Below are 55,934 nucleotides of genomic sequence, written 5' to 3'. Positions count from 1 at the left end.
ACAACGATGAACGATATGACCTGCTATTTCATGCTCGGGTGCTGTGGATGCACGCGGAGTCAATGCGTTGTGTTGATCTCAACCGGTCCCTCCACCTTCTCAGCTCGGCAGCCTACTACCTAGCTGCGATGCCAGGTATTTCAAAAGTAATGTTCGATCGTTACGCCTTCGAAGGTGGTAGTGAGGTTGGTGAAGTTGAGCTGGGTTTGGCGTGGCTCCTGGCGAAGCCTTGGGTCGCGGGATTTCCAAGAGGCGTAGGAATATCCAGTATCTGTGAATCGATCCATCTTTCGATATCTGGAAAGAAGAGTGATGATGTTGTTATAGAAGAAATGTCTTTCTTTCGTAAGAACCTATACAGCAACTCCAATTCCGAAGATCTGCTTCTAGGTGACCTATTCTGCGCGGTTGCGCGAGAGAGGTTAGCAAATTCGGCCAGAAAGCTACTTCCTGCTCTTTCCAGGATTCAGTCCTCTGAATGGCATTCCTACTTCGTCAAAGAAAGGAGTTTGCCCGAGTTGTGGCCGTCGCAGAAATTGCTGGGAGGTGCAGGTGTGTATGCGGGCGCGTCGGCGATCGTCCAGATGCCGACAAGTGCTGGAAAGACAAAGGCTATTGAACTGGTTGTGCGCAGCGCTTTCCTTTCTAGAAGAGCGAAGCTCGCAGTTGTCGTAGCACCATTCCGAGCTCTTTGTTCCGAGATTGCAGCTGCATTGCGTGAAGAATTTAGCGACGACGCCTACCAAGTAAACCAGGTCAGTGACGTAATTCAAGTTGACTATTTGGAAGGGATATTTGAATTCCTTGACTTCTCGGAAGCAATGCCGGAACAAACGCCGGCGGTATTGGTTCTTACCCCGGAGAAGCTGTTGTACATTCTGAGGCACAAGCCGGAGCTTGCTCAGCAGATAGGGCTAATTGTCTATGATGAAGGACATCAGTTCGATACAGGGACGCGTGGAGTTACCTATGAGCTCCTAGTTACATCGATTAAGGGTTTGGTGCAAAAGTCAACGCAAGTGGTGCTGATATCTGCAGTCATTCAGAATCCTGAGGCGCTGTCGGAATGGCTTCTGAATTCAAAAGACTCAGTTGTGAGAGATACCAACATTCAGACGCAACGAACAATTGCGTATGCTAGCTGGCGCGGTGAGAGCGGAGGCATCAGCTATGCAGACCCGGATGCTGATAGCGAGAGCTTCATGGTTCCCAAGGTATTGGAGGGCCTGCCGCTTATTCTCAAGGGAAAAGAGAGGCGGCAAAGACTCTTTCCAGAGCGCGGAGACTCTACTTCCATAGCCATTTTTCTGGCAGCTACACTTGTTCCCAACGGAGCGGTTGCGCTTTTCTGCGGTCTAAAGGCTTCAGTGTCGAGAGCGCTGCGTGACGCGTTGGACGTTTTCAGTCGTCAGCCAAATGTTGAGCCCCCGTCCGTGCATTGTCGACAGGAAGAACTTTCCAAGCTGGTTAGCTTATATCGCAGGAATTTCGGCGAAGAAAGCTATTTGACTCAAGCAGCGGCACTGGGGATGTTTGGCCATCATTCGGACACGCCGCACGGGCTCCGAGTCGCCATTGAGTTCGCGATGCGAAATGGAGATATTCGGTTCATTGCCTGTACTTCCACGCTAGCGCAGGGCGTCAATCTGCCTATCCGCTACCTTCTAATCACGGGTACCCGACAAGGAACTGGTCGGATAAAAACTCGAGATTTTCACAATCTCATGGGTCGTGCGGGACGAGCAGGAATTCATGGCGAAGGAACCGTAATTTTCACCGATGAGAAAGTTTTTGATGGAAGAAGAGACGGTGCTGAAGTATGGAGGTGGAATGAAGTTCAGTCCCTCTTGCACCCTGACAATACAGAACCAACGGAAAGCACTTTGCTGAGCGTCCTTTCCCCAATATACAACTCTGATAGGACTAGGACACTGGGCCCATCTCCTTTGGGCTTCCTGAATCAAATTGTGCAAGAAAGGACAGGTGTTTTGGAGTACGTGCGAAGCCAATCCCAAGTATTGGCTAAGGCGGGATTCGACCCGCAGTCGGTAGTTTCCGAGGTCGAGTTTAGGATGGAGCTAGTCGCTGCTTTAGAGAGCTTCCTAATGTCCAGTTCTACCCAAGATGAAGATATAGGGACAATTGCAAATCGTCTGGCAGCTGAGACGCTCGCATACAGTCTCGCCAATGATTCCGAGAAAGCCGCGCTATTGAGTCTTTTCGATACTATGGCCGCACACATTGAGACGCATGTTCCAGATGTCGATGTGCGGCGGCGCTATGGTCGAACTCTCTTGGGTGTCGATGCTTCAATTTCCATAAACATTTGGGCAGATTCCCACGCTGAAACTATTCTTAGCGTTGATTCGCCAAGAGCGATGTTAAGGGCTGTTTGGCCTCTCCTTGAGTCGTCGGTGAGCTCATCCCGGCTGAGTTCAAGTCTTCCGGCGGGAGCGATTTTGGAGATTGCCGAGCGTTGGATTGAGGGTGATACTTTTGAAGAGATATTTCGGCTTTCTCAGGCCTTAGGCGTCAAATATCCATATGGCAGAAAATTCCGCGAGTACAAGATCGACGAAATTGTTGGGCTTTGCGAACAGTCATTTGGTTTTGAAGTTCAACTGGTAGTTGCCGCTCTTTTGGAGTCAATTCAAACAAGAAGTGAAGGCTCAGGCGACGGCGCTGTTCATCTGGAGCGACTCCAGAAGATGTTGAAGTATGGATTGAATTCGCAGAACGCCATCGCCTTCTTTGAGGCCGGGTTCTCGGAACGAGTTGTTGCGACCCATTTGGCGTCGCGAGTCAAAGGCGAAATCCCCACTCTTGATTCTATGAAAGAGCTATTGCGGGATAACTTCGCATTTTTTGAGCGAGAGCTTGAAGTATTTCCGGCATTTTTTCTTTATGTACTGAAATCTTTGAGTACAGGCTAGCTTGGTAGAATTCATGTCTATTGGAGCGGAATTTCGCTCAGACAGGTCGCCGAGGTGATCTATGACTTTTGGGCTCGCCGCCAGGTATCCGAGGGTCTTTGATTGTGGTTGACTTTGCATAATTAGCCATTTAGCATATGTGCGAAGCAAGCATTCGATTTCAACCTCAGGAGTACCGCCATGGACGTAGAAATGAGCTATCTCACCTACCTGGTCGTTTCTGTCGCGATGACCATCTGGGTCGCGCACACCCTGTCGAAGAACGGCGAGGTGTTTCTCGTCAAATGCTTTGGGCAGGACGAGGTGCTGGCGAAGTCGACCAATCACCTGCTCGTGGTCGGGTTCTATCTAATCAATCTGGGTTTCATCGGCGTGCGCCTGGACGGCTGGAACCTCGACCAGGTCGGCCTGATCCCGTATGTGGGCAGCAAGATCGGCGTGTCGGTGCTGGTGCTGGGCGGCATGCATTTCTTCAACATGATCATGATCGCCCGCTTCGGTCGCACGGTCAGTGGCTGGGTGCGCACCAACGAGTATCAGAACGGTCCGAGGGTCACGCCGCCGCCGCTGCCGCGCTGAGGCCTTGTGATGAATGCCCCGCGCCGGCACGCGCCGTCGCGGGGTTCGCGTTTTCCCGCATCCGGACTTGCTACGCTATGACCCAACCACACGCCGCAGCAACGCGACTCCGACCAGGCCCCGCCCCAAGCGCATGAGCGACAAGATTTTCGAAGCCCTCGCGTCCTCGCCCCGACGCCAGATCCTGGCCTACCTGTCGGAACAGGAGCTGCCGGCCGGCGACATCGCCGCACGTTTCGCGATGAGCGCGCCTTCGATCTCCCGCCACCTGTCCGTGCTCGAAAACGCCGGCCTGATCACCGGCGAACGCCGCGGCCAGTACGTCGTCTACCGCCTCAATCCCGACAACCTCGTCAACACCCTCTCGCAATTCGCGATGACGGTCTGCCCCGTCGCGGGGCCGTTGAAGCGGGAGAGTAAGGCGGCGAAGAAGGCGAAGGGCGTCTAGGTAGTTTTCCCGGCGTCAGCGCCCGGGGTCCATGCCCACTTCGGCGAAGTAGATCTCCGCCACCTTTTCCACACCCAACTGCTTCCACTCCCACGCCTGCGCAGGCGTGAGCTTGCGCACCCCGCTCATGTGCAGATCCGCGTTGCGCGGATAGCTGCCGTCGATGAGAGAAATGCCCCAGGCCATGCCGTCCTCGATTCCGATGCACAGGCAGGGATGGAAAGCGCTGTCTTCGTAGATGTCGCCGGAGCGAATGTCCACGGTCGAATCCGGGTGGAGCTGGGTCATCGTCGCTGGCCTGGGATGTTGGGGAGAGAACAACCGGGGTCAGTGTACGTTTTCCGAAAAGGTACTCTGACCCCAATAAAAAAGGGCCGGCACAAGCCGGCCCTTTCTCGTTTGCGATGACGCTTACTTCTTCTGCGACTGATCAAACGCCGCGCGGATCGCGACGCAGCGCACGTCGTTCTCGTGGCGCAGCAGCAGCGAGCGGCGGGTGCCGGCGCTGAGGTCCGGGTTGGCGGCGATCGCCTGGGCGAGGCGGTCGACGCTGGCCGGGGTGCAGTTCGAGGGGATCATCGTGCCGGCGTAGGTACGCATGAAAACGCGGTCGGCTTTCTTGTCGATGTCGGCGAGCGTGGCCAGGCGCTGGGCGGCGCTGGCTTCCGCGAGCGCGTTCTGGCCGCCCGGATACAGGTTGCCCATCGCCACGCGCAGGCGCGAGAAGGGTTCGCTGTTGTCGAGCGACTGGATCTTCGCCAGCCACGTCGCCTTGGTCGCCGCGTCCGGACGCAGCACGGTCGCGCCCAGGGCCGCGAGTTGGCCACTCTCGCTCTTGTCGCGCGCTGTTTCCTGCGCGATCAGCGCCTCGCTGCCCGGCACATTGATGTGGTTGAGCTGCTCGATGATCGACCAGCGGATGTCCTGATCGATCTCGACGCCGCCGGCATCGACCTTGCCGTTGAGGATGTCGCCCAGACGCGCGATCGCGGCATCGCTGCTGGCGATGTCGATGTAGGTGTCGAGCCACGAACGCGCGCGGTCGCGGTTGCCGCGGTCGGCGAGCAGGCCGGCCCAGACGACGCTTTCCATGTTCGCGCTGAGGCGGCGATCGATCGCCGTGCCCGCCGCGAACGTGCGCAGATAGCCCTTGCCCGTGCCGATGTTGCCGAGCGCCTGACGCAGCAGGGTGTAGTCGGTTTCCTTCGGCGCGTTCGCGAGCGTGGTGAGGATGAACTCCTCCAGGCTCAGGCGGCGATCGATGAGGCCGTCGCTCAGGCTCTGCCACATCATCGAGCGCAGCAGCGGGTCTTCGATCGAGGACAGGTGCGTGCGCGCGGTCGCGAAGGATTTCGCGTCGAGCACGACCTTCACGAAGCCCCAGTCATCGAGGTTCGGATACACCAGATCCGGGCAGGCTTGGCCGACGAGCTGCGGCACGTCGGTGCTGGCGCCGGTGTAAGTCACGGCCTGCTTGCTCGACAGCGTGAGCTTGTCGTCGACGAGATTGAACAGACCGACCTGCACGAGCTGCGAGCGCAGGGTCGGGTTCGCGGCATTCGCGGCCGACTGCTGCAGCGTGAAGCGGCTAATCTTGCCCTGGCTGCAGGCGAACTCGGCGCTGAGCTTGTCCACGCCCGGCTGGTACAGCCATTCCTTCGCCCAGGGCTGCAGATCCTGGCCGCTGGCCTTCGACAGCGCGCCGATGAAATCGTCGAGCGTGGCGTTGCGGTACGAGAACTCGGTCAGATAGTTGTGCACGCCGCGACGGAAGGTCTCCGCACCGATCATCTGGCGCAATTGGTGCAGGGTCGAGGCGCCCTTGTTGTAGGTGATCGCATCGATGTTGTCGAACGCGTTCGCCGTCGACGGCACCGGCACTTCGATCGGATGCGTGGTGATGCTCTCATCGGTGCGGTACGCGCCCTGCTTGCTGCGGTACTGCGCCAGCCACGGGTTCGCAAACTCACCCGAGGTCGCGCTGCCCAGCGTTGCCATGTAGGACGCGAAGCTCTCGTTGAGCCAGAGGCCATTCCACCAGCGCATCGTGACGAGGTCGCCGAACCACTGGTGCGCCATCTCGTGCAGGATCGTCGACGCGAGGTTCTGGCGGTCGGACGCGGTCATCGCGCTCGGGCTGGTGAAGCGGTTTTCGGTGAAGGTCACCGCGCCGGCATTTTCCATCGCGCCGTAGATGAACTGCGGCACTAGGATCTGATCGTATTTCTTGAACGGGTAGGGGATGCCGAAGTATTCGTCGAAATAGGTCAGGCCCTGCTTGGTGTAGCGGAACCAGTCAGCCGGCGACACCTGCGAGGCCAGCGACTGGCGCGCGAACAGGCGCATCGGGTACTTGCCGCTGTTGTCTTCCCACTTCTTGTACGGACCGGCGTGCAGCGAGAAGTTGTACGGGCTGAGCTTGGGCGTGGCCGGGAAGGTCCAGCGGCGCGTGGCGCCCTGGTCCTGGATGCCGGTCTCGCGCGTGGAGGAAATGACTTCCCAGTCCTTCGGCGCGGTCGCGGTCAGGGTGTAGGTCGCTTTCAGGTCGGGCTGGTCGAAGCTCGCGAACATCTGGTGCGCGGCGGCCGGCTCGAAATGCGAATACAGATAAACGCGGCCGTCGGTCTTGTCGACGTAGCGGTGCAGGCCTTCGCCGTTGGTGCTGTGTTCGCGCGTGAAGCCGACGCTGACCGTGTTGCGGCCGACTTTCAGATCGGACGCGGCGATGGTGATGAAGCTCTGGTTGTAGACCGGCGTGACCTTCTTGCCGTTCACGGTCAGCGCGGTGATCGTCGCCTTGTCCAGATCGACGGTCAGCGGCGCGGATTTGTCCTTGAGGTCGAAGTCGATGCGGCTGGTCGACGAGAACGTCGGCTCGCCGGTCAGTTGGAAGTCGAGCGTGTACGCGACATTCGATACACGAGCCGAACGCGCCGCGGCATCTTCCTGACTCAGATAGGGCGAATCGGCGCGCGCGCCGGCCGTCGTCGCGACTTGGGCACAAACAGGCGTCGCGAGCGCGGCGAGAAACATCGCACCGAGCAACACGGACGAACGGGCAGAGACAGACTGAGACATGGCGTCACTCGCACTGGCGTGGGCAAGCGGCGATGTTATCCCAGCCCATCCTTCGAAAGACGGCCCGACGGCCCTGCCATAAGTCATGGTGGACGTGACCGACCGAACGAAATGCAGCGACCTCGCCGCTGGTCGCCTCCATACCCCGGCGTTTGCCTCGCGACCCGCGCCGTAGCATTCTCCAAGGCACGACCCCAGGAGATGCGCCCATGCTGCAGCCCGGCCTCATGATGGATCGCCCGCTGCTGGTTTCGGCCATCATCGAGCACGCGGCCGCGCAGTACGGGAACGTCGAGGTGGTCTCGCGGGAAACGCACGGGCCGCTGTTCCGCTACACCTGGCGCGATTGCGCACGGCGCTCGCGCCAGCTCGCGAATGCCCTGAAAGGCCTGGGGCTTGAGGCCGGGCACGTGGTCGGCTCGATCGCCTGGAACAACCACCGCCATCTGGAAGCGTATTACGGCGTGTCCGGTAGCGGCATGATCATGCACACGGTCAATCCGCGCCTGCAGGTGCAGCAGCTGATCTACGTGATCAATCACGCGCAGGATGCGGCGGTGATGTTCGATGCGACCTTCGCGCCGCTGATCCAGGGTATCGCCGCGCACTGCCCGCAGGTCAAAGCCTGGATCTGCCTGAGCGATGCCGCGAACACGCCGCCGATCGAAGGCGTCGCGAATGTGCACAACTACGAAGACTTGATCGCACCTTGCAGCGACCAGTTCGACTGGCCGGAGTTCGACGAAAAAGCCGGCGCGGCGCTGTGCTACACCTCGGGCACGACCGGCAATCCGAAAGGCGTGCTGTATTCGCATCGCGCGCTGGTGCTGAACGCGCTGTCCGGTTCCATGCCGGGCGTGCTGTCCTTGTCACCGAAAGACACGGTGTTGCCGGTCGTGCCGATGTTTCACATCAACGCCTGGTGCATTCCGTATGGCGCGCCGATGATGGGCGCGCGCCTCGTGCTGCCCGGCCCGCGCCTGGATGGCGCCAGCCTGCATGGCCTCATGGAATCCGAGCGCGTGACCGTGAGTGCAGGTGTGCCGACGATCTGGCTGGGCCTGGTGCAGTTCATGGAGCAGAACGGCCTGAAGTTCACCACGATGCATCGCACGATCGTTGGCGGCACGGCGATGCCGAAGGCGCTCATCGCGAAATTCGCCGACGACTACGGCGTCGAAGTGCACCACGGCTGGGGCATGACCGAAACCACGGCGGTCGCGACGATGGGCTGTCTGTCGCCCGAGGACGAATCCCTCTCGCCCGACGAGCAGCACGCGATCATCGCGCGTCAGGGCAAGTCGCTGTTCTGCGTCGACATCAAGATCGTCGATCCCGCCGGCCAGACCCTGCCGCGCGACGGCGTGTCGCAGGGCGAGCTGATGGTGCGCGGGCAGTGGATCGCCAAGGCGTATTTCCGCTCCGACGAATCGCCGCTGGTGGATGGCTGGTTTCCGACCGGCGACATCGCCACCATCGACGAACATGGCCGCATGCAGATCCGCGACCGCACCAAGGATGTCATCAAGTCCGGCGGCGAGTGGATCAGTTCGATCGATCTGGAGAATGCTGCCCTCGGCCATCCGGCCGTCGCGCTGGCTGCGGTGATCGGCGTGAAGCATCCCAAGTGGGACGAGCGTCCGCTGATGCTCGTCGTGCGCAAACCGGGGCAGTCGGTGGAGAAGGACGACCTGCTCGCGTTCCTGCGCGATCGCGTGGCGTCCTGGTGGCTGCCCGAAGAAATCCTGTTCGTCGACGCACTACCCGTCGGCGGCACCGGCAAGGTGCAGAAGGGACCGCTGCGCGAGAAATACGGGTCGATCTTTGCCTGATCAGCGGGCCTTCCACGGCTGCATGACCAGCAGCACGCCGGCGACCACGAGCGCTGCGCCCAGCAACCGGCTCGCATTGATCGGCTGCGCGGTCTGCAACACGCCGAAGCGATCGTAGGCCAGTGCCGCGAACATCTGACCGCCGACCGCGAGCGCGACCAGGGCCGAGGCGCCGATGCGCGGCACCGCCAGCGTCGCAACGCTCACGAAAAACGCACCGAGCAAGCCGCCGAGCCACATCCAGGCCGGCAGTTTGGCCAGCGTCGCCAGGCCCGGCCAGGGTTGCCGCGTGACGATCAGCACGCCGAACAGCGCGATCGTGCCGACCAGAAAGGAGCAGGCCGACGCATACAGCGCTCCGGCGGTGTTCTTGCCCAGCTGCGCATTGATCAGGGCCTGCAACGGGATGATCGTGCCGGCGAGGAAGGCGAGGATGGCGTAGATCCAGTTCATGGGAGCCTTGGTCTGAGGTCGCGTGGGAAGTCAGGAGACTAGCGCGAACCGTCGTGGCCGTCCTGGCTGGCCCCAAGCGTTGATCAATGAATCCCCGCCCGTGCCGGAGTCGTCATGCGAATTGCCCTGTCCTGTCTGTCGTTGTCTCTGGCGGCCTTGCTGCTCGCCGCACCGGTCGCCCGTGCCGATCAGATCACCGACGCGAATGCGCGCATCAACGATCTGATCATCGCCGAAAAGCTGCCGCCGCCGCGGGCGAACCGGGCGCTCGCGATCGCCCATGTCGCCGCGTACGAAGCGGGCAATGCGATCACGCATCGCTATCCGGCGTCCGGGCGCACGCGACTGAACGCCCAGCGCGGTGCCTCGCTCGACATGGCGTTCGCGGCGGCCATTCATGCGAGCCTGCTCGAACTGCTGCCCGGCCAGAAAGCCCAGATCGATGCCGACTTCGACGCGGCCCGCGCGAAGATCGCAGACGGCGCCGCGCGCACCAACGGCATGGCAGTCGGTGAAGAAGCCGCGCGGCAGATTCTCGCGCGCTCCCGCGAGGATGGCGCGATGCAGTCCGACGCCTATGTGCCCTTCACCCAGCCCGGTCGCTATGTGCCGACGACGACCGTTGCGGTGCCGTATTGGGGACAGCGCAAGCCCTGGGTGCTGACCTCGGGCGACGAATTCCGGCCAGGCCCGCCGCCCGCCCTGGATAGTGCGATATGGGCGCGCGACTACAACGAGATACGCGCCATCGGCGCGAAGGATAGTCGTACGCGCACTGCCGAACAAACGGCGATCGCGCGCTTCTGGGAGGCGACGCAGCCGACGATCTACTACCCGCTCGCACGCGCCGTCGCGGCGCAGCCGGGTCGCGATCCGATGCGCAATGCGCGTCTGTTCGCCACGGTCGGCATGGCGATCGACGATGCGTTGATCGCGGTCTTCGATGCCAAGTACGCCTACAACTTCTGGCGCCCGGTCACCGCCATCCGCAACGGCGACGCCGACGGCAACGAGGCGACGACCGTCGAAGCCGGCTGGACGCCGTTCATCGAAACACCGATGCACCCCGAATATCCCTGCGCGCATTGCATCGTCAGCAGCGCCTTGGCCACGGTGCTCGCCGCCGACATCGGCCGTGGCCCGATGCCGGTGATCGCGACCACGAGCCCGACCGCTCCGGGCGTGACGCGAACCTGGACCAGCCTGCCCGAGTTCGTGCAGGAAGTGTCGAACGCGCGCATCTACGATGGCGTGCACTTCCGCAATTCCACCGAGGTCGGCACGGCGCTGGGTCGCAAGGTGGGGGAGAAGGTCGTGCGGGTGATGTTGAGGTAGGTTTCCCGTCAGCATCAGGCCTTCGGGTATTTCATTCGGAGGCTCGCCTGCAGGCGTTTGGGCGAGCACAGAGCTTCAGGGGGCGGTGTTGAAGCCCCCTGCTTGAGTCGTCTCCTTCGGGAGACAGGATCATGCGATCAAGATCCGTTTCAACACGGGCGTCTTCGACCAAGCGAGTGGTGTGTTGAGCGCCAAACAGACTGAGCACCTGATAGATCTCCGTGACCGTCAGCTCAGCTTCCAGATCGCGGTAGTTGTAGCCGGTGATGCCCGATTCGTTGAAGGACAGGGTGGACAGGAAATGCCTTCTGCGCCGGGCTGACAACCGACCCAGAGGCGATGCCGCGAGCTTGTGGTCACGAAGATAAGCCCTAAGTGTGGCCCTTGAATGGATAGGTGCCGTCAGCTTGGCGATTTCCCGTTGCTGCTCCTCGCGTTTCGAAAAGGACTCGATCCATTCCATGGCCGGATCCAACTCGGCCACCGATGTGCGCAAGAGGTTTGATTCGGTGGCGTTGAGCGACAGAGGCACTGCAAAGAAGAACGCGGAAAGGCCGGCAAGTAGCGTGGGTTTCATCTGCAATCCCCGAAAGGTGGCGAGTGGAACTGGGCCCAGACTAAACGCTGTCAGCGCGCAGGGCGTCGAGGATCTCGCAAGGCTGGCAGGTACTGCTGTGTAGCGTTGCTAACGGCCATGGAAGGCTTAGGTCGTTTCTCCAGCGAACGGAAGCGTGGAGCGCGAATCGGCTAGTGATTTTGGGCAGAATTGGGGCGCTGTTGCTCTTCACGATGTTGGCGCTGACGCGTGCATTTTGTCCGCTTCGCCAAGGTACTGACGTCATCTCTAGTCACCTGCATCTCGCAGGCTCCGGAGCCATTCCATGACGATTCGCCGTTCCCTTCTTCTGGCAAGCGTGCTGCTTGCTGCCGCGTGCGCCGATGCGCAGGCCGCCAATTTCAATGGCAAGTTCGACATCGTGCAGACCACGGCAGCCACGCCGGCCGGCACCTTGCGCTATTACAATGCCGTCAACGGTCTGAGCATCTTTGCCGAACCGGGCACGGCGGCGGACCTGATGCGCGAGGCGCTGTTCCGCAAGACGCTGGTGAGCATCGCTTATACGCCAATCGTCTGTCCGTTCGGCATCACCGGCTCGTGTGGCACGCTGACCGCGATCACGGTCAATGCCGGAAACATCCCGTAAATCTCCGCGCGCGGGCACCCGAGCGGTGTCCGCGCTGCAGGCGCGCTGTGTACACTGCCGTTGACGCGCCGGCGCCATCGCCCGGCACGCATCATGTCATGGGCAAGGGGAACCGATCGTGTTGAACAACCTCACCACCGCTGTGAAATTCCAGTGGCGTTACGTCTTTATTCTCATCGGCGCGATTTTCGCGCTCATGGTCCTGTTCGGCTCGTGGTACACGATCGACCAGGGCGAGCGCGGCGTGCATTTGCGCAACGGTGCCCTGGTCGGCACGGCGGAGCCGGGCCTGGGTTTCAAGGTGCCGATGATCGACACCATCAAGCGCATCTCCATCCAGAACCTCACCGTGCAGTACAACGCCGTGCAGGCCTACAGCAAGGACCAGCAGACGGCGGTGATCCGCGTATCGGTCAGCTTCCATGTGCCGCCGGCGGAAGTGACCTCGGTCTACACCGAATACGGCAACATCGAAGGCCTGACCAATCGCCTCGTCGATCGCCAGGTGCCGACCCAGGTGGAGAACGTGTTCGGCCAGTACACGGCGATCTCGGCCGTGCAAAGCCGCGTGATGTTCGTGCAGGACGTCACCAACGCGATCCGCAAGGCCGTCAAGGGCCCGATCGTCATCGACAGCGTGCAGATCGAGAACATCGATTTCTCCGACGCCTACGAAAAATCGATCGAACTGCGCATGCAGGCCGAGGTGCTGGTGCAGACCGAGAAGCAGAACCTGGAAAAAGAGCGCGTCAATGCCGACATCGCGGTGACGCGCGCCAAGGGCGAGGCCGATTCCAACCTCGCGCGCGCCCGCGCCGATGCCGAGGCCACGCGCATCAAGGGCGAGGCCGAGGGTGCGGCGATCCGCGCGAAGGCCGAAGCGCTGGCGCAGAACGTCAATCTCATCGAGCTCACCAAGGCCGAACGCTGGAACGGCGTCTTGCCGACGACGATGATCCCGAACTCGACGGTGCCCTTCCTCAACGCGAACAAATAAGTCGCGTCATCCGCTCTCCCGGCCCGCCGTTCGCTCAGTCGAGCGGCGGCGCCACCCGCGCCTGATTGGTTCCGGCGCGTTTCGCCTCGTACATCGCCGTGTCCGCGGCGTGGATGAGCTCGTCGGCGCCGCCGCCGTGATCGGCGGAAATGGCGATGCCGATGCTGGCGCCGACGCTGAGCGAGCGGTCGCGGTAGGCGATCGGCGCGTTCAACGCCGCAAGCATCTTCTGCGCGATGCGCAGGGCCGCGTCGGCTTCGTTCACGCCGCGCAGGATGGCGACGAACTCGTCGCCGCCCAGGCGCGCGACGGTGTCCTCCGAACGGACGGCGCTGCTGAACCGCGCGGCGGCGGCCTGCAACACGATGTTTCCGGCCTCGTGACCGTGCAGATCGTTGATCGCCTTGAAGCCATCGAGATCGACATACATCAGCGCGATACGCTGGCGCGTGCGCGGCACGCTGAGCAGGGCCTGTTCCAGCCGGTCCATCGCCAGGCGCCGCAGCGGCACGCCGGTGAGCTCGTCATGCGAGGCGAGCGCTTCGATGCGCTGCCGCTGCGAATCGACTTCCTTGAGCAGGCCGATGGTCATCGTCTGCAGGCTGGCCACGGCCTGGAAGATGATCAGCGGCATCACGCCGGTGACGACGAACACGGTCAACCATGAGGCCGGACTGCGCACGTACGCGTTGGCATCGAAATGAAGCGCGAGAAACCCCGACGTGAACCCGATGCCCGCAACTACGATGAGCAACAGCACGACGATCATCGTGATGATGCCCGCGCGCACCGAATACAGCGTGCTCATGAGCAGGGCGCTGACCACGAGCCACCAGATACCCGCACCCACCAGGCCGAGCAGGAACAGTCCGACGAAGCCGATCGACCAGAACAGCAACATGACCGCGAGCGCTTCGTAGCGCGGCGACAGGCGCCGGCGCAGGAGGAAGAAGATCACCACCAGCGCGCCCAGGCCCAGGTGCACGCTGTAGATCGGCTGCCAGCCGGTGGCCAGGCTGCGCAAGGCCGATGCGGGCGCCGCCAGCAGCGAGATCGCGAACAAGCTCAGCCAGATGCGTTCGATGAGCGCGTGGCGGATGACGCTCAGCCGTGCTTCCAGCGACTGCTCGCGCGCCGACAACAGCGGCAGGGCCAGGGGGCCGCCTGACGCATCGGGGTGTCGTTCGGAATTGGAGTCGCGTGGGGGACCGCTCATCGCCGGGGATCGCAGGAATCCACTGGGGGTTGCGCCGGATCATCCCACACCCGGAATGGGTGATCGGTGACGGGCATCACGCAGGATGCCGGGGGTGCGCGGGCCTATCGGGCGGGCTGGTCGAGGATTTCCCGCACCAGACGCGCGGAGATGTTCAGTTCATCGGCGACGCGGGCGACCATGTTGTCGCCCATCGTCTCGTATTGCCGCGCCAGCGCATGCACGTCGGCCGCGAGCGCATCGGCCTTGGCCTGGCGCGACTTGAGGCCTTTTTGCGGCGGAATCGGGGGGAGGGACATGCTTGGAATTTCCTGGGGAGGCGCGCTGTGATTGTCCGCGCATTCGGGCGTGAGCGGTACCCGTTCATTTTCGATCGGCAAGCTCGCCTCTCCCGAGCGACGCGCGCCGGTTCGGCGCAGGGCGATACCGGCTGGTCGCAAAAGGTGGTGGTGACGCTGGTTGCCGTGTCGCGTCCCGGCTTTAATCGCCTCGCCTGTCACCGAAACCCCGCGAGAACTCCCATGAAAAAGCTCTTCTGCTCCGTATTTCTTGCCCTGCTGCCCCTGACCGCGTTCGCGAACACGCCGACGCCCGAACGCGAGGCCGGCATCCGCCAGGTCATCGAATCTTTCCGCACCGCCATCATCGACAAGGACAAGGACCGCTTCCTCGCGCTGTTCGCGCCGGGCACGGTGAGCTGGCAGTCGGTCAACAGCGACGCGACGGTGCAGCGCTACCGCGTCAAGAATCCGACCCTGGGCAAGGTGCGTTCCAATCCCGGGCACAACCCGCTGAGCTTCATCGACAACATCGTCGCCGACAAGGAAAGTACCGAAGAGACCTTCAACAATATCCGCATCGACAGCGATGGCGATGTGGCGGCGGTGAGTTTCGACTATGTCTTCATCGGCAATGGCGTCGCCAGCAACTACGGGCAGGAGTCGTGGCAGCTGGTGCGTACTGAAGACGGGTGGCGCATCGTGTCGGTGATCTGGTCGGTGAATGTGCCGGAGAAGAAGGGCGACGGTCGCTGATTGGAGTGGCGTGCCCTCACCCCGGCCCTCTCCCCGTCGGGGAGAGGGAGTCACCTGCTGCGGCGAGATTCCCTTCTCCCCACCGGGGAGAAGGTGCCCGCAGGGCGGATGAGGGGAAGCTCTTCCCTTCTCCCCACCGGGGAGAAGGTGCCCGCAGGGCGGATGAGGGCCCGCTCAATGGCATCATCGCAACGGAATTTTCGCGCCAAAGGTCTTTCGTCTATGTCCCCAGCCCTCGACCCCGAACCGCGCACGATGCCGCCGTTCTGGCTGCCGCTGCTGGCGGGATTGCCGGTCGGCCTGTGCCTGGTGGTGATGGCGCTGCCGGAACTCGGGCATGGTCATGGCACGGCGTATCGCGTGCTGTACCTCGTCGCCTATCTGCTGTGGACCGTGCCGCTGACCGCCCTGCAACGCGCGCTTTGGCATCGGCGCGCGGCGCTTTGGGCGACTGCCGTGATCCTGTTGTCGGTCACCTATGCGATGTCGGTCGCCAACAACGTGCTGGGCGTTGCGATGGCGGTTGTCGCGGGGTGGGGCCTATCGCCGAATTTCGCGTGGTCGAGAATGTTCGGCGGTCTCGAAGGCTGCTGGCTGGCGCTGATCGCCTTCTGTGCGATTCACGCCGTCGTGGCCTACTACGCCGAGCTCAAGCAGGAACAGGCGCGACGTCTGCAAGCGACCTCGCTCGCGCTCGATGCGGAGCTGCGCGCGCTGCGCTACCAGCTGCACCCGCATTTCCTGTTCAACACGCTCAACGCGATCTCGTCCCTGGTCACCGACGGCCGCAGCCGCGAGGCCACGCATATGCTCGCGCGCCTCGGCGAATTCCTGCGCGCGACCCTGGACGGCGGCGATCGTCACGAAGTCACGCTCGCCGAGGAACTGGCCCTGACCGAAACCTACCTGGCCATCGAGAAAGTGCGCCTGGGCGACAAGCTGCGCGTGCACTGGCAGATCGGCCCCGAGATCCTGCGCGCGCAGGTGCCGTATCTGGTGCTGCAGCCCCTGGTGGAGAACGCGATCCGCCATGGCATCGCCTTGCGCCGCGATCCGGGCGCCTTGGAGATCATGGTTTCGCGCGACGGCGACCGCTTGCATCTGTGCGTGCGCAACGACGGCGTACCGACGACTACAGCGAATGATGACGTGGCGCCGGGCTCGCCGCGCGTGGGCATGCGCAACGTGACCGAGCGTCTGTCCATGCTCTACCCCGGTGCGCATGCGATCGCGGCGAAAGGCCGGGACGACGGCGGCTACGAAATCCATCTGGAACTGCCGTTCCGGGAAGCGACGACGCCATGATCCGTGTCGCCGTGATCGACGACGAACCGTTGGCGCGTACCGGCGTGATCGCGCGACTGGCCGCGCATGCCGGTGTCGAGGTGGTCGGCGAATACGGCGACGGACCCGCGGCGCTGGCCGGCATCGCGGCGCAAGCACCGGATCTGGTCTTCATCGACGTGCAAATGCCCGGCATGACCGGCCTCGAGGTGTTGGCGGCGATACCGGCCGACGTGCGGCCGCTGGCGATCCTGCTGACGGCCTACGAAAATTTCGCGGTTCGCGCCTTCGAGCTGCAGGCGATCGATTACCTGCTCAAACCCGTCGACGACGAACGCTTCGTGGAGGCGCTCGAGCGTGCGCGCCGGGCGCATGCGCATCGCCGTCACGATCGGGCTGACATCGATACGGTCTCGGCGCAGACCTCGCCGCCGACGCCCAACTACCTGGACCGCTTCAAGGTGCGTCTGGGCCGCCGGATCACGATCGTGCCGTCCGCCGAGGTCGACTGGATCGAAGCCGACGGCGACTACGCGACCCTGCATGGCAAGGGCCGCAGCTACCTGCTGCGCGAATCGCTGAGCCGCCTGTCCGGCCAGCTCGATCCCTGGCAGTTTCTGCGCGTGCATCGCTCGACCATTGTGCGCATCGATCGCGTCGCCGAGTGGCAGCCGCTGCCCAATCGCGACGCCCTGCTGCGCCTGCACGACGGCACCCTGGTGCGGGCGAGCCGGACGTATGTCGGCGTGCTGCTAGATCGCCTGGCGGGCGGACCTACTGCTTGAGCTTCCACCCCGTCCTGAAGATCCACCACACCGCCGACAGGCACAGGGCGAGGAACCCGAGAATCGCCGTGACGCTGACGACCACGTTGACGTCGGCCAGGCCGTAGAAGCTCCAGCGGAAAGCGCTGATGAGATAGACGACCGGGTTGAACAGCGTGAGCTTCTGCCAGAACGGCGGCAGCATGTTCACCGAGTAGAACGCGCCGCCGAGGAAGGTCAGTGGCGTCACGATCATCAGCGGGATCACCTGCAGTTTCTGGAAGTCATCCGCCCACAGGCCGATGATGAAACCGAACAGGCTGAAGGTCACCGCGGTCAACAGCAGGAAGCACAGCATCCAGAACGGATGCGCGATCTCGTAGGGCACGAACACGCGTGCCGTGATCAGGATCAGCACGCCGAGCATCACCGACTTGGTCGCGGCCGCGCCGACATAGCCGATGACGATCTCCACGTACGACACCGGTGCCGACAGCAGTTCGAAGATCGTACCCGCCCACTTGGGCATGTAGATGCCGAACGAGGCATTGGAGATGCTCTCGTTGAGCAGGGCCAGCATGATCAAGCCGGGAATGATGAAGGCGCCGTAGCTGACGCCGTCGACGTCGCCCATGCGCGAGCCGATCGCAGCACCGAACACGACGAAATACAGCGAGGTCGACAGCACCGGCGAGGCGATGGACTGGGTGATGGTGCGGAAGGTGCGCGCCATTTCGAAACGGTAGATCGCACGGATCGCATGCCAGTTCATGCCGCGATCTCCTTCTTGTTCGCGTGCACGAGACTGACGAAGATCTCCTCGAGCGAACTCTCGCTCGAATGCAGGTCCTTGAAGTCGATGCCCTGTTCGGCCAGGCGACGCAGCAGGGGCGCGATGCCGGTGTCGTCGGTCTGCGTGTCGAAGGTGTAGATCAGCGCGTGGCCGTCGTCGGCGAGTTCGAGCGGCAGGTCGGCGAGCGCGGCAGGAACCGCCGTCAACGCGGTCTGCAGTTGCAGCGTCAACTGCTTCTTGCCGAGCTTGCGCATCAGCACGGCCTTGTCTTCGACGAGGATCAGCTCGCCCTTGCGGATCACGCCGATGCGGTCGGCCATTTCCTCGGCTTCCTCGATGTAGTGCGTGGTCAGCAGGATGGTCACGCCCTTCGCGCGCAGGTCGCGCACCATCTGCCACATGTCGCGGCGCAGCTCGACGTCGACGCCGGCGGTGGGCTCGTCGAGGAACAGCACGGTCGGCTCGTGCGACAAGGCCTTGGCGATCAGCACGCGGCGTTTCATGCCGCCCGAGAGCGTCATGATCTTGCTGTCCTTCTTGTCCCACAGCGACAGGTCGCGCAGGACTTTTTCCAGATAGGCCGGATTCGGCGGCTTGCCGAACAGGCCGCGACTGAATTTCACCGTCGACCACACGGTTTCGAAGGCGTCGGTCGAGAGTTCCTGCGGCACCAGGCCGATCATCGCGCGCGTGATACGGAAATCCTTGCGGATATCGTATCCGTCGACGAGCACCGTGCCCTGGCTGGCATTGACGATGCCGCAGATGATGCTGATCAGCGTGGTCTTGCCGGCGCCGTTGGGTCCGAGCAACGCGAAGATCTCGCCGCGGCGAATCTCCAGGTCCACGGATTGGAGTGCCTGGAATCCCGAGGCATAGGTCTTGTTGACCTGCTGGATGGAAATGATCGACGACATGGACGGTCCCGGTGCGTGCGGCAGGCGCCCATGCTAGCCGATGCCGGCGTTCGGGATTAGTCCGGGAAACGGGATGCTGCAGTCCGCCGATGAACGAAGCTGCGTGGGATGTTGTGCGCGCGTGAATGCACGCACAGGGCATAACTTCCTGTTCACGGCGTGATCGTTATGGTCGCTGCACATGGACCGATCTGCGTTTCTTTCGGCAGCGGTTCATTTTTCCGGCGGGCCGATCGCGCAACGCGATCGTTGGTCAGTCCCGTCCGGCAATCCCGGCAACACAAGGAGTGAGCCATGAACCACAGCAACAAGAATCTCAACGACCTCGTTTCCATTGCCCGCGACGGCAAGGATTTCTACGAGCACGCGGCAGCCAAGGTCGACGATCCCGCGCTGAAGACGGTGTTTACGCGGATGGCGTCCGTCAAGAACGACATCGTGCAGAGCCTGTCGGGCGAAATCCGGGCCGAAGGCGACAAGCCGACGACGGCGGGCACCCTTGTCGGCGAGATCGGCAAGATCTACGGCGATCTGCGCGCCCTGGTCGGCAACAAGGATTACGCCTATGTCGCCCAGCTCGAAGAGTCCGAGGATCGCCTGCTGAAGGCCTTCACCGACGCGATCGCCGACAAGGAAACCTCGGCCCCCGCACGCGCCGTGCTCGACCGCCTGGCCCCAATCATCCGCGAGTGTCACAACTCCATGCGCGATCGGAAGTTGGCCTTGAAGAACGCCGCGTAAGTATCGCCCGCAAGCTGGCTCCTACGCAGGAGCCGGTTTGCCGGCGACCGGTAGGCATCATTTCGGCACCGTCAGCGCACCGGGGCCGCCTGCAGGGAAACGCGCTTCTTGCCGTCCGCGACCTGCTGCGTGCCGACTTCGAGAAAACCGTAGCGCGCATGGAAGCGCCGCGAGGCTTCGTTCGGCGGGTCGATGTCGAATTCGCAGGTGATCGGATCGATCGCTTCGGTGCGCGCGAACGCGAACAGATCGTCGTACAGCAGCGCACCCAGACCCCGACCCTGCTGCTGCGCCGACACCACCACGCGATCGATGTACAGAAAACGGTCGTAGGCCTCGCTGAACCAGCGATAGTTCGGACTGTCGTAGTTCGCGCCTTCGCGCAGCGCCAGCAGGAAGGCGACGACCTCGCCGTCGATCTCGACGACGCGGTGATACGCCGACTGCGCATCGAGACGCTCCAGGCGCGCGGCGTCCATCGGGCTGAGGTAGTGCACGGATTCGGCGTTCAGGCCGAGGATCGCGGCGAAATCGCGCGGTCTCGCAGCGCGCAGGGTGACGACGGCATCAGGCATGGACGGGCGCTCCGCGGCGGAAATCGGCGGCGGGCACGCTCTGCTCGCGTCCGCCGGATTTCGCAGCGTACAGGGCGGGATCGGCACGGCGGAAGAGGGTGGCCGCCTGCGCTTTCGAACCTCGTTGAGCCCTTTTGACGCACCCCGATCCGGTGCGGTCCGCAACCCGAGGGCCCCATGAGCACGAACCCCAACCCCCCGATCCTCCGCTATCAGACCCTGGAACTGGAACCGCTGGATGGCGAGGCGCCAAAGCCGGTGACCGGACGCGCGAATTTCCATCCGAACACGCGCGACGCGCACGACCGCCGGCAGCTCGAAGACCGCCGCCAGGAATTGCGCTTCCAGAACGATCGCCGCTCGAAAAAAGACCGCCGCCCGCGCCGCACCTGGGAAAACGGCTCCAACCTGTAGGCGCCCGCGCGCTGGCGGCCTCGCGAACCTTACGTCGCCGCGACCACCGCGATCTCGATGCCCTCGAGCTGCACCGTCTGCCCTGCACGGATCTTGCAGGTCTTGCGCAGTTCGACCGCGCCGTCGACACGAACGTCGCCGCTGGCCACGATCATCTTGCCGCGCCCGCCGCTGTCGGCCACGCCTACCAGCTTGAGCAGGTGATGCAGTTCGACATGGTCGCGGTCCAGCGGGAATTCGATGCGTTGCATGGGCAGGACCAATGAGGCGGGGCGATCAGCATAGGCCAGGCATCGCCGGATGAGAATCGCTTCGGTCGCGATGCCTGCCCCGTCCTCTCAGTGCGCCGCGCCGGCGGCCCGACGCTGCTTCTCCGCGAGAAACAACTCGACCAGCCGGTTCGCCTCCGGCGCGATCGCGTCGACGTTCTCCTGGCCCTTGTTCATCATCACCGACACGACCAGCCCGTAGTCCGGATAGATGCCGAAGTACGAGGTGCTACCCACCGCCGTGCCGTGATGACTGTAGAAACGCGTCGTGACCGTGTCGTTGAGCAGTTTCTTGCCCGCGAACACGCGCATGCCAAGCGCGTAGCCCTGCTCGTTGTCGCGGCCGTCGCGCAGTTTTTGCGGGGTCAGCAGACGCGCGCGCGTGCCCGCTGTCAGGAAGCCATCGTCGAGAAAGGCCTGGCCCAACGCGAGCATGTCGCTGGGCGTGGACAGCAGGCCGCCGGACGGATAGCGGATGCTGTTGTCGACCGGGTCGGCGGGTTTGTACTGACCTTCGGTGACTTCATAGAACATCACGCGATGCCGATTCTCGGCGCCGGCCACGTCCGCGGCGCTGTGGGTCATGCCCAGCGGCTGCAGCACCGCGTCGGCGACAAAGCGGTTGTACGGCCGTCCCGCGGTCGCTTCCACGACCGCGCCGGCGACGTTCGCGCCGTAGCTGCTGTATGAAAAGCCTTCGCCGGGTCGGAACAGCAGCGGCCGGTCCTCGAACACATGCAAGGCCGCGCGAACGCTGTCGAAGTGCCGACGGTTCTTGTGCTCCCAGATCGGAAAACACAGGCATAGCGAATAGTCGGGAATGCCGGCGGTGTGGCTGATCGCCAGGCGCGTGGTGACCGCGTCGTAGCTCGCCGGCAGATCGGGCAGATAGGCGCGCACGGAGCGGTCGATATCGAGTTTGCCCGCGTCGATCTGTCGGCCGACCGCGAGGGCATTGACTGCCTTGGACGTGCTGCCGAGACGGAAACTCGAATCCAGATCCACCGGACGTCCTTGCGCGATATCGGCCAGGCCGGTGGCCGAGGCCCAGACGCGTTTGCCATCGATCATGATCGCGGCAGACACGGCCGGCGCCTGCAGACGGACGCGCGCTTCGCGCAGTTGCGAGTCCGCTTGGGCGGCGACGGTCGCCCAAGCGGGATCGGCGAAGTGCGTGTTCGCGGTGGCGACAGCCTCTAGCGCTTGCGGCAGGGGCTGCCAGCCGCTGCTCCAGGTCAGGACCGGTTCGAACATCCGGAATCCCGCCCAGACCGCGCCGGCGATCGCCAGACAAACAAGGGCGTTGCGGGTGGTCCGGCGGTGCGGGGAAGAATTTTTGGCAAAGCGCATCGTGAGCTCCCTGAGAGATCGGGTGCAGAGGGGATTTGAAACCAACTGTTTGGACGTCGGCTGCGCGGTCAGATTTTCGGTGGCGGTGGCGAGCCGTTGCGCCAATAGAAAACTTCGTCGACGCGGCGACCGAACACATCGGCGATACGCATCGCCAGTTCCAGTGACGGTGCGTAACGCCCGCCTTCGAGCGCGACGATCGTCTGCCGCGTGATGCCGACCGCGCGTGCCAAGGCGTCCTGGGTCATCTCGCCGTGCTCGAAACGCAGGCGTCGCAACTGGTTGTCGAGCGCGGTGCCCGGCGTCGTGCTCATGCCGCGCTCCGTTCCGCGCAGGTGTCGAGCCAATACAGGCGCAGTTGCGCGATGTGCTGCGCGAGGCAGCGCAGCATCACGATGAGGATGAGGACATGCGCGAGCATCGGCTGGTTGGCGCGACCCACCATGGTGTGTGCGCCGAAACCCAGCGCGAGGATCAGAGGCAGCAGCAGGAGCAGCAGGGTGGCATGCCCGACGCGTTCGCCCTGCGCCCGGATCATCGCGTCGCGTTCGTCGTGGCGCGGCTCGGGATCGCGTGCGATCGCGTAGCTGACCACCGCGCCGAGCACCAGCGTCCAGTTGTCCAGCGCCATCGCGTGGCCCGCGAGGCTGTGCATCTCCAGCACAGGGCCCAGGGTCCACACGGTCGCCGACAGATGTCCGAACAACAGCCCGAAGCTCGCCAGGCCATGCCAGAGCGCGCGTTCGGGCGAGCCGGGTCCGTCCTCGACGCGCAGACCCTGCCAGTAGCGCCGGGCGGCCCAAGCGCTGACCAGCAGGGCCGCGCAGCCGACCAGGCCCGGCCGGATAGGCCAGCTCATCGCACCGCTCGAAAGCAGCACGCCGGACAGAATGGAGAGCAGGGCGACGGCGAGGATCTGGAGCATGGGTGTCTGGTTTACCGGATATCGTGTCTGGTTAAACATACATGCAGGATCGGGGTCTGTCACCACTGACTGATGGCAGGGGTCGCTTGAGGGAACGTGGCAAGATTCCGGACCTCGTCACCGCGCCCGAACCTCATGCCCGACGCTGCCTCCGCGTTTTCCCTGCAGCCGATCGCGGTCGTGCGCTCGCCGTATGCGCGGCGCATCGATGCGCCGCACCAGTCCACCGTCGTGGCCGGCACCGAGACCGGCGATGCGGCCGAGGCGACCATCGAATTCATCGCCGGCTTTCCGGCCGAAGCCTTTCGCGATCTCGCCGGTTTCGATCGCCTCTGGCTGGTGTTCGTGTTCCATCGCAGCGAAGGCTGGAAGGCGGAAGTGAAACCGCCGCGCGGCGGCGGCAAGCGCAGCGTGCTCGCCACGCGCTCGCCGCATCGCCCCAATCCGATCGGCTTGTCGGCGGTGGAACTGGTGGCGGTCGAGGACGGCGGGCTGCGTGTGCGTGGACTCGATCTGCTCGACGGCACACCGATCCTGGACATCAAGCCCTACGTGCCCTACGCCGATGCGTTTCCGGACGCGCGCGCGGGCTGGATCGATGCGATGGATGCGCGGACCGGCCGCCAGTCCGCGCCCGGCCCCCGTCGTCCCCGTACCTAGGCGTCGGGTCGCGGGTCCGGCGCGCGCGCTCGTGCAAACCGCCTGGTTTGGCGTAGTCTGGCCGCGGGGCGAGGGGGGCCGATGTCCTTACACATCGGGCTCCGCCGTTTGCCTCAGGTGATCCAGCCAGGTGTCGGTCGGGGACCGGCACCACCCCGTCGCGGTCTAGGTCCCGGGGTTTTCGGGTTGGAGCAATTCCGATTCTTACGAAAGGGAAAAAACCATGAAAAAGCCCTGCACTTTGTCGCTTCTTGCCCTGAGTCTGGCCATTGCCGGCCCGGCGGCCGCGGATGATGCCTGGGATGGCATCTACGTCGGCTTGAACGCCGGTCACGCCAACGGTTCCGCCGATACCCGCTTCGACCCGCTGCCCAGCCCCACCGCCTTCGTGAATCTCCGGCCGACCACGCTCACGCCCGACCCGAGCGGTTCGGTCTACGGCGCGCAGTTGGGTTACAACTGGCAGACCAAGCACTTCCTGATCGGTTTCGAGGCCGATATCGGTTGGGCGAATGCCGATGGCGCCGCCCGCAGCACGCCGATCGTGCAGAACAACGGCACGCCCTTCCCCGGCGCCGGCTACATCAGCGCGACCGCGGACATGCGCAGCTTCTCCACGATGCGTCTGCGTCTGGGTTATGCCAATGACGCGTGGGCGTTCTACGCCACCGGCGGTTTCGCCGACGCCAACATCAAGAACACCGCCGTCACCGACTTCCGTCCGACCGGCACGACGACCTATACCGGCGTGAAGGACAACTCGCAGACCGGCACGGTCTTCGGCCTGGGTGCCGAATGGAAAGCGACGGAGCGTTTCTCGTTCAAGCTCGAAGCGATGCGTTACCGCCTCGGCACCGAGACCCTGGTGGCCGACGCCGCGCCTGCGTTGCCGCCGTTCCAGATGCGCTACACCTGGGAAAACAAGGGCAACCTCATCCGTCTCGGCGTGAACTACCACTTCTAGTCGCGAGGCCGGCCAGGTTCGTTCTTCGGAACGAACCTGGCCTTCTCCGCCATCGGTGTCTCCCGTGAACCTACCGGGATATCACCACACCTTGACCCGCTTCTCCGGCGCCAGATAGCGCTGCTGCTCGGGCTTCACGTCGAAGGCGGCGTACCAGGCGTCCTGGTTGCGCACGGTTTCCGCGCGGTACTGGCCGGGGGCGTGCACGCCGGTGAGGATGCTGTTGCGCAGGGCCGGTTCGCGCGCCTTCGTGCGCCAGGCCTGGGCGAAGCCCAGGAAGAAGCGCTGATCGGGCGTGAAGCCGTCGAGCGTCTGCGCCGGTTTGCCTTCCTGACGCAGGCGGTAGGCGTCGTACGCGGTCGCCAGACCGGCGACGTCGGCGATGTTCTCGCCGAGCGTTAGCTTGCCGTTGACCGCCAGATCCGGGAACGGACGATAGCCGTCGTACTGCGCGGCCAGCGCGGCACCCGCGGCTTCGAATTTCTTCAGGTCTTCCGGCGTCCACCAGTTCGCCAGACGGCCGCTTTCGTCGAACAGGGCGCCGCTGGAATCGAAGCTGTGCGTGATCTCATGGCCGATCACCGCGCCGATCGCGCCGTAGTTGACTGCATCGTCGGCGGCACCGTCGAAGAACGGCGCTTCCAGGATCGCGGCCGGAAAGATCAGGCGGTTCTCCAGCGGAATGTTCAGCGCATTCACTTCCTGCGGCAGCAGATACCACTCGCCGCGATCAACCGGCTTGCCGAGCTTGGCGATGTTGCGCTGGTATTCGAACAGGCTGGCGCGCTGCGCATTGCCGAGCGCGTCGCCGGCGCGGATGTCGAGCGCGGAATAGTCGCGCCACGTCGACGGATAGCCCATGCCGACCTGCAGGCCGGCGAGCTTGGCCTTGGCATGGGCCTTGGTTTCCGGCGTCATCCATTCCACGCGGTCGATGCGCTTGCCGAACGCGGTGAGGATGTCCTGCACCATCGCATCGGCACGCGCCTTGGTCGCGGCGTTGAAATGGCGCTCGACATAGATCTTGCCGACCGCTTCGCCGAGCGCGCCGTCGACGGCGTTGACCGCGCGCTTCCAGCGATCCTGCTGCTGCGGCGTGCCGTTGAGCGTCTGGCCGTAGAACGAGAACGCTTCATCGGCGAACGCCTTCGGCAGCACGCCGGCCGATCGGTCCAGGGCGTGGAACGTCAGGTAGTCCTTCCAGGTGTCGAGCGGCTGCGCGGCAGTGAGCTTGGCGATGCCGCTGACCGCGCCGGGCTGCCAGACGATGAACTGCGGCTGCGCGGACAGATTCGCGCTGGCGAAGAACGCATCCCAGTCCAGGCCCGGGGCCTTCGCCGCGAAATCCGCACGCGACCAGGTGTTTGCGCCTTTCTTGACGTCGTTGGTGTCGAGCTGGGTCGCATGCACGCGCGCGATCGCCGTTTCCAGCGCGAGGATGCGATCGGCCTTCGCGGTCGGATCGGCGATGTTGGCCAGCGCCAGCACCGTCGCGATGTGGTCGCGATATTTCTTGCGCAGGCCTTCGAAGCGCCCGCCCTCGAGATAGAAATCGCGATCAGGCAAGCCCAGGCCACCCTGCACCAGGTACGGCGCATATTGCGTGGGCTGGTTCAGATCCTGCGAGACCCACAGGCCGAACAGGCGATTGGTGTAGTAGTTGGTGGAGTTCAGCAGATCGACATCGGCGCGCAGGCTGCCGCCGATCGCCTGCGCCAAGCCGGCCTTGTCCTTGATCGCGGCGATCGCCGCGAGTTCGGGCTGGATCGGCGCGATGCCCTTGGCTTCGATGCCGGCTTCGTCCATGTAGGCCGTGTAGTAGTCGCCGATCTTTTTCGTCTCGCCGGTTGCCGTGGCATTGGCGGCGGCTTCTTCGATGATCGCGCGCGTGCGCGTCAGCGCCTTTTCGGTCAGAACGGTGAAGCTGTTGTAGCTGGAGCGGTCGGCGGGGATTTCCGTGGTCTTGAACCAGTTGCCGTTGGCGTAGGTGAAGAAGTCGTCGCCGGGCGCCGCAGTGCGGTCCATGCCCGCGCTGTCGAAGCCGAAGCTGCCGAGCGTGGGTTTGGCCGCGGCAACCGGCGCGGGCGTCGCCGCCGGCGTTGCCGGCACGTCGGTTTTTCCGCAGGCCGCCAGGCCGCTCAGCAGGGCTGCTCCAGCGAGCAGCAGGGCAGGGTGTCGAAACCGGCTCGCAGACATGACGCACTCCCGACGATGGACAGGGAGCCGAGCATAGGCGCCCCCGTGCATGGGCGCAAAGCGCGAACGTCACTCCGCGCCTGTGCTCAGTCCGGCAGTTTGGCCAGCAGGGCCTGCGTGCGGCCGATCGCGCCGAAGCTCAGCGCGTTCACCGCGCCGGGCAAGAAGCCCACCGGGTCGCGTCCGGCCCGACGGATCAGCCAGGCACTCGCGAGCACCGCCACGACGAGGATCGCCCCGCGCGGCCACGCCGATACGGACAAAAGCAGATTCGTGTGCGCGACCGCCTCGACCAGCACCTGAGCCAGCAGCAGCCCGAGCACCGGCGATGCCGCCAGCATCGCGCGTCCGACCCGGGCGCGCAGCGAGGCCAGTGCGAGCAGCTGCTCGCGCAGCACCGCATCCGATGCCGCGAAGTCGAGCCTTGCCACACGCGCCAGATGCACGCAGGCCGCGACCATGTTGATCACCCAGACCAGATGCAGGCTGATGCTCGGCACCAGGACCGCCGCGTCGCCGCCGTGCAGGGCATTGAACAGACCATTGGCCAGCAGCAGCACCGAGAACACGGCGACCGCGAGCTGCAGCCGGCGCTTGAGCGCGCGCAGGGGCGACGCGAGTTCGGCGGGCAGGGCGGCGTGCGTGCGGGTCTTGTGCAGCGCGAGTTCGGCGCCGCCCGCCTCGAGCGTGTCTTCGAAACGCTGGTTGGCGTCGAAGGCGTGGCGCGCCTGACTCCAGCTGCGGCCAGCCGCGTCGTCGAGAAAGCTTTCATAGCCCGGACGCGTGGCATAGCGCCGGCTGATCCAGCGCGCGATCGCCCAGGCGATCGGAATGAAGAGCAAACCGACCGCGAGATTCACCCAGACCACGCTCGGATGCAGACCGCGCAACAGATCCGCACCGAACAGGCCCTTGAGCGTCACCGCGATTGCCGGCAGCCACAGACCCACCGAGGTCAGCAGGATCCATCGGGTCATCGCCAGACGCCGTGTACGCACGGCGTCGAGCCGCGCGCGCACCTGCAGCACGGGTGCGGACAGGTCCAGCTGCGCGATGTCGCGCCACTGGCGCACATCGACGACAAGTTCGGCGAGCACCAGGGCGAGCAGGGGCAGGGAAGCGAGCAGGTAGACCGCGTCGTGGCGGTGCGACACGACAAAGGCGAGCAACAGCGCCAGGCACGCGCTGCCCGCCACCAGACCGGCAAGCAGCCAGCGCGAATGCCGACGGAACGCCGCCGTCGTGCGACCGGCCAGTGCGGCACGCACGGCCGCGACGTCCAGCGTGAGTTGTTCGTCCTGCTTGCGCTGGCTGGCGGCCCAGCGGCCGCGCAGCGCGTCGAGATCGAGTCCGGTCATGCGAAGTCCTCCGAGGCGGCGTAGTCGCGCTGCAGCCTCTGTTTGATGCGATTGATGCGCGTGGCGACATTGGTCGCCGTCAGGCCGATCATCTCGGCGATGTCGTCCTGCCCGTAGCCTTCGAGATAAAGCAGGATCAAGGCGCGATTGGTTTCGTCCAGGCGCGAGATCAGCTGGTGCAGGGCGTGCAGATCGTCGCTGTCGGCATCGCGCACGCGGTCGGCAGCGGCCAGGTCCATGCCGAACTCCTCGATCGGCAAGGCATCGCGGATGCGCCGGCTTTCGCCGCGGAACACCGAAATCGCCACGTTCACCGCGATGCGGTGCATGAAGGTCGAAAACGCCGCGCGGCCGTCGAACGACGGATACGCGCGCCATAGTTCGACGACCATTTCCTGGATGAGATCGCCGCGATCCTCGCGCCGCTGGCAGTAGGCATTGGCGACCGTGTAGAGGATGCCTTTGTGCTGCTCGAGCTGTGCAAGGAAGCGGTCGGGGTCGGTGGGTTGGCTCATGCGCTCCGGGGGCTCGGGAAGGGGCCAGGCTGGCTCTACAAGCGTTATTCGCCCATCGAGGCCGAAATATCACACGGGTCCGGATGCGGGGAAACCGCCGCCCGGGCATCACGCCGAACGCGCGTGGTCATTGGCTACACTGGGCCATGCACGACACCCTGCGTACGCGCGACAACCTCACCCTGCATCTGGAGCAATGGCCCGCCGGCGGCGAGCGCCGCGGCACGGTGCTGATCGTGCATGGGCTGGGCGAGCATATCGGTCGCTACGCCGGCCTGGCCGCTGTGCTCAATGCGCAGGGCTGGAATGTGGTCGGTTACGACCAGCGCGGTCACGGCCGCAGCACGGGTCCAAAAGGACGGCTGAGACAGGCCGATGATCTGCTGCAGGATCTCGCGCAGGTCATCGATCATGTGCGTGCCACCGCGCCGGCGCCGCTGATCCTGCTCGGGCACAGCATGGGCGGCTTGATCTGCGCGCGCTTCGTCGCCGAGGAGTTCGCCGAAGATCGCGCGTCCTGGTATCGCGCAGTCAGCGCGCTCGTGCTGAGCTCACCGGCCCTGGATCCGGGCATGAGCCGTCTGCAGAGAGGCCTGCTTGCCTTGCTGGGGCCGCTGGCGCCGAACCTGCCGGTCAACAATGGACTCAAGCCAGCCTGGATATCGCGTGACCCCACGGTCGTGCAGGCGTATCGCAGCGATCCCTATGTGCACGACCGCATTTCGCCGCGTCTGGTGCGCTTCATTCTCGATGGCGGCGCATGGGTGCAAGCGCAGGCAACGCAGTGGCGCCTGCCGACGCTGTTGCTGTACGCGGGTAGCGATCGCTGCGTGTCGCCGGCGGGCAGTGCGGCATTCTCGGCGGCCGCGCCGGCAGCGGTCGTGCAGACGCAGGTTTTCCCGGCGATGTTCCACGAAATCTTCAACGAACCCGAACGCGACACGGTCATCGCCGCGCTCACGCGCTGGCTCGACACGCGCGCTTGAGTCGTCGCCGGTCGCCGAACAGGCGCGTCAGTTCGCCGCGGTGGTGGCGAGACGCTGCGCGTTGAACAGGGACTGGGCTTCGTCGCGTTCCAGTGCGGCGGTCCAGCGCGGCATGGCGGCGAGCCAGGCGGTGATTCGCAAGGAAGTGTTCGCGCGCCGGCTGTCGATGGCCAGCTGGATCTGCGCGAGTTCCTGGTCCGCTTCACGCACGCCCTCGCGATCGGCAGCAAGCGCCTGCCCCGCGTAACGTTCGTCGATCCGGCCCAGCGCCGAGCGCGCACTGGCGACCATCAGGCGCGCCGTGACGGCGTCTTTTGCCGCGAGTGCGGATTGCGCGGCGACGGCGGCCGCGCGCGCATCCGACAGCGCATGCGCAAGATCGATCGCCTGCACAGGTTCCGCCGGACAGGCCTGCGGCGACAGAGCGCGGACATAGATCGCCAGGCCGTCAAGCGTTGCGGTGCTCGGCTCCGGACCGTCGAACTCCTCGACGATCAAGCCACGGATGAAATTTTCCAGCGCACGCGTCGCCGGATCGCGGGAAATCTTCAACGCCTGCGGCGGGCCGCTGAGATCGGGAATCGGTGTCGGATTGTCCACGCCGTCGCCACGATGCGAACTCATCAGCGACGAGGTGACATCCGCCGTGCCCGGCGGTCCCGAAAATCCCGGAAAGGAAAAATCCGGGTTACCGCGCCCGTTGCGATGACAACTGCTGCACGACAGCCCAACGCGCGCGGCCTGGCCACCGAGCAGCAGGGGTGTGCGGAAGGCGGCGCGTCCGATCGCGATGCGTTGCGCTTCTGCCGCATTCGCGGCCGGCGTCAGGCATTCGCTCGGTTCCTGGGCGAGCGCTTGCGCCTGGCGATCGGCCGGCAACCAGCGCGCCGCGCGCAGCGGCGACTGTGTCGCGGCCGCCGCGATCAGCGCGACGCCCGCGAGCCAGCCACCGATCAGGAGGCGTCGGGCGTGGCGGCCGTGATCCATCGGCGCAATTCGTCGGCCTGGGCGCAGCCGAATCGGCAGCTGTGCTCGAGTTTGGCGAGCATGCGGCGCGCGCCGGCCAGATCGCCGCGTTCGACCATGAGTTCGCCGTAATACTCGGTCGCGCCCAGATGACCGGGCGCCGCGTCGAGCGCCTGCCGGTAATAACTTTCGGCGAGCTCATAACGACCGAGCTTGCGATTGGCGAAACCCAGGTAGGTGAGGATGTCCGGATGCGGGCCGAGCACGCGCGCGGACGTGTTGAGCGCAACGATGGCGTCTTCGTAGCGCTTCTGGTTGATCAGAGCGACCGCATCCAGATACGCGTTGTCGCCGCGCTCGGCGCTGGCGAACAGGAAGTCCGCCGTGCTCGGCGCGACCTGCGAGGTCGGCGGTGCGGCACCGAGCGCCGCTTCCACGGCCGGCACTGCCACAGCGAGATCGCCAGCCTGAGGGCAGGTGTTTGCGCAGACGGCGGCGCGTTTTTTCAGGTCTTCGAGCACGGCCTTGGCCTTGTCGGTTTCGCCGAGCTTGGCCAGGGTGATGCCCAGCTCCTGGTGCGCGAGGATCAGGTTGTCGTCGTACTTGATGGCCTTTTCGTAGTAGCGGCGCGCGTCCTTGGGCTTGCCCAGGCCGGCGCGGGCCATGCCCTGCAGGAAATTGGTGTTGGCGTCGCGCGGAATGACCTCGAGCACGCGGCCGAACGCGCGGTCGGCTTCCTTGAACTGCTGCGCCTGCAGGGCTTCGACGCCTTTCTTGAATTCGACGTTCACGTCGAAATCCGGCGCGCTCATGCTAGGGCGCGGGCTCGCAGCCGTCGTACCGCCGGAAGGCGAGCCGCTGGCGAGAACAACGGGGGCCGTCAACAGCACCACCGAGCCAAACACGATCGAAGCCAGTTTCACGGAACGGAACATGACAGCTCTCCCGGTGACGGTGACGGTGACGGTGACGGCAGCACACTACACCCAAAAAAACCGTCTTGCAGCCCGGGCCCGGCTGCCGGCCGGCGGCCCGGCTGGGTATGATCGAATGATCACGGCCGCCGTCTGCGGCCAGGGAGATTGTGCGTGACCACTCCATCTTTTGCGGGCAAGACGGTTCTGGCGACGGGCGCAGCCAGTGGTATCGGGCGGGGCGTCGCCCTGGCCTTCGGCGCGGCCGGGGCGAACGTCGTCGTGTCCGATATCGATGTCGCCGCTGGCGAGCAGACCGCCCAGGACATCGTCCAGGCCGGTGGCCGCGCGATTTTCGTGCGCGCCGATGTCGCCGTCGCCGCGGACGTCGAGGCGCTCGTCGCCACCACGGTCGCGACCTACGGCCGGCTCGACTGTGCATTCAACAACGCCGGGGTCGAACTCGAACACCAGCGCTTGGCCGACTCCGACGAAGCCCTGTTCGACCGCATGATGGCGATCAACGTCAAGGGCGTATGGCTGTGCATGAAACACGAGATCGGCCAGATGCTGCGCCAGGGCGGCGGCACGATCGTCAACACCGCTTCCGTCGCCGGCCTGGTCGGCGCACCCAAACACGCGATCTACGCCGCGAGCAAACACGCCGTCGTCGGCCTGACCAAGAGCGCCGCCGCGGAATACGGCAAGAAGGGCATCCGCGTGAATTCGGTCTGCCCGGGCGTGATCCGCACGGCGATGCTCGAGCGGGCACTCGCGCGCGAAACCGGTTGGGAGGAAAGCCTCGTGCGCATGCATCCGATCGGACGCCTGGGCGAGATCGGGGATGTCGTGAGCGCCGTGCTGTGGCTGTCGTCGGAGGCCTCGGGTTTTGTCACCGGCCACCAGCTCACCGTCGATGGCGCGATGACCGTGGTCTGAGCCGCCGCGCTCAGCGCAAACGCCGGTCCCGCAGAGCGCGACGATCGGCGGCGAGGCCGAGGATGGTCGTGCGCTCTTCTGCCGTCGCCTGCTGCCAGCGCAGGATTTCGTCGATATGGCGGCCGCAGCCCAGGCAGACGTCGCTTTCGTCCAGACAGCAATTGCGCACGCAGGGCGAGTCCGGGCGGGGGTCCCGCGGCACCGGTCGCAGCGGCGGCTCGTTCACGCGCGTCGCGTCACGGCAAACGCCTCGATGCGGATGCCCGAGCCGTCGAACTGCACACGATTGCCCACGAAGCCATGATCGTCCGGCAGGCGCGCCATCGCTTCCTGCGTGATGAGGACTTCGCCGGCGGCGGCGAGATCCTCGCCGAGCTTGCAGGCGCGGTTGACCGCATTGCCGAAGAAATCCTGTCCCGGCAGCACGAGGATCGCCCCGAAATCGATGCCGCAGGCGATGCGGATGTCGAGTTCGTCGGGGGTGAGGTCGTTGGCTTCGCCGAACGCGGCATTGAGATCGAAAGCCGCCTGGATCGCCGCGGCGACCTCGGGAAACATCGCGAAACAATTGTCCGCCTCGAACTTGACCAGGGTGCCGCGGTAGCGGCCGATGATCGGCTCGGCGGTGAGCTGCATGCGTCGCACCATCGACAGGTAGTGCACGATGCCGTAGCGGTTGGAGAGTTCGGAAAACCCGGACATGTCCAGCACCAGCACCGCACGGTCCGCACCGTACTCGCGCCACAGTGCCTGCTCGAGCGCCTGCCGGCGGGCCGGGTCGGGCTCCTGCGAGTACTGCAGCAACTGTTCCTGGAATCGGGCGGACAGATCGGTCATGGCCACCACCGCGGATGAAGGTGAACACCATGGCCGAGGGTGGGCGCGGGGTCAACAATCGCCCGGCCCGGATTTTCCAAGCGCCGGCGGCAGGCGTAGTCTTTGTCTTCTGTCGCCATCGAATCGCCTGCCCATGACCCAGGAAGAAGACGAGATCCTCAGCCGGCTGGAAACGCTCAACGCCATCGGCGTGGCCCTGTCGTCCGAACGCGATCTGGCCAGCCTGCTCGAACGGATCCTGGAGGCGGCGCGCGATTTCGCCGACGCCGATGGCGGCACCTTGTATCGCGTCAAGGGCGAGACCCTGGTGTTCGAGGTACTGCGCAACGACACGCTCGGTTATTTCATGGGCGGCAAACACGGCAAGACCATCAACTTCGCACCCCTGCCTTTGTACGACGCCGACGGCAGCCCGAACGATTCGATGGTGGTCGCGCATGCGGCGCTGTCCGGCCAGACGATCAACATCCCCGATGCCTACGCGGCCGACGGCTTCGATTTTTCCGGCACGCGCGCCTTCGACCAGAAAACCGGTTACCGCTCGCAGTCCTTCCTGACCGTGCCGATGAAGGATCACAGCGGCGCGGTGATCGGCGTGTTGCAGCTGATCAATGCCAAGGACCACGACGGCGTCGTGCGTGCATTTTCGCATGCCGACCAGCAGCTCGTGGAGTCGCTGGCCTCGCAGGCGGCGATCGTGCTCAACAACCGGCAGCTGGTCGAACAGCTCGAGACCTTGTTCGAGTCACTGATCAGCCTGGTCAATACCGCGATCGACGAAAAATCGCCGTACACCGGCGGACATTGCGAGCGCGTACCGGTACTGACCTCGCTGCTGGCCGATGCTGCCGCGCGCAACACCGACGGGCCGCTCGCCGATTTCACGATGACCGATGCCGATCGTTACGAGCTCAAGATCGCCGGCCTGCTGCACGACTGCGGCAAGATCACGACGCCCGTGCATGTGGTCGACAAAGCGACCAAGCTCGAAACCCTGTTCGACCGTATCGCGCTCGTTGATACGCGGTTCGAAGTCTTGCTGCGCGACGCCCGGATCGCGCAGCTCACCGGCGACATCGACGAGGCCGCTTATGCCGACCGCGTGAAACAGCTGCTTGCCGACCGGGAGCGGGTGCGCACCGCCAACACCGGCGGCGAATTCATGGACGAAGCCAAGGTCAAGGACATCGAGCGCATCGCCGACGAGATCTGGGTGCCGCACGGCGGCGTTGCGCAGAAGTTCCTGTCCGCCGACGAGCTCGAGAACCTGACGATCCGCCGCGGCACGCTCACGCGCGCCGAGCGCGAAATCATCAATCACCACATCGTCATGACGATCCGCCTGCTCGAAGCGCTGCCCTGGCCGCCGCATCTGACCCAGGTGCCCGAATACGCCGGCGGTCACCACGAACGCATGGACGGCAAGGGCTATCCGAAAGGACTCACGCGCGAGCAGATGAGCATTCCGGCCCGGGTCATGGGCATTGCCGACATCTTCGAGGCGCTGACCGCGCGCGATCGTCCCTACAAACCCGGCAAGACCCTGTCCGAATCGCTGCGCATCCTCGGGCATATGAAACTTGAAGGCCATGTCGATCCGGATCTGTTCGACATCTTCCTGCGCGAGCGCGTGTATCTCGACTACGCGGAGCGGTTCCTGGAGCCGGCGCAGATCGACGTGATCGACTGGCCGCGCATGCCCGGCGTGAGCGCCGAACTCGCCGAGTGGATGATCGCGGCCGACGCGCCGCCGCCGTGATCCGCGGCGGTTGCCCGCCGCCCGCGCACTCATCCTGCCAATCGCGCATTCCGTCCCAGCGCGCTTGACCAGTCCGGATCGCGATGTGAGGTTGCGAAAGACTTCTCATCGCGTGGACCACTGGCATGACTGTTCGCAAGCCCGGCGTGATCGCCCTCGTTCTTCCGTTCGCCCTGGTCGCCAGCGGCCTGTGTACCGCCGCCGAGCCGGCTTGCGTCGCACCGCAGACCTTTGCGCCCGGGGTGATCTCCACCGAGGCGATGTGGGAATGGCGATTGGCGCTGTCGCCCTCGCGCGATCTCGCGCTGTGGCACAACAGCAAGGAATTCCTGCCGCCCGAACCGACCGGCACGATCCTGCTCTCGCATCGCGTGGGCGAAGGCTGGTCGACGCCGGAAGTGGCGCCGTTCTCGGGGAAATACGTCGATTTCGATCCCGCGTTCTCGCCCGATGGCTCGCTGCTGTTCTTTTCGTCCAAGCGACCGGTGAACGGCGAACCGCGCAAGGAGCCCGACCTGTGGATGGTCCGGCGCACCGCCGATGGCTGGAGCGCGCCCGAGCATCTGGGCATGGACGTGAACAGCGAGGACGAAGAGCTCTACCCCAGCGTCGACAACGACGGCACGCTGTACTTCGGCAGCAATCGTGGCGGTCAATTCGACGTCTGGCGCAGCCATCGCGACGCCGCCGGGCACTACGGCGCGCCGGAACGTCTGGGCGCGGGCGTGAACACGCCCGACTACTGGGAATTCAATCCCGAGATTTCACCGAATGGCAAAACGCTGCTGTTCGTCGGACTCAACCGTCCCGACGGTCTGGGTTATGGCGACATCTACGTGAGCCGGCTGCGCGATGGCGTATTCACGCCGGCGAAGAATCTCGGCCCCTGCGTGAATTCGGTCAAGGACGATTTCCATCCGACCGTGCTGTGGCCCGAGCAGCAGCTGATCTTCGTGCGCAATCCCGATGAAGCCGGTCGCAACGGCGATTTCAACCGCGTGCCGCTGGTATTGCCCGCGGAGTGAGGCGCCCCGCTTACCCGCCGGCTTCGAGGCCCAGGGCCGTGCGGATGCGCGGATGGTAGCTGCGGCCGGTGGCCAGTCGCGTGCCGCATTTGAGCCGCAGCAGGAACTGTCCCGAGGATTGCGATTCGACATCGACGATCGCGTCGAGCCGGACGATGCGCGAGCGGTGCACGCGCAGGAAACGGCGCGGATCCAGTCGCGACTCCAGATGCGCCATCGTCTCGCGTAGCACCAGCGCACGCGTGCCCAGATGCAGCTCGGCGTAGTTGGCATGCGCGCTGATGTAGTCGATCTCGTCGGTCGGCACCAGTTGGATGCGTAAGCCGACCGGCACCGCGATGCGTGCCGGATAGTCGCGTACGGGCACGCTGGCATCGGCCGGCGGCAGCGGACGCACGCGTTCCACCGCCTGGCGCAGGCGTTCGGCCGATACCGGCTTGAGCAGATAGTCGACGGCGCGCGCACCGAACGCGCGCACGGCATGCTCGGAATGCGCGGTAACGAACACGACATGCGGGCGCTCGGGCTTGGGCAGCGACTCGAGCACGTCGAAGCCGTCCAGGTCCGGCATCTGGATGTCCAGGAACACCACGTCCGGTCGCTGCAGCTGCAGTGCCGCGATCGCTTCGCCGCCGCTGGCGCAGTCGGCGACGACTTCGACGTCCTCGAATTGGCTCAGCAGGCGCAGCAGGCGCGCGCGCGCGAGCGGTTCGTCGTCGGCGATGACCGCGCGCAATCGCGACATCATGCGGCCTCACGCAGTTTGCGAAACGGAATGGTCAGCCGCACCAGGGTGCCGTGTTCGGGATCCTGCAGCAGTTGAAAACTGTAGTCATGGCCGTACAGGCCTTCGAGGCGCGCGCGTGTCGTGGCCAGTCCGACGCCGTGGCCGGCGCTGGCCGTGGCGCCGACGGCGCCGCCGCTGTCTTCGACTTCGAGCACGAGGCGGTCACGTTCGCGACGGGCGCGCACGGTGATCTGTCCGGGCGTGAGGCGCTGGCTGATGCCATGACGCACGGCATTCTCGACCAGCGGCTGCAGGACCAGCGGCGGCACATGCGCGGACAGCGTTTCCGGTGCGACCGCCCAGTCGACCTGCAGGCGTTGGCCGAGGCGCGTTTTTTCGATGTCGAGGTAGTAGCCGAGCAGGCGCAGTTCTTCCTGCAGAGCCACTTCCTGCGTGCCGGCCTTGTCCAGGCTGCTGCGCAGCAAGGCGCTCAGACCGACGATCATGCGGTCGGCCGCATCGGCGTCGCGATGCACGAGTTCGGCGATGGAGTTGAGCGCGTTGAACAGGAAATGCGGATTGAGCTGCGACGCGAGCGCCGCCAGGCGTGCGTCGGCGAGTTGCGATTGCAGCAAGGTCGCCTGCCGTTCGCGTTCGCGCGCGCGTTCGCTGAAAAAAAGCGCATGCGCGGCCGCGACCATCAGCCAGCCCTGGAACAGGTTGTTCCACACGCTCTGCACGAGCACCTCGGCGAAGGCCGGTGGCGCGTCGTACCAGTGCAGCCAGGGATCGAGCGTGTAGATGAACAACGCGCGGATCACCACGATCGCGGTGATCGCCGCGGCGTGCACCGCCACCGCACGCGCGACGCGTCCCGGCACGATCGGATGGCGACGCGCGAGCCAGAGCAGACCCAGTGTCAGCGGGATCCAGCCCCAGGCGCCGATCATGCTGGCCGGCATCGCCTGCGTCCACGGCACCGGATGGCCATCGGCGCCGGTCATTTTCATCCATTGCGCGGCGGTGGCGAGCCCGTTGAGGGTCCACCAGATGCACACGACCAAGCACAGCGTCAGCGTCTTGCGATTCATGGTCTCACGCTAACGCCCGGCCCCGGCCGCCGCAATAGCGCCGGGACGCTTTCGTCCCCGACACCGGGCGGTTCGTCCCAGAGCGCTTGCCCGCAGGCAGCGCCGGAACGAGCGTGGTGCCGCGACCACTGCCGCAGGGCAGGGCGATGACCAATCATTCAATCGGGGGAGAGGGCAGGAACGATGAGCAAGTCCATCATCAGCAAACGGCTGCGTCTGAGCACACTCGCGGTAGCACTGGGCGCCTGCCTGGCGGGTACCGCGATGGCGCAATCGAACTCGACCGGCTCGATCGCCGGCGTCACTGACGCGGGTGCGACCGTGACCATCGAAAATCCCGCGACCGGCTTCCGGCGCGAGATCACCGCCAGCGCCGACGGCAGTTATCGCCTGGGCGCGCTGCCGACGGGCACGTACAAGGTCACCACGCAGGGCCAGACGCACGAGGTGAATGTCACCATCGGCGGCACGGCGCAGGCGACCGACGTCGCCGGCGTGACAGTCAAGGGCGATGGCAGCATCAATGCGATCGACGTGTATTCGGTCGAGTCGACCACGATCCTGACCGCCGAACAGGTCGCGCGAATTCCGGTCGGTCGCAACATCACCAATGTCGCCCTGCTCGCGCCGGGCACGGTGCGCGGCGATGCCGCCTTCGGCAATCTCGCGTCGTTCGGCGGTTCTTCGGTTGCCGAGAACGCGTATTTCGTCAATGGCTTCAACATCACCAACTCGTTCCGCAACCTCAACTTCGGCCAGGTGCCTTACGAGGCGATCGCCGAACAGCAGATCAAGACCGGCGGCTACGGCGCCGAGTTCGGTCGCTCGACCGGCGGCGTGATCAACCTGGTCACGCGTCGCGGCAGCAACGAATTCCACGCCGGCGGCAATCTGTTCATCACGCCGTCCTCGCTGACCGGGCGCAATCCGAATGTGTATTCGGCTGGCGGCATCGACGTGCAGCCCGATCCGACCGTGCTGCGGCAGCCGACCCTGCTCGCCGACAACAGCCGCAACCGCCCCGGCACGCAGACCACCGCCTCGGTCTGGGCCAGCGGCGCCTTGATCCGCGATCGCCTGTTCGCCTATGCGCTGTTGCAGTACGGCCGCACCACCGGCACCGAGACTTACGGCGGCGTCGCCAGCTCCAACAACAATTCCGCCGACGCACGCACGCCGAACTGGCTGCTGAAGATGGACTGGAACATCAGCGACAGCCACCTGCTCGAGCTGACCGGCTTCTCCGACACCAACAAGACCGAGTCCGACGTATTCACCACGCAGCCCGACACGCTCGGCATCGGCCGTGGCGCGCGCCTGGGCACGATCTACAACGATGTCGGCGGCAAGGTGTTCTCGCTCAAGTACACCGGCTATCTCAGCGACAACTTCACCTTGTCGGCCCTGGTGGGTAATGGCGAGTCGCGGCGCAGCAACTTCGGCATCACCGCCAACGGCATTCGCCAGGAATACCTGGGCAATGTCGGCGGTCCGATCGGCGGTTGCCCGGTCATCACCGACATCCGCACGGGCGCGGCCCTGGGCAATGCGATTCCGAACTGCAGCTTCATCGGCCTGCTCGGTTCGACGCGGTCCAAGGACGAGCGCAACCAGACGCGCCTGGACGCGGAATGGCAGCTGGGCGATCACCTGCTGCGCTTCGGCTACGACGCCGACACCTTCGAGAGTTTCGATGCGCAGTCGCTGGAAGGCGGCGCGGCCTGGCAGTACGAGAATCCGCTGACCGCCGGTCCGCTCGCGGGCATGAATCGCGTGCGCAAGCGCGTGTTCCAGACCGGCGCCGGCGTCGAGGTCGATTCCAAGGCCTTCTACATCGAGGACAAGTGGCAGGTCACGGCCAATTTCCTCGCCTATGTCGGCCTGCGCTGGGACAGCTTCGAGAACAAGAACGGCGATGGCCAGGCCTTCGTCAAGATCGACAACCAGTTCGGTCCGCGCCTGGGTCTGTCCTGGGACGTCAACGGCGACGGCCGCTTCAAGATCTTTGGCAATGCCGGTCGCTACGCCTTGCCGTTGACGGCAACCGTCGCCGTGCGCGGTGCGTCGAAGTCGCTGTTCAGCGAGGAGTACTACACCTACACCGGCGTGGATCCGACCACGGGAGCGCCGATCGGTGCGGTCAATGTCGGCAATCCCAACTGCGGCGGCTGCCCGACGCGCTATCTCAACAACGAGTTTGGTCTGGCCAAGGATCCGCGCGGCATCGCGTCGGAGAACCTCGAGCCGATGTATCAGGACGAGTACATCCTGGGCTTCCAGACGCAGATCACCGACCATCTGTCCGGCGGCGTGCGCGGCATCTACCGCAATCTCAAGCGCGCGATCGACGATCAGTGCGACGTGCGACCGATCTTCGAATACGCGATGGACCACGGCCTGGCCTTCGATCCGATCAACCCGCGCTTCGCGTTCTGCCATCTGTACAACCCCGGCTCCGACGGCATCTTCAACGTCGACGTCGACAACGACGGCACCTTCGAACGTATCGTGATCCCCGCCGCCGTGCTCGGTCCCAAGGCACGCCGCACGTACAAGGCGGTGGAGTTCTTCGCCGAAGGCCAGTGGCAGGACTTCTTCTTCCAGGGCTCCTACACCTGGGCCAAGAGCTCGGGCAATACCGAAGGCGGCATCAAGTCCGATATCGGCCAGCAGGACACCGGCACCACGCAGGACTTCGACTATCCCGAGCTGATGATCGGCGCGGACGGCGACCTGCCCAACGATCGCCGCCACACGCTCAAGCTCTATGGCAACTACGAGATCAATCCGCAGTGGTCGATCGGCGCGAGCGTGCTGGTGCAGTCGGGTCGTCCGATCAACTGCTTCGGCTATCTGGGCGGCACCAATACGTCGATCTACGGCAACAGCTACTTCTCCTGCGACAACCTGCGCACGCAGTCGACCGCCGATGGCGACGGCGATAACGGCGCGACGGTGCGCGGTCGCGGTCGCTCCGGACGCACGCCCTGGTCGCGGTCGCTGGATCTGAACATCGCCTACCGACCGGCGTTCGCCGAAGGTCGCCTGACCTTCAAGGCCGACGTGTTCAACCTGCTCAACGAGCACGCCGTGACCTCGGTGTCGGAGTTCGGCGAAAACTCGGCGGGCGAGTCGCAGTTCTCCACGACCTACAAGGCGCCGACGAACTTCCAGGCGGCGCGGTCGTTCCGCTTCATGGTGCAGTACGACTTCTGACGGACGAGGCGAGCGCCGGGGCCATGTCCCCCAGCGCCAAGTGCGATGGGCTCCTTGCCGGTGTTCAACCCCGGCGCCGGCAAGGTCTTTTTCGCGCGCTGCGCACCCGGAACCCACAGACGGCTTGGCCGCCTTCTTTTTTTGGCCGATGATCGGCGCGAACGCCCAAGGGACTTCGCACGATGGCCCGACCCGCCGACGACGATCAAACGACGGGCACACGACCGGATCCGTCCCGTCGCAGCGCCTTGCTGACCTTGGCCGGCGCGGCCGTTGCCGCCGCGGGTGGCGCCTGGTGGTGGCGATCCGCAGCGTCGGCATCCGAAGGGTCGCAGGACGCGATCGCCACCCCGAGCGAGCCGCTGCCGCGCGGACGCGCGCCGGTTTCCCTCTTCTACACGTCGGCCTACGTCGGCGCCGCGCATGCGTTCGAAACCACGCGCAAGGCAGCCTGGGTCGCGCAATCCTTGATCGAGGCGCCGATTCCCGGCCTGCAACTGACGACGCATGACGCGCTGACGGCAGACGAGGTACTCGCCGTGCACGCGCCGGCCTACGTGGAGGCGGTGCGCACGGGCGAGCCGCGCGACTTGGCGCAGTCGCAGGGATTTCCCTGGGACGCCGCCCTGTGGCCGATGGTAGTGGCCTCGAATGGCGGTGCCGTGGCGGCAGCACGCGCGGCGCTGGCGACCGGCGGCATCGCCGGGGCGCTCGCGAGCGGCCTGCATCATGCGCGTCGCGATCACGGCGCCGGATTCTGCACCTTCAACGGCCTGGTCATCGCCGCGCTGCAGGCGCTCGCCGGGAAGGCGAAGCGCGTGCTGATCCTGGATTTCGATGCGCACTGCGGCGGCGGCACGCATTCCTTGCTCGGCGAACATCCCGCGGTGCGGATCGTCGACGTCGCCGTCGACGGTTTCGACGCCTACCTGCCGCTCGGTGCCAACACCCTGGACCGGGTAACGAGTGCCGACGCCTACCTGCCCACGATTTCGCGACGTCTGGCCGCACTCGACGGCGATCGCTTCGACCTGTGCCTGTACAACGCCGGCATGGATCCACACGAAGGCTGCCCGGTCGGCGGACTGGCCGGCATCGATGCGGCGGTGCTCGGTGAACGCGAGCGGATGGTTTTCGATTGGGCGCGGCAACGGAAACTGCCGCTCGCTTTCGTGCTGGCAGGCGGCTATCTCGGTCCGACGCTGGCGCAGGACGAACTGGTGGCCCTGCATCGCCTCACGCTGGCCGCCGCGGCTCAGCCGCCGCGATAGCGCAAGGTCAGGCCCTTCAGGAAATTCCGCAGCATCTGATCGCCGCACAGGCGGAAGTTCTTGTGATCGGGCTGACGGAACAGCGCCGACAGTTCCGGCTTCGACACCGGAAAACCGGCGGCATCGAAGATCTCGTGCATGTCGACATCCTTGAGTTCGAAGGCGACGCGCAACTTCTTCAGCACCAGATTGTTGGTGATGCGCTTTTCCACCGGGCGGGCCGGGCGGTCGGGATCCTTGCCGCGATAGTGGAACACCAGGCCATCGAGGAAATGCGCGAGCACGGCGTCACCGCATTCCACGTAACCTTCTTCGCCGTCCTTCTTCAGGTAGGACTGCACGGCCGCCTTATCGATCGCGAAAGCCGCATCCGCATCCTGGGTGATCTCGACGATCTTGCTGTCGCTCAGGTCGAGCATGTAGCGGATGCTGCGCATGACGTCGTTGTTGATCATGGTCGTCGGTCGGTCGGGAAGGGCGCCAGTTTAGGCGCGTTTGGGTGGGCGTGCAGTGGATTCGCGTGAAAGACCATCGGTCAGGCCCCCTTGCCTGCGCCATTCGAGTCGCCGCACGTTACCGGCTTGGTCGAATGGCGCAGGCAAGGGAGCCTGACCGAACGCCGCACCTAGATTCAGAAGATCGCGCGGCGCAGTAGCTGCTGCGGCGCGCCATGGCCGCTGCGGTGTTCAGGGTGCGTAGTGCTTCGTGAGTGCTAGTCTTGCGGGACGACCCTTGCAACGGGGAAGTATGTGAAGTCCGTCACCAGGAAAGCCGTTCGCAACTATGGCTTTTTCGTGGCCGCCGCGGTCCTCATCGCGTTGGGCTCCTACATCGTTTTCAGCGGCTTGCAGTTTCGTCGGCATTCGACCTGGGTCGCGCATACGCACGAGGTCATGGAGTCGCTGGACGCCATTTCCCGCGCGCAGCAGGAGACGGTCTCGGATGTGCGCGGCTATCTTTTGACCGGACGCATCGAGGAGCGCGACCGGTTCTGGGTGCACCGTGCGCAACTGCTGCATTCGATCGAGGCACTGCCGCCGCTGGTTGCCGACAATCCCGAGCAGCAGGCACGCGGCTCCCGTCTGCTGGCAAGCGTTCGCGACCGGCTGCGTTACTCGGAGGGTTCGGTGGCGACGTATCGTGCGACCGGCAGCGCCGAGTCGGCGCCAGCGATCATTCATGCCGAAGCGATTTCATCGGTGCAGAACCAGATCGATGCGCTCCTGCACCAGATGCGCGAAGCGGAAGAGCAGTTGCTTGCCCTGCGCGCGCGCCGCTCCGACGAGGCCCTGCTGGCCCTGGTCGGTGGCACGGCGATCGGCATTCCTTTCAGCCTGTTCCTGCTCGGCTACATCTACCTGATGCTGCGGCGGGAAAACCGCGAACGGCAGGTCGCCGAGCGCGCTGCGATCACCTACAACGAGGAGCTGAATACCTCGGTGCGCCAGCTCGAGCAGCTGTCGATCGACCTGGGCTTCCTCAGCAACTACTCGGGCATGCTGCAAAGCTCGTCGACATCTGAGGAGATGTTCGAGATCACGCGCCAGGCGCTGAGCGGCCTCTTGCCCGAAGCGGCCGGCACGATCTACCTGCTGCGCGCCTCGCGCGATCACGCCGACATCGTCGCGCATTGGCGTGTGCATGCCGTGCCATCGCATCCAGCGCCGGCGCTGACCGATTGCTGGGCCGTGCGCCGCAACCAGCCCTATTTCGTTGACGACGTGCTGCGTGGCGTGCATTGCGGGCATCTCGAAACGGCGACGGGGGCCGGCATCCACGCCACGGCCTGCATCCCGCTGAGCGCCCAGGGCGAGCTGATGGGCTGGCTGTATCTCAGTGGGCCCGGTCCGGGACCGCTTTTCGGTATCAACCTGGCGCTCAATGCCTGCGAGCAACTGTCCCTGGCGCTGGCCAATATCCGCCTGCGCGAAACCCTGCGTCACCAGGCCCTGCGCGACCCGCTGACCGGCCTGTTCAACCGTCGCTACCTCGAGGAATGCCTGGCGCGCGAAATCGCCCGCTGCCAGCGCCGATCCTTGCCGTTGGCGGTGCTGATGATGGACCTGGACCACTTCAAGTCCTTCAACGATCGCTACGGACATGCCGGTGGCGACGCCGTGCTCGCCGCGTTCGGTCAGCTGCTGCAGTCGCGCTCGCGCAGCGAGGACATCGCCTGCCGTTACGGCGGCGAGGAGTTCACCCTGATCATGCCCGAGGCGCCGCGCGAGATCGCGATGGCGCGCGCCGAACTGCTGCGCGAATCGGTCGCCGCCATGCGTGTCGAGCATCAGGGCCGGCCGCTGCCGGGCGTGACGCTGTCGATCGGCATCGCCATGATGCCCGGTCACGAAGTCCCCGGTTCGCTGCTGATGCAGGCCGGCGACAAGGCCTTGTACGCCGCGAAAGCAGCTGGCCGGGACCGGGTGCACGTGGCCGAGCTCTGATCGCGTCGTGCCGCGGCCGTTGGCGAGCGGCGATGATCACGTCCGCGGTGCGCGGCAAGGGTCAGGACGTGGTGACCAAGCGTTCGCTAGTGCGAATGCCCGTGGTGCCGATCCGCGGCCGCTGTCGCGGCGGTCTCGCAGCCGGGCTCCGCGCAGGGATCGGTTTCCATCTGCAAGGTCACGTGGTGCAGATCGAAGCGGGTTTCCAGCATTTCCGCGAGGATCAGCCGCGTGCCCACCGCATCGGCGACACCTGCGGCGAGCACCACGTGCGCGGCCATCGCCGGACGCATGCTGCTCAGCGACCACACATGCAGATCGTGGATCGAAGCGACGCCAGGCGTCGCCAGCATCGCTTCGCGCAGTGCGGCCAGATCCAGGCCCTTGGGCACGCCTTCAAGCAGCACATGCATCGCCTCGCGCACGAGCGACCCGGTGCGTGGCAAGACCCACAGGCCGATCAGCACCGCGAGGATCGGATCGACGACCGTCCAGCCGGTCGCCCAGATCAAGCCCGCGCCCAGGATCACCGCGACGGAGCCGAGCATGTCGCTCCACACTTCCAGATACGCGCCTTTCATGTTCAGGCTCTCGCCGCTGCCGGCCTTGAGCAGGCGCATCGCGAGCAGGTTCACCGCCAGGCCGATGCCCGCGACGACGAGCATGCCCAGGGTCGCGACCTGCGGCGGATGCCGGAAACGGTCGATCGCCGCCCAGAGAATGTAGCCGGCGACCAGGAACAGCAGCCCGCCATTGACCAGCGCGCCGATCGCTTCCAGTCGCGCATAGCCGAACGTGCGTTTGGCATCCGGCGGTCGCCGGCCGAGACGGACCGCCACCAGCGCGATCGCAAGCGCCAGCGTATCGGTCGCCATGTGCGCGGCATCCGACAACAGCGCCAGGCTGTTGCTCAGCCACGCGCCGGCGAGTTCGACGAGCAGGAACGCGCCGGTCAGCGCCAGCGCCCACCACAGGGGCCGCTCATGGCGAATCGTGCTCAGACCGTGATCGTGATCGTGTCCCATGGTGCACCTTAGTCAATGTGCCGGTGTATTTCATCTGCCGGGCGCGCGTCCGGACCCGCTCCGCGCTACAGACGCGGGTCGATGGGCTCGCTTTCCAGCGCCAACACCCCGAACACGCATTCGTGAACGCGATACAGGGGCTCGCGCTCGACGAAACGATGCAGGGATTCGTGCCCGAGCGCGAACTCGCGCAGCGCGAGCGCGCGTTTCGACGCCAGTCCACGCTGGCGCAGGCGCGCCAGGTTCTCAGGCTCGGTGTAGGTCGGACCGTAGATGATGCGCAGGTATTCGCGACCCCGGCATTTGATGGCCGGCTGCACCAGACCCTTGCGGCTGCTGACGATGCCGTCGACGGGCTTGATGACCATGCCTTCGCTCGCGCCCGTGGTGATGGCGTGCCACCACTCGCTGGCGGCGCGTTCGCTGTCGGGATCTTTCAAATCGACGTAGCGTCGATCGGTCCGGCGGAACAGGCCCGGATCGGCGTCGCAGAGCCGGTCGATGATGTCCAGATGCCAGCGATGGCCATTGGGCAGGGTCGTGGCGCCTTCATGCGCGAGGATGTGGAACGGTGCCAGGCGCAGGTCGTCGGGGCCCGCGACGGTCCAACAGTAGCGACGATATTCCTCGACATAGCGCTCGACGGCGCTGTGGCGCGACTGCAGCTTCGCGGTCAGGTCGGCGACATCGAGGCCGCGATCGGCCGCTTGCGCGGCCCAGTCGCGCGTCGCCCGCAGCGAGGCAAGTCCGGCTGCGCCGGTAGGCGCATATTGCTTGCGCAAAAGCTCCTCCGCTTTCGCCGACCACGGCAGCAGTTCGATATCGATGGCGATCCAGTCAGTCGCCAAATGTTGCCAAAGGCCCGCCGTTTCCATGGCACGGTCCAGCCGCGCCAGAAGAATCGATTCGGTCTCGCCCTCCTGGAAAAAGCGGCGGCCGGTACGCGTGTAGATGACGCCGCGGCCGTCGTCGCGAATACCGAAGCGGTTCGCGGCGACGTCCTCCGAGCGGCACAGGACAACGACCGCACGCGAGCCCATGTGCTTTTCCTCGCACACCAGCTCGGTGATGCCTTCGCTGCGGAAATAGTCGAAGGCCTCCGCGGGGCGCTCGAGCAAATCGCCGTCCGGCGCCGTGGCGGGTGGTGCCATGGTCGGCGGCAAGTAGATCAGCCAGCGCGGATCGACGGCAAAGCGGCTCATCACTTCCAGCGCCGCGCGGGCATTCTCGTCGCGGATCGTGATGCTTCGTCCGAGCCGCGGCTTGATGATGCGCTTGCCGAGCACATCGTCGATGTCCAGCACCACGGCATCGCGCGCCGCGGACTGCGGCGCCGGTTCGGCGGCGACCGGGCGGACAGGTTCGTAATACATACGCGCAGCCGGCACGGACACGAGTTCGCGCTCAGGGTAGCGCAACGCGGTCAGGCGTCCGCCGAAGACGCAGCCGGTATCCACGCACAGGGTGCGGTTGATCCATTCGGGTTCCGGCACAGGCGTGTGGCCGTACACGACCATTGCTTCGCCGCGGTATTCACCGGCCCAGTCGTAACGCACCGGCAGGCCGTAATCGTCGGTCTCGCCGGTGGTTTCGCCATACAGCGCGAAGTCGCGCACGGCGCCCGACGCGCGGCCCTGCAGACTCTGCTTGAGTCCCGCATGGGCGACCACGAGGCGGCCATCGTCGAGCACGTAGTGGCTGACCAGGCTGTAGACGAAATCGGCAACCTCTTTGCGGAATGCGTCGGGCTCGGCTTCGAGCTGCTGCAGGGTTTCCGCCAGACCGTGGCTGATGCGCACATCCCGGCCGCGCAGCTTGCGCATCAGCTTCACGTCGTGGTTTCCCGGGACGCACAGTGCCGTGCCCGCGGCGACCATGTGCATGACCAGACGCAGCACGCCCGGCGAATCCGGGCCACGGTCGACCAGGTCGCCGACGAACAGGGCGCGACGGCCTTCCGGTGCCGTCACTTGCGGCGCATCGCGCGTGCCGGCGACCGCGTAGCCCAGTTCCTGCAGGAGCGCGACAGCCTCGTCGCGGCAGCCGTGGATGTCGCCGATGATGTCGAAGGGGCCGTGATCGTCGCGCCGGTCGTTCCACAGGCGCTGACGCTCGATGACCACGTTCGCGACATCGTCGACGGTCTTGAGGACATTGACGTTGCGGAAACCCTCGCGTTCGAGGCCGCGCATCGAACGATGCATCAGCTGGATCTGCGAGCGGATCACGTGCGGGCCGAAATCGCGATCGGCGCGCAGGGAGTTTCGTTCCTGGCAGACGCGCTCGGGCAGGTCGAAGACGATCGCGGCGGGCAGCACGTGGTACTCGCGCGCCAGTGCGATGAGCCGCTTGCGGTCTTCCGGCCGGACATTGGTCGCGTCTATGACCGTGAATCGTCCCGCGGCCAGGCGTTTGGCCGCGATGGCATAGAGGATGTCGAAGGCGTCCTTGGTAACCGACTGGTCGTTTTCGTTGTCTCCGACCAGGCCGCGGCAGAAGTCCGAGGAAATGACCTCGGTCGGCAGGAAGTGCCGGCGTGCGAACGTCGATTTGCCGGCACCCGACGGGCCGATCAGGGCGACCAGGGAAAGATGCGGAATCTTCACGATGCTCATCGGCTGAACACTCCCATCTGGGTCGGTGGGCCGAGCGCCGGGTCGAGCGGGCCGATGGGCAGGAATTCCACCCGATAGCCATGACGCGTGCACACGCCCTCGGCCCATTCCTGGAACTGCGCGCGCGTCCACTCGAAGCGGTGGTCCCTGTGGCGCAGCGTGCCGTGTTCGAGCCGCTCGAAGCGGACGTTGTATTCGACGTTCGGCGTGGTGATCAGCACGACGGCCGGCTGTGCGAACTCGAACACGTTCCGCTCGAACGCGAGCAGGCGTTGCGGGTCGATGTGCTCGATGACCTCGACCGCGCACGCGGCATCAAAACCGGTGAGGCGGGCATCACGATAGGTCAGGCTGCCCTGTTGCAGGTCGATGCGCGCGCGCTTGAGCGGCGGCAGGCGATCCAGATGCAGGCGGTCGGCCGCGCGCTCGAGCGAAAGATTCGAGACATCGATGCCGAGCAGGCGCTCGAACTGGCGATGCTCCAGCAGCCGGCTCAGAAGCCGGCCCTCGCCGCAGCCCAGATCGACGACCGAACGTACGCCGGAGGCAAGCAGGACGCGTTCCACGTCGGCCATGCGCTGCTCGTTGAGGCTCAAGCTGCGCTCGAGGGCCTGCTCACCTTCATCCCGACCCTCGGACTGCGCTTCGACCTCTTCCTCCGGTTCGTTGAGCAGCTTCGCCAGGGCATCGCGCACCAGGGAACGGCGTCGCTTGAGATAGCCCGTCATGATCCAGTCGCGTTCGGGATGCGTGGGCAGCCAGGTGCCGGCTTTGTCCACGAGCTTTAGCACCTCGTCGTCGCCGATGAAGTAGTGCTTGTCGCCGTCGATGGCCGGCAACAGCACGTACAGATGGGAGAGCAGGTCGGCCAGGCGCAGGGTGCCGGTCAGACGCAGGCGGAAATACTGGCTGGTACCCCAGTCCGGGAACGCGTCATCGAGCGGCAGCGCTTCGGTCTCGACCACATAGCCCAGCGGCTCGAAGCATGCACGCAGTTTGGCTTCGCCGCCGCGACAGCGCAGCACGGGAATCTCCGCATCCAGCGCGATGGCGCTCGCCGCCAGCTCCGGGCGCGATTTGCTGTCGCCGGACATCGCACTGGAGAAAACGCGGGCGATCGCGACGGCCAGGAACGAAGACGCGGTGTAGGGGCGATCGTTGACGTACTGGGTCAGCGGGCCGTCGCCTTCGCCACGGCCGCGCACCAGACCGACCGGATCGACGTCCACCATCAAGACCACGGAACACCGTTCCGGACTGGCTTCGGGATAGAAGACATGAGCCTTGCCAAACGGCAGGTCGAAGCTCTGGTGCCGGTCGGGATTTTTCGACAGCAGGTAGCCCAGGTCGGTGGCGGGCGAGTGATGGGTGCCAATCTTCAACTGCATGGTGATTCCCGACGCTGATCGCGCGTTTTTACGGAGGCCCGCGAAATCTGCGTGCAAACACTGATTTTAGCGGTTTTGCGCGGCCAGCAGCGCCGCCGAAAAAAAAGGAGCCAGAATTGTGATCTGGCTCCCGGGAGGCGCGTGCGAATCGATGAGGATTCAGCTCGCGCAGCCGCACGACTCGCAGCTGCAGCAGCGGCAGGGGTTGCACTTGCAGTCGCCGCACTGGCAGCAGCGGCAGCTCGGGGCGGAGGCCTGGGTGTCGCTGCCGGTCTGGGTGGCGGGAGCGTTCTTCGGAGAGGTGTTCATGATGTGGGTCCTGGAAAGAGCGGCCGATTGCCGCCAGGACTAGGTTCGGGCTTGTCCCGGTGGGAAGGTCAACCGCCAGTCGCGGTGGCCGTTCGCCGGTGCCGAGAAACGACCCGACTTGCGGCATCGCGTTGACCTTCCCATGATGGCAAGCCGCAGCCTTGTCCGACCGCACGCCGCCTCGGCGTTTCAGGGCAGGCGGGCCCGGCAGGAGGATCGCGACATGCGCACTCACACCCCACGACCGGAACTGGCCGATGCGCGCCAGCAGGGTTTCCACAACATCGGCGAGGCCTCGGCGGCGACCGGTGTCAGCGCGAAGATGATCCGGCATTACGAGGGCATTGGCCTGATTCCCGCCGCGGCGCGCACCTTCGCCGGCTATCGCCTGTATGCCGATGCCGACCTGCACCGCCTGCGTTTCATCAAGCGTGCGCGCACCCTGGGTTTTGCGATGAAACAGATCGACGTCCTGCTCGGACTGTGGAACGACCGCCAGCGGGCGAGCGCCGAGGTCAAGCAGCTCGCGCAGCGACACGCCGACGAACTGGCCGCGAAAATCGCCGAAATGCAGGCGATGCAGCGCACATTGGCCGACCTCGCGCGGCACTGCCAGGGCAACCAGCGACCGGAATGTCCGATCCTCGACGACCTCGCCCGGCAGTGATCGCGGTGCGTCCGGACGGCCTGTTTTCAGTGCTTCGGTGGGGCCTGGAAAAAAAATAGCGCGAAAAGTGCGGTTTTTTTCGCTTATGGGCTTGGCGGCGCGATCAGCTTGGCCTACATTCCGCATGCCGAGATGATTTCCAGGCAAACCATCCATCCATCGAATACCACCAGGATATTTATGGCGAAGACCAAGAAAGTTGTGAAAAAGAAGGCTGCCCCGAAAGCCGCCGCCAAGCCGGCCGCCGTCAAGCCGATCAAAGAGGCGCTGAGCAAGTCCGGCCTCGTCGCGCACATCGCCGAAGCCGCCGCCGTTGCCGCCAAGGACGTGCGCGCTGTTCTCGCCGCGCTCGAAGGCGCCGTCGCTGCCTCCGTCAGCAAGAAGGGCGCGGGTTCGTTCACCCTGCCGGGCCTGCTGAAGATCAGCGCCGTCAGCGTCCCCGCCAAGCCCAAGCGCAAAGGCATCAACCCGTTCACCAAGGAAGAGCAGTGGTTTGCTGCCAAGCCGGCCACCGTGAAGGTCAAGGTGCGTCCGCTGAAGAAGCTCAAGGACGCTGCGGCGTAATTGCTGCCAGGATTGCGGCGCGCCGTTTGGCCGCCGCATCCCCCGGGCGGGCTGGCGAGCGATCGCCGCCCGCCTTTTTTTATGGCATCGCGCCGCGTCGCTGACCGGTGCGAAGCGCTTAAGCGAGGACAGGCATGAGCGAAGGTCTCAGCGGCAAGGAAATGATCGGCGGCCTGGGTCTGTTCGCTCTGGTCGTGCTGACGGGCCTGGGCCTGGCGGCGCTCGTGGCACCCGGCGACGGCCGCGCGGCGCTGGCCAGCGTGGCGGCGCTGCTGCTCTCGGCCGGTCTGGCCTACGGCCTGCTGTCCCTGACGGCGATGCTGTTCGCGCCCTTCATCGCCGCGCACCTGGCCTGGAAGATCGCCACGACATCGCGCACGCCGATCGTCGATGGTTTGAGCAATATCGTCGCTGCGGCCATCCTGGTGACGGCCTACACGTTTTTCGCGACCTTGTCGGGCATCGCAGTCGGCGCCTTCGCCGGTCTCGCGGCGATGGTGGTGGGCGGGCTGGCCTATCTGATCGCGGGCTTCATGCTATCGGTGGTCATCACCTTCGTGATCCTGCGCTACACCTGAGCCGCGCCATTCGCGCGCCGCGACCGGTTTGGCGACCGATCCGTTCTACACTCGCGCCATGACCCGAGCGTGGTTCGCGCTGACATCGCTGCTGCTCATCGCCATACCGGCGGGCGCGCAGGCGCGCACGGTCTACCGGTGCGTGCGCGACGGCACCGTCAGCCTGGCGACGGCGCCCGAACCGGGTTCGCGCTGCGAGGCCAAACAGATCGACGACAACGCCGCCAAGCTGCCCAATCTCTGGGGCGCGATGGGCGTGATCAGCGGCACCTTGTACGAGCGCCAGCAGGACGGCCGCACGGTCTACAGCACGCGCAACCTGCCCGGGTCGGTGAAAGTGCTCGGCTTCACCGTGAGCACGCCACCGGGTGCGCAGGCGCATGCCGGACTCGGGGCCTTGGGCCCGCCGGTGCTGGACAAGTACGCGGCCGATTTCCGCGCGGCGGCCAATGCCACCGGCGTCGACCAGGCATGGCTACGTGCGATCGCGCACGTCGAGAGCGGCTTCGATGCCGCTGCCGTCTCGCCCAAAGGCGCGCAAGGCGTCATGCAGCTCATGCCGGATACGGCGAAGCAATATGGCGTCACCGATCCGTTCTCGTCGGCGCAGTCGATCTACGCCGGCGCCAAGCATCTCAAGGATCTGCTACGTCGCTACAAGAACGATCCAAGCCTGGTCGCGGCCGCGTACAACGCCGGCGTCGGCACGGTCGCGCGCTACGGCGGCGTGCCGCCGTATGCGGAGACCGAAGACTATGTCGCCAAGGTGCTCGTGTTGCGCGAACGATACCAGGCCGTACTGAATCCGCCGCCGAAAAAGAAAAAACGCGCGCGCTAAGTGCGAATGTCGCGTGTTTAACGGAACGCGAAGGTAAGGTGATCAGCACTCACCCCGCGACTGCGACTCTACAAACAATGTGCTCTTTCAATCAGCAATGCAGCTTGATGCATTGCAAAACTCTAATCGCGCGCACGGATACTCAACTTCGTTCATCACCGAAACTTCGCTGTTCGTCCCACGGCACATCCCAGGCGAAAAAAATTCCGCTAGGTTCCGCGAGCGGTCGTCGTGACCGCCATGCAAACAACGGAGCGTAAAAATGAACGACGCAATGGAAACTCGTTTGATCGGCCGTAAAGTCGCTATCGAAACGGCGCCGTATGACGCCAACGCCAACGCGAATGTCGGTCGCTCGACCTTCACCCGCACGGGTCCGACGCGCGAGATCGACTACGCCGACAACGGCGACCAGATTCCGTAAGGATTCACTGCGCGGTGATGCATCACCGCGTTGTCTGGGCCGGGTGCAGGTCTCCTGCATCCGGCTCATTTGCTGGCACGACAGGCGGGCGGTGCAATGGATTCATCCTCGAACAGGCGTCCCGTCACCTTCTTCGGCGTGTTCCGCCGGCTGCTGCCGACCATCTGGGAATGCCGGGCGCGCGTGCTGCTCGCGCTGGCGTTCGTGGTCGCGGCCAAGCTCGCCAGCATCGGCGTACCGGTGCTGCTCAAGCAGCTCATCGACGCGATGAATACGCGCACCGCGGTCATCGCGGTACCGACCCTGCTCTTGCTCGGCTACGGCGCGTTGCGTCTGTCGACCTCCTTGTTCCAGGAAGCGCGCGGCATCGTGTTCGCGCGCGTGCTGACGCGCACGACGCGCGTGATCACCCTGCGCGTGTTCGCGCATTTGCATTCGCTGAGCCTGCGCTTCCATCTCGACCGCCGCACCGGCGGCGTGAGTCGCGACATCGAGCGCGGCATGACCTCGATCGCCGATCTCATCGATTGGTCGATCTACATGATCCTGCCGACCCTGTTTGAAGTCGGCGTGGTCGCGGCGATCCTGATCGTCCGCTACGACTGGAGCTTCACCGTCATCACCCTGGCGACGCTGATCGGCTACGGCCTTTTCACCTACGCGGCGACCGAGTGGCGACTGAACTTCTTCCGATCGATGAACGAGGCCGACAGCGAGGCCAATTCCCGCTCGGTCGATTCCCTGCTCAACTACGAGACGGTCAAATACTTTAATAGCGAGAAACACGAATTCAACCGCTTCGACCACAGCCTGCGCCAACTTGAGGAAGCGGCGATCGTCAGCCTCAAGACCGCATCGGTGCTCAACATCGGCCAGTCGGCGATCGTCGCGGTCGGTTTGAGTCTGCTGCTGTGGCGCGCCGCTGTCGGCGTGTCGGCCGGGCAGATGACCCTGGGCGACATGGTCCTGGTCAACGCCTTCCTCATCCAGCTGGCGGCGCCGCTCAATTCCCTGGGCATGCTCTATCGCGAAGTGCAGCAGGGGCTGGCCAATACCGATCGCATGTTCGCCCTGCTCGACGAGCCCGTGGAAGTACGCGACCTTCCCGAGGCGCCGGCGCTGGCGATTGCCGGCGGCAGCGTGCGCTTCGAACAGGTCGGTTTCGGCTATCAGCCCGATCGCGGCATCCTGTTCGAGGTCGATTTCCACATTCCCGCTGGCAAGACGCTCGCCGCCGTCGGCACGACCGGTGCCGGCAAGTCGACGCTGGCGCGGCTGCTGTACCGCTTTTACGACGTCGACGCCGGCCGCATCCTCGTCGATGGCCAGGACATCCGCACGGTCAGCCAGGCGTCCTTGCGTGCGGCGATCGGCATCGTTCCCCAGGACACGGTGCTGTTCAACGACTCGATCTACTACAACATCGCCTACGGGCGTCCCGAGGCCACGCGCGCCGAGGTCGTGGCGGCGGCGAAGTCCGCGCATATCCACGATTTCATCGAGAGCCTGCCGCTGGGCTACAACACCGGCGTCGGCGAGCGCGGCCTGAAGTTGTCTGGCGGCGAGAAGCAGCGCATCGCGATCGCGCGCACCCTGCTCAAGAATCCCGTCCTGCTGGTGTTCGATGAAGCCACGTCGGCGCTGGACACGCGCACCGAGCGCATCATCCAGGGCGAGATCGCGGAAATCGCGCGCCAGCGCACCACCCTGATCATCGCGCACCGGCTTTCGACGATCGTCGACGCCGACGAAATCCTCGTGCTCGACCACGGCCGTATCGTCGAACGCGGCACGCATCGCAGCCTGCTTGCCGGCGGTGGCCACTACGCCGCGTTGTGGGCGATGCAGCAGCAGACGCGCGAAGGTCTTGACGACCGCGACTTTGCCGCGCGGTACGCCGAACGCGCCGGCGTGGCGCTCTGACTTCCTTTCCTTCCGTCCTTCTTCCGGAGCTTCCATGAGAACCCTGATCGTCGCCGACCCCTGGGATATCCACGCCCGCGCCGTTGCCTGGGGACTGGAAAGCGCCGGCGAAGACTCCGTCGTCCTGTACACGCACGATTTTCCGCAGAAGAGCGCGATCAGCCTGCATTTCGACAGCGAGACGACGCGCTCTGGCGCGGATGATGCGGTCGAGTTTTCCTGCGCGCGCAACTACCGCGCGATGACGCTGGAGGATGCCGACGCGATCTGGCTGCGCCGCTGGTACCAGCCGATCGCCTCGCCAGATCTGCATCCGGCCGACAGCCGTTTCTCGCAGGCCGAATCGGGCGAGTTCATGCGCGCGACCATGCACATGCTCGACGAGCGCGAGCGCTTCTGGGTCAATCCGCTGCAGGCGAAACTGCGCGCCGACCGCAAGCCGGTGCAGTTGCTCAATGCCAAGGCGGTCGGCCTGCGGATTCCGAAGACCCTGTTCTCGAACGATCCCGAACAGATCCGCGGTTTCTTCCGCCAGCATGGCGGTCGGGCGATCTACAAGCCATTGACCGCAGCCTGTTGGGTCGCCGAAGAGA

General features: G+C 65.0%; 55 protein-coding genes (2 of these 55 running past the window's edge). 29 read left to right on the top strand and 26 right to left on the bottom strand.

All coding sequences use genetic code 11. From position 1 onward, the window contains the following. The 3 genes from G467_RS17905 to G467_RS0113570 all read left to right on the top strand — a co-directional run. Positions 1-2,933: the 3' portion of a DEAD/DEAH box helicase gene (locus tag G467_RS17905; protein WP_081644694.1), read on the top strand. Its footprint begins 220 nt before the window's first position; only the last 2,933 of its 3,153 coding nucleotides appear in the window; its start codon lies off the left edge, out of view; its stop codon occupies positions 2,931-2,933. A gap of 180 nt (positions 2,934-3,113) precedes the next feature. Continuing rightward, on the top strand, positions 3,114-3,512 hold the full coding sequence (locus tag G467_RS0113575) for a hypothetical protein (protein WP_022970291.1): 399 nt from the start codon (positions 3,114-3,116) through the stop codon (positions 3,510-3,512). A gap of 133 nt (positions 3,513-3,645) precedes the next feature. After that, on the top strand, positions 3,646-3,960 hold the full coding sequence (locus G467_RS0113570) for a metalloregulator ArsR/SmtB family transcription factor (RefSeq protein ID WP_022970290.1): 315 nt from the start codon (positions 3,646-3,648) through the stop codon (positions 3,958-3,960). Between the two features lie 15 nt (positions 3,961-3,975). On the opposite strand, the gene G467_RS16940 is transcribed toward G467_RS0113570, so the two are convergent. Then, positions 3,976-4,248: a hypothetical protein gene (locus G467_RS16940; RefSeq protein ID WP_022970289.1), complete on the bottom strand. Its 273-nt coding sequence runs from the start codon at positions 4,246-4,248 to the stop codon at positions 3,976-3,978. Positions 4,249-4,371: 123 nt separating this feature from the next. Then, a complete protein-coding gene (pepN, locus tag G467_RS0113560; RefSeq protein WP_081644693.1) occupies positions 4,372-7,038 on the bottom strand; it encodes an aminopeptidase N in 2,667 nt (888 codons plus the stop codon). Between the two features lie 209 nt (positions 7,039-7,247). Here pepN and G467_RS0113555 point away from each other — a divergent pair, with 209 nt between their 5' ends. Continuing rightward, positions 7,248-8,870 (top strand): long-chain-fatty-acid--CoA ligase, encoded by a 1,623-nt coding sequence (locus G467_RS0113555; RefSeq protein WP_022970287.1) that lies wholly within the window; start codon positions 7,248-7,250, stop codon positions 8,868-8,870. Here the strand turns inward: G467_RS0113555 and G467_RS0113550 are convergent, their stop codons facing one another. Further along, positions 8,871-9,323, bottom strand: coding sequence for a DMT family transporter (locus tag G467_RS0113550; RefSeq protein ID WP_022970286.1), 453 nt, complete (start codon positions 9,321-9,323; stop codon positions 8,871-8,873). Between the two features lie 114 nt (positions 9,324-9,437). Here G467_RS0113550 and G467_RS0113545 point away from each other — a divergent pair, with 114 nt between their 5' ends. Then, a complete protein-coding gene (locus G467_RS0113545) occupies positions 9,438-10,658 on the top strand; it encodes a vanadium-dependent haloperoxidase (protein WP_022970285.1) in 1,221 nt (406 codons plus the stop codon). 31 nt (positions 10,659-10,689) lie between these two features. Here G467_RS0113545 and G467_RS17670 read toward each other — a convergent pair whose 3' ends face one another. Continuing rightward, complete coding sequence (locus G467_RS17670; RefSeq protein WP_022970284.1) at positions 10,690-11,235, bottom strand: hypothetical protein; 546 nt, start codon at positions 11,233-11,235, stop codon at positions 10,690-10,692. A 304-nt stretch (positions 11,236-11,539) separates the two neighbouring features. Here G467_RS17670 and G467_RS0113535 point away from each other — a divergent pair, with 304 nt between their 5' ends. Continuing rightward, positions 11,540-11,863, top strand: a complete 324-nt coding sequence (locus G467_RS0113535; protein WP_022970283.1) for a hypothetical protein — start codon at positions 11,540-11,542, stop codon at positions 11,861-11,863. Between the two features lie 118 nt (positions 11,864-11,981). Beyond that, positions 11,982-12,860, top strand: a complete 879-nt coding sequence (locus G467_RS16930) for an SPFH domain-containing protein (RefSeq protein ID WP_022970282.1) — start codon at positions 11,982-11,984, stop codon at positions 12,858-12,860. 34 nt (positions 12,861-12,894) lie between these two features. Here G467_RS16930 and G467_RS17665 read toward each other — a convergent pair whose 3' ends face one another. Both G467_RS17665 and G467_RS18205 read right to left on the bottom strand, forming a co-directional pair. Beyond that, positions 12,895-14,076 carry a GGDEF domain-containing protein gene (locus G467_RS17665; RefSeq protein ID WP_022970281.1) on the bottom strand — a complete coding sequence of 394 codons (1,182 nt, stop codon included), beginning with the start codon at positions 14,074-14,076 and terminating at the stop codon, positions 12,895-12,897. Between the two features lie 104 nt (positions 14,077-14,180). Then, positions 14,181-14,375 (bottom strand): hypothetical protein, encoded by a 195-nt coding sequence (locus tag G467_RS18205; RefSeq protein ID WP_022970280.1) that lies wholly within the window; start codon positions 14,373-14,375, stop codon positions 14,181-14,183. A gap of 222 nt (positions 14,376-14,597) precedes the next feature. Between G467_RS18205 and G467_RS18200 the strand changes: the two genes are divergently transcribed. The 3 genes from G467_RS18200 to G467_RS0113500 all read left to right on the top strand — a co-directional run bounded on the left by G467_RS18200 (position 14,598) and on the right by G467_RS0113500 (position 17,179). Continuing rightward, entirely contained in the window at positions 14,598-15,110 is a 513-nt protein-coding gene (locus G467_RS18200) for a YybH family protein (protein ID WP_022970279.1), read from the top strand. Between the two features lie 222 nt (positions 15,111-15,332). Then, positions 15,333-16,415, top strand: a complete 1,083-nt coding sequence (locus G467_RS16920) for a sensor histidine kinase (RefSeq protein WP_022970278.1) — start codon at positions 15,333-15,335, stop codon at positions 16,413-16,415. Then, positions 16,412-17,179, top strand: coding sequence for a LytR/AlgR family response regulator transcription factor (locus tag G467_RS0113500; protein ID WP_022970277.1), 768 nt, complete (start codon positions 16,412-16,414; stop codon positions 17,177-17,179). Before G467_RS16920 ends, G467_RS0113500 begins: the two co-directional genes overlap by 4 nt. Here the strand turns inward: G467_RS0113500 and G467_RS0113495 are convergent. Both G467_RS0113495 and G467_RS0113490 read right to left on the bottom strand, forming a co-directional pair. Then, entirely contained in the window at positions 17,169-17,930 is a 762-nt protein-coding gene (locus tag G467_RS0113495; protein ID WP_022970276.1) for an ABC transporter permease, read from the bottom strand. The genes G467_RS0113500 and G467_RS0113495 overlap by 11 nt on opposite strands. Continuing rightward, entirely contained in the window at positions 17,927-18,868 is a 942-nt protein-coding gene (locus tag G467_RS0113490) for an ABC transporter ATP-binding protein (RefSeq protein ID WP_022970275.1), read from the bottom strand. Before G467_RS0113490 ends, G467_RS0113495 begins: the two co-directional genes overlap by 4 nt. 294 nt (positions 18,869-19,162) lie before the next feature. Here G467_RS0113490 and G467_RS0113485 point away from each other — a divergent pair, with 294 nt between their 5' ends. After that, complete coding sequence (locus tag G467_RS0113485) at positions 19,163-19,609, top strand: PA2169 family four-helix-bundle protein (RefSeq protein WP_022970274.1); 447 nt, start codon at positions 19,163-19,165, stop codon at positions 19,607-19,609. Between the two features lie 71 nt (positions 19,610-19,680). Here the strand turns inward: G467_RS0113485 and G467_RS0113480 are convergent, their stop codons facing one another. Then, positions 19,681-20,184 (bottom strand): GNAT family N-acetyltransferase, encoded by a 504-nt coding sequence (locus G467_RS0113480; RefSeq protein ID WP_022970273.1) that lies wholly within the window; start codon positions 20,182-20,184, stop codon positions 19,681-19,683. A 177-nt stretch (positions 20,185-20,361) separates the two neighbouring features. Here G467_RS0113480 and G467_RS16915 point away from each other — a divergent pair, with 177 nt between their 5' ends. Beyond that, positions 20,362-20,598 (top strand): hypothetical protein, encoded by a 237-nt coding sequence (locus G467_RS16915; protein ID WP_022970272.1) that lies wholly within the window; start codon positions 20,362-20,364, stop codon positions 20,596-20,598. Positions 20,599-20,627: 29 nt separating this feature from the next. Here the strand turns inward: G467_RS16915 and G467_RS0113470 are convergent, their stop codons facing one another. From G467_RS0113470 to G467_RS0113455, 4 genes are all read right to left on the bottom strand, one after another. After that, entirely contained in the window at positions 20,628-20,849 is a 222-nt protein-coding gene (locus G467_RS0113470) for an RNA-binding S4 domain-containing protein (RefSeq protein ID WP_022970271.1), read from the bottom strand. An 87-nt stretch (positions 20,850-20,936) separates the two neighbouring features. Then, positions 20,937-22,121 carry a serine hydrolase domain-containing protein gene (locus G467_RS0113465; RefSeq protein ID WP_022970270.1) on the bottom strand — a complete coding sequence of 395 codons (1,185 nt, stop codon included), beginning with the start codon at positions 22,119-22,121 and terminating at the stop codon, positions 20,937-20,939. A 164-nt stretch (positions 22,122-22,285) separates the two neighbouring features. Beyond that, the gene (locus G467_RS0113460; protein WP_022970269.1) at positions 22,286-22,531 is read right to left on the bottom strand and encodes a helix-turn-helix transcriptional regulator; all 246 of its coding nucleotides are present in this window, start codon (positions 22,529-22,531) and stop codon (positions 22,286-22,288) included. Beyond that, a complete protein-coding gene (locus tag G467_RS0113455) occupies positions 22,528-23,142 on the bottom strand; it encodes a hypothetical protein (protein WP_022970268.1) in 615 nt (204 codons plus the stop codon). Before G467_RS0113455 ends, G467_RS0113460 begins: the two co-directional genes overlap by 4 nt. 135 nt (positions 23,143-23,277) lie before the next feature. Here G467_RS0113455 and tsaA point away from each other — a divergent pair, with 135 nt between their 5' ends. After that, the gene (gene tsaA, locus G467_RS0113450) at positions 23,278-23,802 is read left to right on the top strand and encodes a tRNA (N6-threonylcarbamoyladenosine(37)-N6)-methyltransferase TrmO (protein WP_022970267.1); all 525 of its coding nucleotides are present in this window, start codon (positions 23,278-23,280) and stop codon (positions 23,800-23,802) included. A gap of 223 nt (positions 23,803-24,025) precedes the next feature. After that, the gene (locus G467_RS17660) at positions 24,026-24,766 is read left to right on the top strand and encodes an outer membrane protein (protein ID WP_022970266.1); all 741 of its coding nucleotides are present in this window, start codon (positions 24,026-24,028) and stop codon (positions 24,764-24,766) included. A gap of 81 nt (positions 24,767-24,847) precedes the next feature. On the opposite strand, the gene G467_RS0113440 is transcribed toward G467_RS17660, so the two are convergent. The 3 genes from G467_RS0113440 to G467_RS0113430 all read right to left on the bottom strand — a co-directional run bounded on the left by G467_RS0113440 (position 24,848) and on the right by G467_RS0113430 (position 28,835). Further along, positions 24,848-26,962 (bottom strand): M13 family metallopeptidase, encoded by a 2,115-nt coding sequence (locus G467_RS0113440; RefSeq protein ID WP_033397920.1) that lies wholly within the window; start codon positions 26,960-26,962, stop codon positions 24,848-24,850. A gap of 86 nt (positions 26,963-27,048) precedes the next feature. Then, positions 27,049-28,320, bottom strand: a complete 1,272-nt coding sequence (locus G467_RS0113435) for a hypothetical protein (protein ID WP_022970264.1) — start codon at positions 28,318-28,320, stop codon at positions 27,049-27,051. Further along, positions 28,317-28,835: an RNA polymerase sigma factor gene (locus tag G467_RS0113430; RefSeq protein ID WP_022970263.1), complete on the bottom strand. Its 519-nt coding sequence runs from the start codon at positions 28,833-28,835 to the stop codon at positions 28,317-28,319. The genes G467_RS0113435 and G467_RS0113430 overlap by 4 nt, the downstream gene beginning before the upstream one ends. A gap of 146 nt (positions 28,836-28,981) precedes the next feature. Here G467_RS0113430 and G467_RS0113425 point away from each other — a divergent pair, with 146 nt between their 5' ends. Then, a complete protein-coding gene (locus tag G467_RS0113425) occupies positions 28,982-29,821 on the top strand; it encodes an alpha/beta hydrolase (RefSeq protein ID WP_022970262.1) in 840 nt (279 codons plus the stop codon). Between the two features lie 27 nt (positions 29,822-29,848). Here G467_RS0113425 and G467_RS0113420 read toward each other — a convergent pair whose 3' ends face one another. Both G467_RS0113420 and G467_RS17655 read right to left on the bottom strand, forming a co-directional pair. Next, a complete protein-coding gene (locus tag G467_RS0113420) occupies positions 29,849-30,808 on the bottom strand; it encodes a hypothetical protein (protein ID WP_022970261.1) in 960 nt (319 codons plus the stop codon). Beyond that, positions 30,775-31,722: a tetratricopeptide repeat protein gene (locus G467_RS17655; RefSeq protein ID WP_022970260.1), complete on the bottom strand. Its 948-nt coding sequence runs from the start codon at positions 31,720-31,722 to the stop codon at positions 30,775-30,777. The genes G467_RS0113420 and G467_RS17655 overlap by 34 nt, the downstream gene beginning before the upstream one ends. A 153-nt stretch (positions 31,723-31,875) precedes the next feature. On the opposite strand from G467_RS17655, the gene G467_RS0113410 reads away from it, so the two are divergent. Then, a complete protein-coding gene (locus G467_RS0113410; RefSeq protein ID WP_022970259.1) occupies positions 31,876-32,640 on the top strand; it encodes an SDR family oxidoreductase in 765 nt (254 codons plus the stop codon). 10 nt (positions 32,641-32,650) lie between these two features. Here G467_RS0113410 and G467_RS18100 read toward each other — a convergent pair whose 3' ends face one another. Both G467_RS18100 and G467_RS0113400 read right to left on the bottom strand, forming a co-directional pair. Continuing rightward, complete coding sequence (locus tag G467_RS18100; RefSeq protein WP_245559082.1) at positions 32,651-32,809, bottom strand: DUF1289 domain-containing protein; 159 nt, start codon at positions 32,807-32,809, stop codon at positions 32,651-32,653. A gap of 53 nt (positions 32,810-32,862) precedes the next feature. Then, a complete protein-coding gene (locus tag G467_RS0113400; RefSeq protein WP_022970257.1) occupies positions 32,863-33,477 on the bottom strand; it encodes an adenylate/guanylate cyclase domain-containing protein in 615 nt (204 codons plus the stop codon). A 133-nt stretch (positions 33,478-33,610) separates the two neighbouring features. On the opposite strand from G467_RS0113400, the gene G467_RS16900 reads away from it, so the two are divergent. Continuing rightward, on the top strand, positions 33,611-35,236 hold the full coding sequence (locus G467_RS16900; RefSeq protein WP_022970256.1) for an HD domain-containing phosphohydrolase: 1,626 nt from the start codon (positions 33,611-33,613) through the stop codon (positions 35,234-35,236). 125 nt (positions 35,237-35,361) lie between these two features. After that, positions 35,362-36,261 carry a TolB family protein gene (locus G467_RS16895; protein WP_022970255.1) on the top strand — a complete coding sequence of 300 codons (900 nt, stop codon included), beginning with the start codon at positions 35,362-35,364 and terminating at the stop codon, positions 36,259-36,261. A gap of 10 nt (positions 36,262-36,271) precedes the next feature. Here the strand turns inward: G467_RS16895 and G467_RS0113385 are convergent, their stop codons facing one another. Together G467_RS0113385 and G467_RS0113380 are read right to left on the bottom strand one after the other, a co-directional pair. Continuing rightward, positions 36,272-37,006 carry a LytR/AlgR family response regulator transcription factor gene (locus G467_RS0113385; RefSeq protein ID WP_162140765.1) on the bottom strand — a complete coding sequence of 245 codons (735 nt, stop codon included), beginning with the start codon at positions 37,004-37,006 and terminating at the stop codon, positions 36,272-36,274. Next, positions 37,006-38,079 (bottom strand): sensor histidine kinase, encoded by a 1,074-nt coding sequence (locus G467_RS0113380; RefSeq protein WP_022970253.1) that lies wholly within the window; start codon positions 38,077-38,079, stop codon positions 37,006-37,008. Before G467_RS0113380 ends, G467_RS0113385 begins: the two co-directional genes overlap by 1 nt. A gap of 183 nt (positions 38,080-38,262) precedes the next feature. Here G467_RS0113380 and G467_RS16890 point away from each other — a divergent pair, with 183 nt between their 5' ends. Together G467_RS16890 and G467_RS0113370 are read left to right on the top strand one after the other, a co-directional pair. Next, positions 38,263-41,295, top strand: coding sequence for a TonB-dependent receptor (locus tag G467_RS16890; protein WP_022970252.1), 3,033 nt, complete (start codon positions 38,263-38,265; stop codon positions 41,293-41,295). 182 nt (positions 41,296-41,477) lie between these two features. Further along, complete coding sequence (locus G467_RS0113370; protein WP_022970251.1) at positions 41,478-42,566, top strand: arginase family protein; 1,089 nt, start codon at positions 41,478-41,480, stop codon at positions 42,564-42,566. On the opposite strand, the gene G467_RS0113365 is transcribed toward G467_RS0113370, so the two are convergent. Next, a complete protein-coding gene (locus G467_RS0113365; RefSeq protein ID WP_022970250.1) occupies positions 42,551-43,021 on the bottom strand; it encodes a YehS family protein in 471 nt (156 codons plus the stop codon). The genes G467_RS0113370 and G467_RS0113365 overlap by 16 nt on opposite strands. A gap of 294 nt (positions 43,022-43,315) precedes the next feature. On the opposite strand from G467_RS0113365, the gene G467_RS16885 reads away from it, so the two are divergent. Further along, positions 43,316-45,010 carry a sensor domain-containing diguanylate cyclase gene (locus G467_RS16885; protein ID WP_022970249.1) on the top strand — a complete coding sequence of 565 codons (1,695 nt, stop codon included), beginning with the start codon at positions 43,316-43,318 and terminating at the stop codon, positions 45,008-45,010. A gap of 86 nt (positions 45,011-45,096) precedes the next feature. Here the strand turns inward: G467_RS16885 and G467_RS0113355 are convergent, their stop codons facing one another. The 3 genes from G467_RS0113355 to G467_RS0113345 all read right to left on the bottom strand — a co-directional run bounded on the left by G467_RS0113355 (position 45,097) and on the right by G467_RS0113345 (position 50,038). Next, the gene (locus tag G467_RS0113355) at positions 45,097-46,035 is read right to left on the bottom strand and encodes a cation diffusion facilitator family transporter (protein ID WP_022970248.1); all 939 of its coding nucleotides are present in this window, start codon (positions 46,033-46,035) and stop codon (positions 45,097-45,099) included. A gap of 65 nt (positions 46,036-46,100) precedes the next feature. Next, positions 46,101-48,650, bottom strand: a complete 2,550-nt coding sequence (locus G467_RS0113350; RefSeq protein WP_022970247.1) for a polynucleotide kinase-phosphatase — start codon at positions 48,648-48,650, stop codon at positions 46,101-46,103. Then, the gene (locus G467_RS0113345; protein ID WP_022970246.1) at positions 48,647-50,038 is read right to left on the bottom strand and encodes a 3' terminal RNA ribose 2'-O-methyltransferase Hen1; all 1,392 of its coding nucleotides are present in this window, start codon (positions 50,036-50,038) and stop codon (positions 48,647-48,649) included. The genes G467_RS0113350 and G467_RS0113345 overlap by 4 nt, the downstream gene beginning before the upstream one ends. A gap of 151 nt (positions 50,039-50,189) precedes the next feature. On the opposite strand from G467_RS0113345, the gene G467_RS17650 reads away from it, so the two are divergent. From G467_RS17650 to G467_RS17645, 8 genes are all read left to right on the top strand, one after another. Next, positions 50,190-50,390 carry a hypothetical protein gene (locus tag G467_RS17650; protein ID WP_022970245.1) on the top strand — a complete coding sequence of 67 codons (201 nt, stop codon included), beginning with the start codon at positions 50,190-50,192 and terminating at the stop codon, positions 50,388-50,390. A gap of 180 nt (positions 50,391-50,570) precedes the next feature. Further along, positions 50,571-51,014: a Cu(I)-responsive transcriptional regulator gene (gene cueR, locus G467_RS0113335; RefSeq protein ID WP_022970244.1), complete on the top strand. Its 444-nt coding sequence runs from the start codon at positions 50,571-50,573 to the stop codon at positions 51,012-51,014. A 180-nt stretch (positions 51,015-51,194) separates the two neighbouring features. Beyond that, entirely contained in the window at positions 51,195-51,578 is a 384-nt protein-coding gene (locus G467_RS0113330) for an HU family DNA-binding protein (RefSeq protein ID WP_022970243.1), read from the top strand. A gap of 134 nt (positions 51,579-51,712) precedes the next feature. Continuing rightward, the gene (locus tag G467_RS0113325; protein WP_022970242.1) at positions 51,713-52,156 is read left to right on the top strand and encodes a diguanylate cyclase; all 444 of its coding nucleotides are present in this window, start codon (positions 51,713-51,715) and stop codon (positions 52,154-52,156) included. Positions 52,157-52,214: 58 nt separating this feature from the next. Then, positions 52,215-52,994, top strand: coding sequence for a lytic transglycosylase domain-containing protein (locus G467_RS16880; protein WP_022970241.1), 780 nt, complete (start codon positions 52,215-52,217; stop codon positions 52,992-52,994). A gap of 262 nt (positions 52,995-53,256) precedes the next feature. Continuing rightward, the gene (locus tag G467_RS18095; RefSeq protein ID WP_155844900.1) at positions 53,257-53,418 is read left to right on the top strand and encodes a hypothetical protein; all 162 of its coding nucleotides are present in this window, start codon (positions 53,257-53,259) and stop codon (positions 53,416-53,418) included. Between the two features lie 96 nt (positions 53,419-53,514). Beyond that, positions 53,515-55,341, top strand: coding sequence for an ABCB family ABC transporter ATP-binding protein/permease (locus G467_RS16875; protein ID WP_022970239.1), 1,827 nt, complete (start codon positions 53,515-53,517; stop codon positions 55,339-55,341). Positions 55,342-55,375: 34 nt separating this feature from the next. Further along, positions 55,376-55,934 carry the 5' portion of an MvdC/MvdD family ATP grasp protein gene (locus G467_RS17645; RefSeq protein WP_022970238.1) on the top strand. It continues 578 nt past the right edge of the window, so only the first 559 of its 1,137 coding nucleotides appear in the window; its start codon is at positions 55,376-55,378; its stop codon lies off the right edge, out of view.

It is taken from the genome of Arenimonas oryziterrae DSM 21050 = YC6267 (genome assembly GCF_000420545.1).
GTDB lineage: Bacteria > Pseudomonadota > Gammaproteobacteria > Xanthomonadales > Xanthomonadaceae > Arenimonas > Arenimonas oryziterrae.
The sequence above is the reverse complement of the archived record's forward strand: the minus strand, read 5'-3'. Positions and strand labels throughout refer to the sequence as shown.

Coding starts and splice junctions, on each gene's coding strand:
- G467_RS0113575 (WP_022970291.1), top strand. CDS start 3,114: ATGGACGTAGAAATGAGCTATCTCACCTACCTGGTCGTTTCTGTCGCG.
- G467_RS0113570 (WP_022970290.1), top strand. CDS start 3,646: ATGAGCGACAAGATTTTCGAAGCCCTCGCGTCCTCGCCCCGACGCCAG.
- G467_RS16940 (WP_022970289.1), bottom strand. CDS start 4,248: ATGACCCAGCTCCACCCGGATTCGACCGTGGACATTCGCTCCGGCGAC.
- pepN (WP_081644693.1), bottom strand. CDS start 7,038: ATGTCTCAGTCTGTCTCTGCCCGTTCGTCCGTGTTGCTCGGTGCGATG.
- G467_RS0113555 (WP_022970287.1), top strand. CDS start 7,248: ATGCTGCAGCCCGGCCTCATGATGGATCGCCCGCTGCTGGTTTCGGCC.
- G467_RS0113550 (WP_022970286.1), bottom strand. CDS start 9,323: ATGAACTGGATCTACGCCATCCTCGCCTTCCTCGCCGGCACGATCATC.
- G467_RS0113545 (WP_022970285.1), top strand. CDS start 9,438: ATGCGAATTGCCCTGTCCTGTCTGTCGTTGTCTCTGGCGGCCTTGCTG.
- G467_RS17670 (WP_022970284.1), bottom strand. CDS start 11,235: ATGAAACCCACGCTACTTGCCGGCCTTTCCGCGTTCTTCTTTGCAGTG.
- G467_RS0113535 (WP_022970283.1), top strand. CDS start 11,540: ATGACGATTCGCCGTTCCCTTCTTCTGGCAAGCGTGCTGCTTGCTGCC.
- G467_RS17665 (WP_022970281.1), bottom strand. CDS start 14,076: ATGAGCGGTCCCCCACGCGACTCCAATTCCGAACGACACCCCGATGCG.
- G467_RS18205 (WP_022970280.1), bottom strand. CDS start 14,375: ATGTCCCTCCCCCCGATTCCGCCGCAAAAAGGCCTCAAGTCGCGCCAG.
- G467_RS18200 (WP_022970279.1), top strand. CDS start 14,598: ATGAAAAAGCTCTTCTGCTCCGTATTTCTTGCCCTGCTGCCCCTGACC.
- G467_RS16920 (WP_022970278.1), top strand. CDS start 15,333: ATGTCCCCAGCCCTCGACCCCGAACCGCGCACGATGCCGCCGTTCTGG.
- G467_RS0113500 (WP_022970277.1), top strand. CDS start 16,412: ATGATCCGTGTCGCCGTGATCGACGACGAACCGTTGGCGCGTACCGGC.
- G467_RS0113495 (WP_022970276.1), bottom strand. CDS start 17,930: ATGAACTGGCATGCGATCCGTGCGATCTACCGTTTCGAAATGGCGCGC.
- G467_RS0113490 (WP_022970275.1), bottom strand. CDS start 18,868: ATGTCGTCGATCATTTCCATCCAGCAGGTCAACAAGACCTATGCCTCG.
- G467_RS0113485 (WP_022970274.1), top strand. CDS start 19,163: ATGAACCACAGCAACAAGAATCTCAACGACCTCGTTTCCATTGCCCGC.
- G467_RS0113480 (WP_022970273.1), bottom strand. CDS start 20,184: ATGCCTGATGCCGTCGTCACCCTGCGCGCTGCGAGACCGCGCGATTTC.
- G467_RS16915 (WP_022970272.1), top strand. CDS start 20,362: ATGAGCACGAACCCCAACCCCCCGATCCTCCGCTATCAGACCCTGGAA.
- G467_RS0113470 (WP_022970271.1), bottom strand. CDS start 20,849: ATGCAACGCATCGAATTCCCGCTGGACCGCGACCATGTCGAACTGCAT.
- G467_RS0113465 (WP_022970270.1), bottom strand. CDS start 22,121: ATGTTCGAACCGGTCCTGACCTGGAGCAGCGGCTGGCAGCCCCTGCCG.
- G467_RS0113460 (WP_022970269.1), bottom strand. CDS start 22,531: ATGAGCACGACGCCGGGCACCGCGCTCGACAACCAGTTGCGACGCCTG.
- G467_RS0113455 (WP_022970268.1), bottom strand. CDS start 23,142: ATGCTCCAGATCCTCGCCGTCGCCCTGCTCTCCATTCTGTCCGGCGTG.
- tsaA (WP_022970267.1), top strand. CDS start 23,278: ATGCCCGACGCTGCCTCCGCGTTTTCCCTGCAGCCGATCGCGGTCGTG.
- G467_RS17660 (WP_022970266.1), top strand. CDS start 24,026: ATGAAAAAGCCCTGCACTTTGTCGCTTCTTGCCCTGAGTCTGGCCATT.
- G467_RS0113440 (WP_033397920.1), bottom strand. CDS start 26,962: ATGTCTGCGAGCCGGTTTCGACACCCTGCCCTGCTGCTCGCTGGAGCA.
- G467_RS0113435 (WP_022970264.1), bottom strand. CDS start 28,320: ATGACCGGACTCGATCTCGACGCGCTGCGCGGCCGCTGGGCCGCCAGC.
- G467_RS0113430 (WP_022970263.1), bottom strand. CDS start 28,835: ATGAGCCAACCCACCGACCCCGACCGCTTCCTTGCACAGCTCGAGCAG.
- G467_RS0113425 (WP_022970262.1), top strand. CDS start 28,982: ATGCACGACACCCTGCGTACGCGCGACAACCTCACCCTGCATCTGGAG.
- G467_RS0113420 (WP_022970261.1), bottom strand. CDS start 30,808: ATGGATCACGGCCGCCACGCCCGACGCCTCCTGATCGGTGGCTGGCTC.
- G467_RS17655 (WP_022970260.1), bottom strand. CDS start 31,722: ATGTTCCGTTCCGTGAAACTGGCTTCGATCGTGTTTGGCTCGGTGGTG.
- G467_RS0113400 (WP_022970257.1), bottom strand. CDS start 33,477: ATGACCGATCTGTCCGCCCGATTCCAGGAACAGTTGCTGCAGTACTCG.
- G467_RS16900 (WP_022970256.1), top strand. CDS start 33,611: ATGACCCAGGAAGAAGACGAGATCCTCAGCCGGCTGGAAACGCTCAAC.
- G467_RS16895 (WP_022970255.1), top strand. CDS start 35,362: ATGACTGTTCGCAAGCCCGGCGTGATCGCCCTCGTTCTTCCGTTCGCC.
- G467_RS0113385 (WP_162140765.1), bottom strand. CDS start 37,006: ATGTCGCGATTGCGCGCGGTCATCGCCGACGACGAACCGCTCGCGCGC.
- G467_RS0113380 (WP_022970253.1), bottom strand. CDS start 38,079: ATGAATCGCAAGACGCTGACGCTGTGCTTGGTCGTGTGCATCTGGTGG.
- G467_RS16890 (WP_022970252.1), top strand. CDS start 38,263: ATGAGCAAGTCCATCATCAGCAAACGGCTGCGTCTGAGCACACTCGCG.
- G467_RS0113370 (WP_022970251.1), top strand. CDS start 41,478: ATGGCCCGACCCGCCGACGACGATCAAACGACGGGCACACGACCGGAT.
- G467_RS0113365 (WP_022970250.1), bottom strand. CDS start 43,021: ATGATCAACAACGACGTCATGCGCAGCATCCGCTACATGCTCGACCTG.
- G467_RS0113355 (WP_022970248.1), bottom strand. CDS start 46,035: ATGGGACACGATCACGATCACGGTCTGAGCACGATTCGCCATGAGCGG.
- G467_RS0113350 (WP_022970247.1), bottom strand. CDS start 48,650: ATGAGCATCGTGAAGATTCCGCATCTTTCCCTGGTCGCCCTGATCGGC.
- G467_RS0113345 (WP_022970246.1), bottom strand. CDS start 50,038: ATGCAGTTGAAGATTGGCACCCATCACTCGCCCGCCACCGACCTGGGC.
- G467_RS17650 (WP_022970245.1), top strand. CDS start 50,190: ATGAGGATTCAGCTCGCGCAGCCGCACGACTCGCAGCTGCAGCAGCGG.
- cueR (WP_022970244.1), top strand. CDS start 50,571: ATGCGCACTCACACCCCACGACCGGAACTGGCCGATGCGCGCCAGCAG.
- G467_RS0113330 (WP_022970243.1), top strand. CDS start 51,195: ATGGCGAAGACCAAGAAAGTTGTGAAAAAGAAGGCTGCCCCGAAAGCC.
- G467_RS0113325 (WP_022970242.1), top strand. CDS start 51,713: ATGAGCGAAGGTCTCAGCGGCAAGGAAATGATCGGCGGCCTGGGTCTG.
- G467_RS16880 (WP_022970241.1), top strand. CDS start 52,215: ATGACCCGAGCGTGGTTCGCGCTGACATCGCTGCTGCTCATCGCCATA.
- G467_RS18095 (WP_155844900.1), top strand. CDS start 53,257: ATGAACGACGCAATGGAAACTCGTTTGATCGGCCGTAAAGTCGCTATC.
- G467_RS16875 (WP_022970239.1), top strand. CDS start 53,515: ATGGATTCATCCTCGAACAGGCGTCCCGTCACCTTCTTCGGCGTGTTC.